Origin of the sequence: Oscillatoria salina IIICB1, from assembly GCF_020144665.1 — a bacterium.
GTDB lineage: Bacteria > Cyanobacteriota > Cyanobacteriia > Cyanobacteriales > SIO1D9 > IIICB1.
In genome coordinates this window covers 1-57,671 of record NZ_JAAHBQ010000037.1, presented here as the reverse complement: position 1 = coordinate 57,671, position 57,671 = coordinate 1, and the positions used below count along the sequence as shown (strand labels likewise).

The 57,671-nt window shown below is 41.3% G+C and carries 52 protein-coding genes and 1 riboswitch (1 of these 53 running past the window's edge); of the genes, 25 read left to right on the top strand and 27 right to left on the bottom strand.

Annotated features, from left to right (window positions below):
• Positions 1 to 406, top strand: the 3' end of a protein-coding gene (locus G3T18_RS12720) for a reverse transcriptase family protein (RefSeq protein WP_224410933.1). It extends 1,214 nt beyond the left edge of the window; only the last 406 of its 1,620 coding nucleotides appear in the window; its start codon lies beyond the left edge, outside the window; the stop codon is at positions 404 to 406.
• Between the two features lie 212 nt (positions 407 to 618).
• Positions 619 to 1,500, top strand: coding sequence for a ParA family protein (locus G3T18_RS12715; protein WP_224410932.1), 882 nt, complete (start codon positions 619 to 621; stop codon positions 1,498 to 1,500).
• Between the two features lie 32 nt (positions 1,501 to 1,532).
• On the opposite strand, the gene G3T18_RS12710 is transcribed toward G3T18_RS12715, so the two are convergent.
• Positions 1,533 to 1,760, bottom strand: coding sequence for a hypothetical protein (locus tag G3T18_RS12710; protein ID WP_224410931.1), 228 nt, complete (start codon positions 1,758 to 1,760; stop codon positions 1,533 to 1,535).
• On the opposite strand from G3T18_RS12710, the gene G3T18_RS12705 reads away from it, so the two are divergent.
• Entirely contained in the window at positions 1,747 to 2,679 is a 933-nt protein-coding gene (locus G3T18_RS12705) for a ParA family protein (RefSeq protein ID WP_224410930.1), read from the top strand. The two genes, G3T18_RS12710 and G3T18_RS12705, sit on opposite strands and share 14 nt — an antisense overlap.
• A 472-nt stretch (positions 2,680 to 3,151) precedes the next feature.
• Here G3T18_RS12705 and G3T18_RS12700 read toward each other — a convergent pair whose 3' ends face one another.
• The 6 genes from G3T18_RS12700 to G3T18_RS12675 all read right to left on the bottom strand — a co-directional run bounded on the left by G3T18_RS12700 (position 3,152) and on the right by G3T18_RS12675 (position 8,958).
• Entirely contained in the window at positions 3,152 to 3,625 is a 474-nt protein-coding gene (locus tag G3T18_RS12700; RefSeq protein WP_224410929.1) for a type II toxin-antitoxin system VapC family toxin, read from the bottom strand.
• A complete protein-coding gene (locus tag G3T18_RS12695) occupies positions 3,613 to 3,846 on the bottom strand; it encodes an AbrB/MazE/SpoVT family DNA-binding domain-containing protein (protein WP_224410928.1) in 234 nt (77 codons plus the stop codon). The genes G3T18_RS12700 and G3T18_RS12695 overlap by 13 nt, the downstream gene beginning before the upstream one ends.
• A 171-nt stretch (positions 3,847 to 4,017) precedes the next feature.
• Entirely contained in the window at positions 4,018 to 4,146 is a 129-nt protein-coding gene (locus G3T18_RS12690; protein ID WP_224410927.1) for a DUF3368 domain-containing protein, read from the bottom strand.
• A 114-nt stretch (positions 4,147 to 4,260) separates the two neighbouring features.
• On the bottom strand, positions 4,261 to 4,479 hold the full coding sequence (locus G3T18_RS12685; RefSeq protein ID WP_224410926.1) for a UPF0175 family protein: 219 nt from the start codon (positions 4,477 to 4,479) through the stop codon (positions 4,261 to 4,263).
• A gap of 121 nt (positions 4,480 to 4,600) precedes the next feature.
• A complete protein-coding gene (gene ileS / locus G3T18_RS12680; protein ID WP_224410925.1) occupies positions 4,601 to 7,969 on the bottom strand; it encodes an isoleucine--tRNA ligase in 3,369 nt (1,122 codons plus the stop codon).
• 224 nt (positions 7,970 to 8,193) lie between these two features.
• Entirely contained in the window at positions 8,194 to 8,958 is a 765-nt protein-coding gene (locus tag G3T18_RS12675) for a Ycf66 family protein (RefSeq protein WP_224410924.1), read from the bottom strand.
• A 400-nt stretch (positions 8,959 to 9,358) separates the two neighbouring features.
• Here G3T18_RS12675 and gnd point away from each other — a divergent pair, with 400 nt between their 5' ends.
• The 3 genes from gnd to G3T18_RS12660 all read left to right on the top strand — a co-directional run bounded on the left by gnd (position 9,359) and on the right by G3T18_RS12660 (position 12,481).
• The gene (gene gnd, locus G3T18_RS12670) at positions 9,359 to 10,819 is read left to right on the top strand and encodes a decarboxylating NADP(+)-dependent phosphogluconate dehydrogenase (protein ID WP_224410923.1); all 1,461 of its coding nucleotides are present in this window, start codon (positions 9,359 to 9,361) and stop codon (positions 10,817 to 10,819) included.
• A gap of 132 nt (positions 10,820 to 10,951) precedes the next feature.
• The gene (locus G3T18_RS12665; protein WP_224410922.1) at positions 10,952 to 11,653 is read left to right on the top strand and encodes a hypothetical protein; all 702 of its coding nucleotides are present in this window, start codon (positions 10,952 to 10,954) and stop codon (positions 11,651 to 11,653) included.
• Positions 11,654 to 11,827: 174 nt separating this feature from the next.
• Positions 11,828 to 12,481 carry a hypothetical protein gene (locus G3T18_RS12660; RefSeq protein ID WP_224410921.1) on the top strand — a complete coding sequence of 218 codons (654 nt, stop codon included), beginning with the start codon at positions 11,828 to 11,830 and terminating at the stop codon, positions 12,479 to 12,481.
• A 169-nt stretch (positions 12,482 to 12,650) separates the two neighbouring features.
• Here G3T18_RS12660 and G3T18_RS12655 read toward each other — a convergent pair whose 3' ends face one another.
• From G3T18_RS12655 to G3T18_RS12645, 3 genes are all read right to left on the bottom strand, one after another.
• Complete coding sequence (locus tag G3T18_RS12655; protein ID WP_224410920.1) at positions 12,651 to 13,523, bottom strand: aldo/keto reductase; 873 nt, start codon at positions 13,521 to 13,523, stop codon at positions 12,651 to 12,653.
• A 114-nt stretch (positions 13,524 to 13,637) separates the two neighbouring features.
• Positions 13,638 to 14,420, bottom strand: a complete 783-nt coding sequence (locus G3T18_RS12650; protein ID WP_224410919.1) for an ABC transporter permease — start codon at positions 14,418 to 14,420, stop codon at positions 13,638 to 13,640.
• A 173-nt stretch (positions 14,421 to 14,593) separates the two neighbouring features.
• Entirely contained in the window at positions 14,594 to 15,946 is a 1,353-nt protein-coding gene (locus G3T18_RS12645; protein ID WP_224410918.1) for a glycosyltransferase, read from the bottom strand.
• A gap of 395 nt (positions 15,947 to 16,341) precedes the next feature.
• Here G3T18_RS12645 and G3T18_RS12640 point away from each other — a divergent pair, with 395 nt between their 5' ends.
• The gene (locus G3T18_RS12640; protein ID WP_224410917.1) at positions 16,342 to 16,560 is read left to right on the top strand and encodes a hypothetical protein; all 219 of its coding nucleotides are present in this window, start codon (positions 16,342 to 16,344) and stop codon (positions 16,558 to 16,560) included.
• Between the two features lies 1 nt (position 16,561).
• Here the strand turns inward: G3T18_RS12640 and G3T18_RS12635 are convergent, their stop codons facing one another.
• On the bottom strand, positions 16,562 to 18,907 hold the full coding sequence (locus G3T18_RS12635; RefSeq protein WP_224410916.1) for a VIT domain-containing protein: 2,346 nt from the start codon (positions 18,905 to 18,907) through the stop codon (positions 16,562 to 16,564).
• Between the two features lie 718 nt (positions 18,908 to 19,625).
• Between G3T18_RS12635 and G3T18_RS12630 the strand changes: the two genes are divergently transcribed.
• Complete coding sequence (locus G3T18_RS12630) at positions 19,626 to 21,422, top strand: diguanylate cyclase domain-containing protein (RefSeq protein WP_224410915.1); 1,797 nt, start codon at positions 19,626 to 19,628, stop codon at positions 21,420 to 21,422.
• A gap of 82 nt (positions 21,423 to 21,504) precedes the next feature.
• On the opposite strand, the gene G3T18_RS12625 is transcribed toward G3T18_RS12630, so the two are convergent.
• The 7 genes from G3T18_RS12625 to G3T18_RS12595 all read right to left on the bottom strand — a co-directional run bounded on the left by G3T18_RS12625 (position 21,505) and on the right by G3T18_RS12595 (position 27,608).
• Entirely contained in the window at positions 21,505 to 22,020 is a 516-nt protein-coding gene (locus tag G3T18_RS12625) for a hypothetical protein (protein ID WP_224410914.1), read from the bottom strand.
• A 166-nt stretch (positions 22,021 to 22,186) separates the two neighbouring features.
• A complete protein-coding gene (locus G3T18_RS12620) occupies positions 22,187 to 23,071 on the bottom strand; it encodes a DUF2267 domain-containing protein (protein ID WP_224410913.1) in 885 nt (294 codons plus the stop codon).
• A gap of 276 nt (positions 23,072 to 23,347) precedes the next feature.
• Positions 23,348 to 24,700 carry a sensor histidine kinase gene (locus tag G3T18_RS12615; protein WP_224410912.1) on the bottom strand — a complete coding sequence of 451 codons (1,353 nt, stop codon included), beginning with the start codon at positions 24,698 to 24,700 and terminating at the stop codon, positions 23,348 to 23,350.
• 116 nt (positions 24,701 to 24,816) lie between these two features.
• On the bottom strand, positions 24,817 to 25,323 hold the full coding sequence (locus tag G3T18_RS12610; protein ID WP_224410911.1) for a hypothetical protein: 507 nt from the start codon (positions 25,321 to 25,323) through the stop codon (positions 24,817 to 24,819).
• A 130-nt stretch (positions 25,324 to 25,453) separates the two neighbouring features.
• On the bottom strand, positions 25,454 to 25,852 hold the full coding sequence (locus G3T18_RS12605; RefSeq protein ID WP_224410935.1) for a poly(ADP-ribose) polymerase family protein: 399 nt from the start codon (positions 25,850 to 25,852) through the stop codon (positions 25,454 to 25,456).
• Positions 25,853 to 25,899: 47 nt separating this feature from the next.
• Entirely contained in the window at positions 25,900 to 26,298 is a 399-nt protein-coding gene (locus G3T18_RS12600) for a poly(ADP-ribose) polymerase family protein (protein WP_224410935.1), read from the bottom strand.
• Positions 26,299 to 26,345: 47 nt separating this feature from the next.
• On the bottom strand, positions 26,346 to 27,608 hold the full coding sequence (locus G3T18_RS12595; RefSeq protein ID WP_224410910.1) for a WGR domain-containing protein: 1,263 nt from the start codon (positions 27,606 to 27,608) through the stop codon (positions 26,346 to 26,348).
• A 248-nt stretch (positions 27,609 to 27,856) separates the two neighbouring features.
• Here G3T18_RS12595 and G3T18_RS12590 point away from each other — a divergent pair, with 248 nt between their 5' ends.
• From G3T18_RS12590 to G3T18_RS12575, 4 genes are all read left to right on the top strand, one after another.
• A complete protein-coding gene (locus tag G3T18_RS12590; protein WP_224410909.1) occupies positions 27,857 to 28,312 on the top strand; it encodes a GNAT family N-acetyltransferase in 456 nt (151 codons plus the stop codon).
• A 222-nt stretch (positions 28,313 to 28,534) separates the two neighbouring features.
• Positions 28,535 to 29,236: a response regulator transcription factor gene (locus G3T18_RS12585; RefSeq protein ID WP_224410908.1), complete on the top strand. Its 702-nt coding sequence runs from the start codon at positions 28,535 to 28,537 to the stop codon at positions 29,234 to 29,236.
• Positions 29,237 to 29,313: 77 nt separating this feature from the next.
• Positions 29,314 to 30,354 (top strand): sensor histidine kinase, encoded by a 1,041-nt coding sequence (locus tag G3T18_RS12580; RefSeq protein WP_318013960.1) that lies wholly within the window; start codon positions 29,314 to 29,316, stop codon positions 30,352 to 30,354.
• Positions 30,355 to 30,474: 120 nt separating this feature from the next.
• Positions 30,475 to 30,539: riboswitch (Glutamine riboswitch) on the top strand.
• A gap of 36 nt (positions 30,540 to 30,575) precedes the next feature.
• Positions 30,576 to 30,923, top strand: a complete 348-nt coding sequence (locus G3T18_RS12575) for a DUF4278 domain-containing protein (RefSeq protein ID WP_224410906.1) — start codon at positions 30,576 to 30,578, stop codon at positions 30,921 to 30,923.
• Between the two features lie 77 nt (positions 30,924 to 31,000).
• Here the strand turns inward: G3T18_RS12575 and folP are convergent, their stop codons facing one another.
• The 3 genes from folP to G3T18_RS12560 all read right to left on the bottom strand — a co-directional run bounded on the left by folP (position 31,001) and on the right by G3T18_RS12560 (position 35,369).
• A complete protein-coding gene (folP, locus tag G3T18_RS12570) occupies positions 31,001 to 31,840 on the bottom strand; it encodes a dihydropteroate synthase (protein ID WP_224410905.1) in 840 nt (279 codons plus the stop codon).
• 417 nt (positions 31,841 to 32,257) lie between these two features.
• A complete protein-coding gene (gene tpiA / locus G3T18_RS12565) occupies positions 32,258 to 32,983 on the bottom strand; it encodes a triose-phosphate isomerase (RefSeq protein WP_224410904.1) in 726 nt (241 codons plus the stop codon).
• A gap of 232 nt (positions 32,984 to 33,215) precedes the next feature.
• Positions 33,216 to 35,369, bottom strand: coding sequence for a polyribonucleotide nucleotidyltransferase (locus G3T18_RS12560; protein ID WP_224410903.1), 2,154 nt, complete (start codon positions 35,367 to 35,369; stop codon positions 33,216 to 33,218).
• 234 nt (positions 35,370 to 35,603) lie between these two features.
• Here G3T18_RS12560 and G3T18_RS12555 point away from each other — a divergent pair, with 234 nt between their 5' ends.
• The 4 genes from G3T18_RS12555 (at position 35,604) to G3T18_RS12540 (ending at position 42,911) form a co-directional block, all read left to right on the top strand.
• On the top strand, positions 35,604 to 38,759 hold the full coding sequence (locus G3T18_RS12555; RefSeq protein WP_224410902.1) for a DEAD/DEAH box helicase: 3,156 nt from the start codon (positions 35,604 to 35,606) through the stop codon (positions 38,757 to 38,759).
• A gap of 127 nt (positions 38,760 to 38,886) precedes the next feature.
• Complete coding sequence (locus G3T18_RS12550) at positions 38,887 to 39,462, top strand: Uma2 family endonuclease (RefSeq protein WP_224410901.1); 576 nt, start codon at positions 38,887 to 38,889, stop codon at positions 39,460 to 39,462.
• A 37-nt stretch (positions 39,463 to 39,499) separates the two neighbouring features.
• Complete coding sequence (locus tag G3T18_RS12545) at positions 39,500 to 41,590, top strand: RecQ family ATP-dependent DNA helicase (protein ID WP_224410900.1); 2,091 nt, start codon at positions 39,500 to 39,502, stop codon at positions 41,588 to 41,590.
• Positions 41,591 to 41,645: 55 nt separating this feature from the next.
• Complete coding sequence (locus G3T18_RS12540; RefSeq protein WP_224410899.1) at positions 41,646 to 42,911, top strand: DNA-processing protein DprA; 1,266 nt, start codon at positions 41,646 to 41,648, stop codon at positions 42,909 to 42,911.
• Positions 42,912 to 42,967: 56 nt separating this feature from the next.
• On the opposite strand, the gene G3T18_RS12535 is transcribed toward G3T18_RS12540, so the two are convergent.
• On the bottom strand, positions 42,968 to 44,419 hold the full coding sequence (locus G3T18_RS12535; protein WP_224410898.1) for an ankyrin repeat domain-containing protein: 1,452 nt from the start codon (positions 44,417 to 44,419) through the stop codon (positions 42,968 to 42,970).
• Between the two features lie 439 nt (positions 44,420 to 44,858).
• On the opposite strand from G3T18_RS12535, the gene G3T18_RS12530 reads away from it, so the two are divergent.
• Entirely contained in the window at positions 44,859 to 45,332 is a 474-nt protein-coding gene (locus G3T18_RS12530) for a DUF4079 domain-containing protein (protein ID WP_224410897.1), read from the top strand.
• A gap of 113 nt (positions 45,333 to 45,445) precedes the next feature.
• On the opposite strand, the gene G3T18_RS12525 is transcribed toward G3T18_RS12530, so the two are convergent.
• Positions 45,446 to 46,153, bottom strand: a complete 708-nt coding sequence (locus G3T18_RS12525) for a DUF1997 domain-containing protein (RefSeq protein WP_224410896.1) — start codon at positions 46,151 to 46,153, stop codon at positions 45,446 to 45,448.
• Positions 46,154 to 46,335: 182 nt separating this feature from the next.
• Here G3T18_RS12525 and G3T18_RS12520 point away from each other — a divergent pair, with 182 nt between their 5' ends.
• The gene (locus G3T18_RS12520) at positions 46,336 to 46,995 is read left to right on the top strand and encodes an SDR family oxidoreductase (RefSeq protein ID WP_224410895.1); all 660 of its coding nucleotides are present in this window, start codon (positions 46,336 to 46,338) and stop codon (positions 46,993 to 46,995) included.
• A gap of 39 nt (positions 46,996 to 47,034) precedes the next feature.
• Positions 47,035 to 47,682 (top strand): glycoside hydrolase family 24 protein, encoded by a 648-nt coding sequence (locus G3T18_RS12515; protein ID WP_224410894.1) that lies wholly within the window; start codon positions 47,035 to 47,037, stop codon positions 47,680 to 47,682.
• A gap of 180 nt (positions 47,683 to 47,862) precedes the next feature.
• On the opposite strand, the gene hetR is transcribed toward G3T18_RS12515, so the two are convergent.
• The 3 genes from hetR to G3T18_RS12500 form a co-directional block, all read right to left on the bottom strand.
• Positions 47,863 to 48,762, bottom strand: a complete 900-nt coding sequence (gene hetR, locus G3T18_RS12510) for a heterocyst differentiation master regulator HetR (protein ID WP_224410934.1) — start codon at positions 48,760 to 48,762, stop codon at positions 47,863 to 47,865.
• A gap of 328 nt (positions 48,763 to 49,090) precedes the next feature.
• A complete protein-coding gene (locus G3T18_RS12505) occupies positions 49,091 to 49,591 on the bottom strand; it encodes a hypothetical protein (RefSeq protein ID WP_224410893.1) in 501 nt (166 codons plus the stop codon).
• Positions 49,592 to 49,774: 183 nt separating this feature from the next.
• The gene (locus G3T18_RS12500) at positions 49,775 to 51,517 is read right to left on the bottom strand and encodes an FAD-dependent oxidoreductase (protein WP_224410892.1); all 1,743 of its coding nucleotides are present in this window, start codon (positions 51,515 to 51,517) and stop codon (positions 49,775 to 49,777) included.
• Positions 51,518 to 51,638: 121 nt separating this feature from the next.
• Here G3T18_RS12500 and G3T18_RS12495 point away from each other — a divergent pair, with 121 nt between their 5' ends.
• Positions 51,639 to 52,055: a DUF2294 domain-containing protein gene (locus G3T18_RS12495; protein WP_224410891.1), complete on the top strand. Its 417-nt coding sequence runs from the start codon at positions 51,639 to 51,641 to the stop codon at positions 52,053 to 52,055.
• Here the strand turns inward: G3T18_RS12495 and G3T18_RS12490 are convergent.
• Positions 52,030 to 52,485 (bottom strand): response regulator, encoded by a 456-nt coding sequence (locus G3T18_RS12490; protein ID WP_224410890.1) that lies wholly within the window; start codon positions 52,483 to 52,485, stop codon positions 52,030 to 52,032. The two genes, G3T18_RS12495 and G3T18_RS12490, sit on opposite strands and share 26 nt — an antisense overlap.
• 463 nt (positions 52,486 to 52,948) lie before the next feature.
• On the opposite strand from G3T18_RS12490, the gene G3T18_RS12485 reads away from it, so the two are divergent.
• From G3T18_RS12485 to G3T18_RS12465, 5 genes are all read left to right on the top strand, one after another.
• The gene (locus G3T18_RS12485) at positions 52,949 to 54,316 is read left to right on the top strand and encodes an NAD-dependent succinate-semialdehyde dehydrogenase (protein ID WP_224410889.1); all 1,368 of its coding nucleotides are present in this window, start codon (positions 52,949 to 52,951) and stop codon (positions 54,314 to 54,316) included.
• Positions 54,279 to 54,641, top strand: coding sequence for a zinc ribbon domain-containing protein (locus G3T18_RS12480; RefSeq protein WP_224410888.1), 363 nt, complete (start codon positions 54,279 to 54,281; stop codon positions 54,639 to 54,641). Before G3T18_RS12485 ends, G3T18_RS12480 begins: the two co-directional genes overlap by 38 nt.
• Before the next feature lie 134 nt (positions 54,642 to 54,775).
• A complete protein-coding gene (locus G3T18_RS12475; protein ID WP_224410887.1) occupies positions 54,776 to 56,428 on the top strand; it encodes an acetolactate synthase large subunit in 1,653 nt (550 codons plus the stop codon).
• A 92-nt stretch (positions 56,429 to 56,520) separates the two neighbouring features.
• Entirely contained in the window at positions 56,521 to 57,123 is a 603-nt protein-coding gene (locus G3T18_RS12470; RefSeq protein ID WP_224410886.1) for a tetratricopeptide repeat protein, read from the top strand.
• Between the two features lie 102 nt (positions 57,124 to 57,225).
• On the top strand, positions 57,226 to 57,417 hold the full coding sequence (locus tag G3T18_RS12465; protein ID WP_224410885.1) for a hypothetical protein: 192 nt from the start codon (positions 57,226 to 57,228) through the stop codon (positions 57,415 to 57,417).
• Positions 57,418 to 57,671 lie beyond the last annotated feature (254 nt).

Below are 57,671 nucleotides of genomic sequence, written 5' to 3'. Positions count from 1 at the left end.
GAAACGCTTTCGCGCAACTCTGTTTCAAATGGAAAAAGACGGGATTGCAGGGAAAAAGTGGGGAAACTCAGATGATGTGTTGCTAGCGATCGCTGGATTTGCCAATTTCGTCAAAATGGTCAATCCTGAAAAAGGAGCAGCATTTCAAGCGCAAATTCAACGCATCCGCCAAAAATGGCTAGGTGAGATACCTGACACTACTGATACTTCACCCCAAGGAATTATCGTCGAATGCTTCAAACAAGGAAGTAAACTGAGAATGCGCGTAATTTCTCCTGGCTACAACCCCGATTGGAAGGTACAATTCCCGAAAGCCCTACGAGAAGAAGGGGCGCGTTTTCTTGTCGAAGAAATACAAGAAAGTAATGGCTTTTATCGCACTGTTGGCGAAATCCGTAAACTTTAGGGGACTGGGGTTTTCAGTTACCAGTTACCAGTTACCAGTTACCAGTTATCAGTTACCAATTCCTCCTTGTCTCCCAGTTTCCACCACTAACTGTTCACTGTTCACTGAAGTCCCCCTTGTCTTCCCCCAATTCCCAGTCCCCAATCCCCAATCCCCCCTCTCTGATACCATTAAATTTGACTGATTTTAATTTTCAATCCTTACTTAACTAAATGGGATACGTCATTTCGACAGTGAATATGAAAGGCGGTGTTGGGAAAACTACCATCACTGTTAACCTAGCAACTTGTTTAGCAAAATATCATAATAAGCGGGTTTTAGTGATTGATTTGGATACCCAAGTTAATGCTACTCTCAGCTTAATGCCTCCATTAGCACTCGCCAGATTGAAAAAAGAAAAGCGCACTCTCAAAACTTTAGTTAATCAAGCTATTCAACCAGATTATTATTCAGAGATTACGATTCAAGACATTATTCAACGTAATATTTGCAATATTAAAGGTTTGGATCTGCTACCTGGAGATATCGAACTTTACAATGATTTTTACTTAGCGGCAGTTGTTTATGCTACTTCTCAAGAAACTAAAATAAGTTTTGAAGAAAGTTGGACTCAATTAGAAAATAGTTTAGTCCGGCGGATTATTGCGCCAATTGTTGAGGCATACGATTTTATTTTGCTTGATTTTGCTCCTGGGGATCAACTGCTGACTCGTAGTGGAATCCTTGCAAGTAATTTTTACTTGATCCCTGCCAAACCCGAACCTTTGTCAGTGATTGGGATCGGTATTCTCCAGGGTAGAATTAAAAAGCTCAAAAGTAGCGATCGCTCCCGGATCGATTTACTGGGAATTATCTTTACTTCCCTCGGACACGCTTCTAATATGGCAGAACAAGTGAAAAATCGCCTCAGTGAAGAATTTGGCGCTGATAAGCTATTTGAAATTGAAATTCCGGTTAATGTAGCGGTAGCTAAAGCTGTTGATGAATATAAACCAGTAGTTCTCAACGATCCCCATGCAAGCGGCGCTAAGGGACTTGCGAACTTCACTAAAGAATTTTTAGAGAAAATTTCTCTACTCGCGGCTGGTAAATAATTGTAAACTGTATAAGATTGAACCACAGCAAGCTAGTTTTGGTGGCTGGTTAAAGCGCGATCGCTGAAGCTAAGTTTTTCACGCGATCGGCTTTGGCAGACAGAAACTAACAAATTAAGCAGAAAAAACTGGCTTTTTGCTTGGTTGCCGCCAAGTTTATAATCTAGATTGCGGCATTTCGCGCCGCCCTTAAGGGCGCTGGGGGAAAGCCCAATCAGGGAACAATTGTTCAAAGGGATACTGCCAATGGGATTAGTCATTAGTACAGTAAATATGAAAGGTGGCGTTGGGAAGACAACTCTTACCGTTAATTTGGCAACTTGTTTAGCCAAAAATCATGGGTTACGAGTTTTAGTTATCGATCTTGACACCCAAATTAGCGCGACTCTGAGTTTAATGTCGCCTCACGATTTTGCCAAGCGAAGAAAGGAAAGGCGTACCCTTACTTACTTGATGAATCAAGTAATTAGACCAAATCTGAAAAAAAAGTTAACGACAACTGATATTATCTGTCCTTATGTTTGTAATGTCAAAGGTTTGGATTTGATGCCCGGAGATATCGAACTTTATGATGAATATTTAGTTTCGGAAATGCTGCATCAAAAAGCTACTGCTGATGGTAAAGCTGATTTTGATGATGTTTGGAATAAATTTGAAAAAAATTTAATTAAAGATATTTTAGAACCTGTAATTAATGATTACGATTTCATCATTATGGATTGCGCTCCGGGTTATAATTTGTTAACTCGCAGTGGGATTGTAGCTAGCAATTTTTACTTGCTTCCCGCTCGACCAGAACCTTTGTCTTTAGTAGGTATTCAATTGTTAGAAAGACGCATCGCTAAACTTAGAGAAAATCATGCTTCTTTGAATATTAATTTATTAGGAATTGTGTTTATTCTCTCTGGTGGTGGAATCATGGGAAGATATTATCGACAAGTGATGCAGCGTGTTTCTCAGGATTATAATGCTAACCAAATTTTTAAGAATCGCATTCCTTTAGATGTTAATGTTGCTAAAGCTGTAGATACTTTTAAACCAGCAGTTTTGTCAACTCCTAATTCCGGAGGTGCAAAAGCATTTGCTCGTTTGAGTGAAGAGTTATTAGAGAAATTGGAAGCAGCAAAAAGTCTTACGGGTAAAGATTCAGCTAAGTTGAATTTAACTCAATTGGAGTGAACCCAAATGAGTAAAGAATGACTCTAATTACAAGTAGCGTGGCTTCTCATTGCGAGTAGCCCGCGTAAATTTTTGACCATCTCTACTCTACCAGTCGAACATATTATGATTTAAAGTCAGATAACATCAAAATTTCTAAGCCAGGGTCAGGGTGTTTAATTGCTGTATCATTGGTTAGAAAAATTTTACCAAAAAAAATGGGTTTAAAGCCTCGCTGTTCTACGGCGACTTTGATTGAAAAGAAACTAGAAAGTTAGTACAATAGTTGATCGCGAGTAAAACGAAAATCTACGTGATTCTTCGCTCTAGTAGGTCGAAATCCCGGTAAGTAAGAAACAACGGTTAGATTGGCTCTAACGGCAGTATGACTAAACCACTGCAAGCTTTCTTCAGAGCGAGGAGCGTACTAAACTAGCTGAGTGATGGATGTTTGAAAGCATAAAACTCAAAAAAGTAAGCGCAATATATGCGGCTATATGTCAACATATTGAGCGTCTAGAGGCAACTTGACTGTGCCTGCAAGAGGAAAGAGAACTACTTGTGAATCCCCTCCCTTTAGCAACGCGGAGGGAGGGGAGTAGTCAAAACCTGCTTCTACTGCTGAAGCTAGATGTAAAGCATCAATAAGCCCTAGATTACTGCTGCTTCGGAGTCTAGCCGCATTAATAACTATTTGTCTAGTCAGAGGACGAAATGATAAGTTTGGAAAATTCGGTAATTCTTGAGCATATTCTTCAGCAACTTCAGGATGTCCTTGACGTAGAGGTTTGACCATCAATTCAGCCAGAACTAAATCACAAGCAAAGCCCTGAGAACTACCTTCTTCAATCATCGCAAAGATTTGGGTAGCAAGATTCCCAAATTCAGGATTTCCTTCTAAAGCGTAGATAAAAACGACCGTATCTAGACCGATTTTAGCCCCTTTTATAGCCTCTAATCGCGCCATGACTCCCGTTCGCTACGAATATAAGCTACGGCATCTTCTCCTTGCCAAATATGTTTATGTTTCCCAAATAAACGAGAGGAAAAGGAAGGTTGGGGAATCATAAGCACTTTCCCATTCTCTACTTTTATATCAAAGCGATCGCCTGGTTTGAGGTTGAGTACCTCGCGCACGTTTTTGGGAATAACAATCTGATAACGTCCCCCAAGTTTTGCTGTTGTCATATCTCTACACTAAATATGTGATATTTTCAGTATAGTTGAATGTCATTCTCAGCATATTCCTAATATTTTTGAGATTATTTTTCACGCTCAGAATGACATAACTAGCAGATAAATCGAGTTAGAATTTACCAGCTAATGCAGCATCACAGCGATCGCATTCAGCAACCAACTTTACTCATCAGCCAGTTGTAGTGCTTTTTGCACGATTGCTTCAGACAGCCGAAAATCGGCTTTATTCAATGCAGATAGTAACGGCTTAATTAGAGAAATAATACCTTTTTGCTTGGCTTTTAACAACATACCTATTGTACTGCTGGAGGAATCAAAATCTCTGAGAATAACTGGGGAAAATTTCCAGCTTCTGAATACGCTCTAAGCCTATCAAACAGGTACTATCGACAATGACGCGATCGCTCACAAACTTATTTCTCGCTCCAAGTCTTCAGCCGGATAATTGATGACAGCAATACCCATTTTACTAATTACTTCAATGAAAGTGCTTTTTGAGTATCCTGCTAATTCGGCGGCTTTACCTAAAGATAGTTTACCAACTTCATATAGTTTAGCTGCAAGGAAAAGTTTTGCCTCGCTACTGGATATATGAGGAGGGAGTTCGATACTAAGATTATTCACTTTTCAAGCTCTTCTAGATTGAAAAATTATTGCTATAGTTGAATGTCATTCTGAGCATCTTACCAATCTTTTTGAGATTATTTTTCACGCTCAGAATGACATAACTAGCGGATAAATCGAGTTAGAATTTACCAGCTAATGCAGCGTCACAGCGATCGCAGATTTCGGGATGTTCGGGATTTGTTCCCACTGTGGGGGAATAATTCCAACAGCGATCGCATTTCTCTCCTTCTGCTTTTACTACTCCCACACTAACATTATCTGACTGACTGCTAAATTCGGCTTGTTCGATTCCTGCTTGAGAATCTAATAATTCTACTTGGGAAGCAAGGAATAAATAGCGCAACTTATCCACCTGATTACCACTAGAAGCAATTTCTTGCTCAATTACTTCTTGTTTTTCCTCAATAGGAGAAACACTTACTGGCTCATTTTTAGGTTGTGGTTGTTTAATTTTGCTCTTAGTTGAAGAACTTGAACCTAAATATTCCTCTTGGAATTTTCGATAGTTCACAACCAATTCTTGACGCTTCTTCGCCGGAAGTACGTGATTCCAAACAAACCAAGTTGTCCAACCAATTCCAATTAGTTGAAACAATGGTTCTACTGTGGGAATCTCGTTAATCGTATTCAGTAACGCTAACACTAATTTTACTGTTATTAGTGCTGTTCCAATTAAAGCTACTGTCACTAAAGCACGTTGATTTTCTTGGAAAAATCCCTTGATATATTTTGATACATTGCCGATATAACCAAGAGTTTTTTGCCAATATTGCTTGACATTTGTTTCAGTTTGTGCTTGAGGATTTTCAATTGCGGGTAAAGATTGCTCTTCGTGGTGGGGTAATTTGCGCGATCGCACTTCTCCATTTTCATTCATCGCGTCTAATTTTGAGCGCAATTCCCGATCGGGAACGTAAAGCAAGACTTTCGCATCTAAAGACGAACCGATCGCCTTTTCTGTTCTCGCTTTTTCAAGAACCTTATTCACCTCGCCACGAATCTCGCGATATTTTGCCCAGGAAGCCGCCAATTCTGGATTTTTCCACTCAGCTTCCATTTTTACCCATCCGGACTGGAAGACGGACTCGTGAGCGGTCTTGTAGGGCAAAAATTGCCAGATATCCTCCGCCATGTGACATAATACCGGAGCGATCGCGCGAGCTAAATTTTCCAGCGCGATCGCCATGACAGTTTGACAACTGCGTCGCCGGGGTGAATTAAGATCGGAAATATACAAGCGATCTTTCGCGATATCCAGATAGAAATTCGACAAATCTACGACACAGAAATTCTGCACAGTTTGGAAGAAACGGAAGAATTGATAATTTTCAAAAGCCTCAGTAACATCGGCAAACACCTCTGTCATCCGGTGCAACATATACTTATCTAAATCCGGCAAATCTTCGTAAGGAATTGCATCTTTTGCGGGGTCGAAATCGTGCAAATTCCCGATTAAAAATCTGGACGTATTGCGAATTTTTCGATAGACATCCGACAACTGTTTGAGAATATTCTGTCCCAAAGGAACATCCGAAGAATAATCTACAGAAGACACCCACAATCTCAGGACATCTGCACCATAACTCGGCTCTTGTTTCTGGTTTTTCCCACCTTCAATAACCGTCAAAGGGTCAACAGTGTTCCCCAAAGACTTACTCATCTTGCGTCCTTTTTCATCCAAGATGAAACCATGAGTCAAGACAGTCTGATAAGGTGCGATATTATTCGTAGCCACCGAAGTTAATAAACTCGATTGAAACCAACCGCGATGTTGATCTGAACCTTCCAAATAAATATCCACCGGATATTTTAAATTATCCCGTCCTTGAGCCACTGCTGCCCAAGAAGAACCGGAATCGAACCAAACATCCATCGTATCGGTTCCCTTGCGGTATTGCTTCCCATTGTTGCGATAACTTTCTGGAAGTAATTCCTCAACCGATAATTCCCACCAAGCATCAGAACCTTTTTCCGCAAAAATAGCTTGAATATGAGCAATTGTAGCTTCATTTAAGAGAGGTTCATTAGTTTCCTCATCATAGAAAACCGGAATTGGGACACCCCAACTACGCTGACGAGAAATACACCAATCCGAGCGATCGCCAACCATCGGCGTAATCCGATTTTCGCCTTGAGGTGGAATCCATTTTACCTCAGAAATTGCCTTCAAAGCTGCTTCACGGAAACCTGACACCGAAGCAAACCATTGTTCTGTAGCGCGGAAAATCGTTGGTTTCTTCGTTCTCCAATCGTAAGGATACTTGTGAACATAAGCTTCTTCTTTCATCAAAGAACCAGCTTCGATTAAAGCATTAATAATCGCTTCATTCGCATCCTTGAGGACATTTAAACCAGCAAACTGTCCAGCTTCCTCAGTAAAATTACCATACCCATCCACCGGACACAGAATCGGCAAATCATAGCGCTTACCAACAAGATAATCCTCCTGACCGTGACCTGGAGCCGTATGCACCAAACCCGTACCCGACTCAGTAGTCACATAATCGCCACCAATGACAACCTCACTGAGGCGATCGTACAACGGATGTTGATACTTACAACCTTCCAACTCCTTCCCTTTCATTGTCGCCTTTACTGTCAAGGGAGTAGAGAAAGTCTCAGACAATTTTTCCACCAAATCAGCCGCAACGATCGCATATTTTGGTAGAGTTTCCGTACCCACTTGAACCACAGCATAATTCAGATCCGGATTCACCGCCACAGCCAGATTTCCTGGTAAAGTCCAAGGAGTCGTCGTCCAAATCGCCAGTGCCAAATCCGGCAAAAATTCTGCTAACTTATCTTTAACCGTAGGTGCAGCCTCAGTCATCCGAAACGCCGCATAAATACTTCTGGAAGTATGTCCCTCCGGATACTCCAACTCAGCCTCAGCCAAAGCCGTTTGCGAACTTGGACTCCAATGCACAGGCTTCAAACCACGATAAATATAACCCTTCAGCGCCATTTCGCCAAAAACACCAATTTGCGCCGCCTCATATTCCGGTTTCAGAGTCAAATAAGGATTTTCCCACTCACCCCAAACCCCACAACGCCTAAATTGATTGCGTTGTACCTGCATCGCTTCTAAAGCAAAATCACGGGCTTTATGACGTAACTCCAAAGGAGTAATATTTTTACGCTCCTCCGGTTTTAAATTTTGCAGTACCTTCAGTTCAATCGGCAAGCCATGACAGTCCCAACCAGGGACATAACGAACCTTGTAACCTCGAAGAAACTTGTACTTGTTAATAATGTCTTTAAGAATTTTATTAAGAGTCGTCCCCATGTGAATCGGACCATTCGCATAAGGAGGTCCATCATGCAGGACAAAAATCTCACCGGGATTTTCCTGCGACAGATGTTCGTAAATACCTTTTTCTGACCAAAACTGTTGCAGTTCCGGTTCGCGTTTCACAGAATTTGCCCGCATACTAAAATCAGTTTGGGGCAGATTTACGGTTTCTTTGTAGCTCTTTAATTCTGTCACAGTCTATATTCTGAAATCTTAGTAAGTTACCATTTAACCGCACAAGTCGCCAAACCAGAAGCTACTAGCCAATTTGGTGACGACCATTTGGTGATGAGCATTCCACCGTTGAGGAGAATCTCAAGAAACAGGGTAGCATCATCCTCTTCAATGCTACCTTGTCACTGGATTTTAGCTTAGAGATGGGAAATAATTCTGAGTGGGGAGAAATTCCCAACCTCTATTTATGCCGGATTTTCCGGTTTTTTCGACTTTTCTTCCTCAGTAGTTACTTCCGAAGGAGTTTCGCGCATTTGCGGACCTCCTGTACCCGTAGGTTCGGCGTTTGGTGCTAATTCTGCCTCTGGCGCCACTTCTTCCACCACCACATCAGCACTTTCACTTTCTTCTGCTTTCGCAGTTTCCGCTACATCTGCTGGTGGTCGATCTGGTGCAACAATTTCAGGAGTCTCTAACTTTTCCGTTTCCTCTGTGGAAGTATCTTTGTCAATAATTTTTACTTGAGGATAGCGAAGATTTTCCTTTTCCGTATCGGTCGTAGTTTCGCTAGTTTCCTCTGTAGCTTTAGTTGTGTCGCTAGCAACTTCGGCGGTAGTTTCGCTAGTTGTAGTCGTAGTAGTTTCAACTTCTGGCTTCTTCTTACCTAGAAACCGAGTAATCGGCTTGAGAAAACCACCTACCGGGGAAGTTTGGAGATTTTCCCGTACATCTGGGGAAATTTCCGTTTGTTCAGCAGGAGAAGTTAACTGCCGTCGTAATGTCAAGGTTTGCCAACCAAACCAACCCAAAAGAGCAACCCCTGCCATTTGACCGAGTAAAACACCACCAGTAATGCGTCCAGCACAGACCCACAAAACTAGAGCATAGAATAAACCCACGGCACTCCAGAGAAAATCACTCTTGCGATGGAGTTCCGGGAAAAAGAAAGCCGTAATGTAAAAACCAAAGCTTCCGAGAGCAACAGCGATCGCTAAAATATATGCCAACATTTTGCCAATTCTCCTCGTTTATGTCTAATTATTATTCCTTCTGTCACTTCCTATACAAATATCAATTTACCGCCAAGTCACCATAATCAGTTATCAGTTGGGGACTGGGGAGGTGGTGACTGGGGAGGTGGTGACTGGGGAGGTGGGGAGGTGGTGACTGGGGAGGTGGTGACTGGGGAGGTGGTGACTGGGAAATCAGTTATCAGTGAACAATCAGTTTATTCTCCCCCTCTCCCTTGTCCTCCCCCTCCTCCTTGTCTTCCCCCTCTCCCTTGTCTCCCCCCTCTTCCCCCAATCCCCAATCCCTAATTTCCAGTCTTAATCTCTTCTTTAGAGAACATCTCAGGAGATCGAGATAACCTGAAATTGTTGATACAGCAGAGTTCAAGAGACAATTGTTATGACCAAACGAACATTTGGTGTAATTGGTTTAGCAGTAATGGGTGAAAACCTCGCTCTCAACGTCGAAAGTCGTGGTTTCCCGATCGCAGTTTACAACCGTACTGGTGCAAAAACTGAAGCTTTTATGGCGGAAAGGGCAGAAGGTAAGGATGTCAAAGCCGCTTATTCTTTAGAAGAATTTGTCCAAATTCTCGAACGTCCGCGCAAAATCCTGGTGATGGTAAAAGCTGGAAAGCCTGTGGATGCGGTCATCCAGCAGTTAAAGCCGCTTTTAGCTGAAGGTGATATGATTATCGATGGCGGTAACTCTCTTTACGATGATACCGAGCGCCGCACCCAAGAATTAGAAGCTACAGGACTAGGTTATGTGGGTATGGGTGTCAGTGGTGGTGAAGAAGGTGCGCTTCACGGTCCTTCTTTGATGCCTGGAGGCACTGAAGCCGCCTACAAAGAGTTAGAACCGATTTTAACAAAAATTGCGGCTCAAGCTTTCGATGGCGATGGTCCTTGCGTGACTTTTATCGGTCCTGGTGGTGCCGGTCACTATGTAAAAATGGTTCACAATGGCATTGAGTATGGCGATATGCAACTCATTGCGGAAGCTTACGATTTGATGAAAAATTGTCTCGGTTTAAATAACCAGCAGTTGCACGAAGTTTTCGCTGAGTGGAATACTACTGAGGAACTAAACTCGTTCCTGATTGAAATTACTGCCGATATTTTCAAGTACATTGACAAGGAAACCAACCAGCCTTTGGTAGAATTGATTCTTGATTCTGCGGGACAAAAGGGAACTGGACGCTGGACGGTGGTAAGTTCTTTAGAGTTAGGTGTACCAATTCCGACAATTTACGCTGCTGTGAATGCGCGCGTGATTTCTTCTTACAAAGATGAACGTGAAGCCGCAGCGAAAGTTCTTTCGGGTCCTACGCCAAAGTATGATGGTGATGTTAAGGCTTGGATTAACAAGATTCGGGATGCTCTGTATTGCTCGAAGATGTGTTCCTATGCTCAAGGTATGGCACTTTTAGCTAAGGCTTCTGATGAGTTTAACTACAACTTGAATTTGGCGGAAACTGCCCGAATTTGGAAAGGTGGTTGTATTATTCGCGCTCAATTCTTGGAGAAAATTAAGAAAGCCTACATTGATAATCCTAAGCTACCGAATTTGTTGTTAGCACCTGAGTTTAAGCAAACAATTTTAGATCGTCAAGATGCGTGGCGAGAAGTGCTAACCTTGGCAAATAGTTCTGGAATAGCTGTGCCCGCTTTTAGTTCCTCCTTAGATTATTTTGACGCATATCGGCGCGATCGCCTACCACAAAACCTCACCCAAGCCCAACGCGACTATTTCGGCGCTCATACTTATGAGCGTACCGATAAACCCAGAGGCGAATTCTTCCATACTGAATGGACTCAAACTGACAAAGAATCTCTGGAAACTGGTAGTACAGATTAAGCCTTTATTTGGCTAAGTGCGTTCGGTAGTTACAAAATCTCAGCAAGGTTATTTTACTCGCTTACCGAACGTAACTCGCTCATAAATTTAAGTAGGATGCGTTAATTTAATTAATGTACCCTACTTTTAACTATGTCGAACGTCCCAAACTTTATTCAACAAATGCTAAATCTTCTCGAAAATATAAGTATCCTCGATAAAATTTTCATATTCGCAATTTTAATTGGTTTTTTGATGCTAGCATTTTCTTTACTAATTAATCCCAAAATTGTGGCGAATCTGAAATCAGAGAAAGTACCCAAACCTTTGCAGAATTTTCCTGTCCATCAAACTAATCCTGATAGCTACTTAGCAACTAAAAGTAAGCTCGATCGTTTTCTTGATTTATTAGTAGCAGATGAAGAAAATATAGAACTTCAACTCAACCAAAGCGATCTAAACAATCTCTATACCAAAGGTATTCAGATAGACAAATATAAACCTGGTCGCTATTTTTATTATAGTATTCAAGAAAAATTTATCCGTGAACTAATGCTGGAATGGCCTGTAATTATCGGACTAACTTCCTTTAAAACCAGAGAAAAAACTATCTACTTTGAGGATTTAAATCAACGTAATCAAGTAGTTTATAGTTCCAAGATGATTAAAGATGTAGTTTCAACTATACCTCTTTCTAAGTCAGGTTTAATGCTGTTTCTTTTTGGTGCTTCGAGATCTCCTGCTTTAGTACCTAATAAATCTTCGGCAAATGTTGAATATCAAAGAGCAATTATCTTGATAAACAAACTTAAAAGTGTGGAAATTAAGAATCATTATTTGATTTTAAAAGCCTAAAATTCTTGCTAGTTTTTCCAGTTATAAATCAGAAATACTTTATCGCTGAGAATAACTATGATTAAATTCTGAAACTATTAGTGAAAGACCTCACATAGCATTTACCTAAGTCTAGCATTACTTTCAATTAGGTTAATAATCATCTCGATAGTCCTCTAAACTTTTACTAAACGAATGCTAAATCTTCTCGAAAACTTAAGTATCGACGACAAACTTGGCTTGTTCTCAATCTTATGTATTTTATCAATATTAGTATTCTCCGGAACAATTAATCGTAAAATTATCTTTGATGTCAGACAAGGGAAAATCCCCGAAGCTTTACGAAATTTTCCTGTCCACCAAACTCATCCTGATAGCTACTTAGAAACTAAAAGTAAGCTTAGTCATTTTCTTGATTTACTAGCAGCAGATAACAAAAATATAGAACTTCAACTCAATGAAAATGATCTGAATAATCTTTATACCAAAGGTATTCAGATAAACAAGTATCAACCTGGTCGCTATTTTTATTATACTCTTCAAGAAAAATCTATCTGTGAGTTGATGTTTGAATATCCTGTAATTTTATCCTTACAATCTTATATAACAAGAAAAAGAATCATTTACTTTGAGGGCTTAAAACAATACGATAAAGTAATGGATGAAAAATTTGCAAGTCTACCACTATCTAAGTCTTCTTTAATTCTCTTTATTTTTGGTGCTTCAAAATGTCCTGCGTTCTTATCTTATGATTTTGATAAAACTATTGAATATCAACAAGCAATGATTTTAATAGACAAACTTAAAAGTATTGAAATAAACGATTATTCTTTAATTTTAAAAGCTTAAGATTATTGCTAATTTTTCTTGTTCTTAAAACAGAGATGTTTGCTCTGATGTAGAGACGTTGCATGCAACGTCTCTACCAGATAATTATCACGTCTGTACCAGACAATAATATTTAGCAAAGATGCGTGTATTTCAAGGTGAACTAAATTCAGTCCACCTTAATTAGTTATCAAGTAGCTACTTTTTGGTCAATTTGCTCAACTTCAGCCTCAGATAATTCTACCTTTGCTGCTGCTACAGAACTCTCAATACTGCTTGGTTTACTTGCTCCGGGAATTGGTAAAATACAATCAGATTTAGCTCGCAACCAAGCTAAGACAATTTGATAGACAGAAACGCCTTTTTCTTTCGCTAAATTAGCAATAACAGGTATATCTTCCAGGTTACTATGACGACGACTGCCACCGAGGGGACTCCAGGGGAAAAATGTCAAGTTTTCTTGTTCGCAATATTCTAAAACGCCGTCAAATTCTGGGTTGCGATGCCAGGGGTTATACTGATTTTGAACTGAGACAATTTCAACGAAATCTTGTGCTTGTTTGATTTGTGCGACGGAGAAGTTAGAAACGCCGATATAGCGAATCATTCCTTGTTCTACGGCTTCTTTGGCGGGAGTGAGGGCGGCTTCGATGCTATAATCTGGGTCTGGTGAGTGATATTGCCAAAGTGTAATCGGCTTCTCACCGCCAAGAGATTCAAAGCTAAGGCGTATTGTCTCACGGAGGTGGACGGGATTACCGTTACGAGTCCAACTACCTTGAGGACGCATTAAACCGCCTTTGGTGGCAATTGTGATGTTGCTTGTATCCCCATTGTATTGTTTTAGGGCTTTGGCAAGCAAACGTTCGCTATGATGTTTGTCTGATTCGTCTTTGCAGTAAGAGTCGGCTGTGTCGATGAGGGTGACACCTAAGTCTAAGGCTTTGTGGATGACTTGAATAGCTTCGGATTCAGGGGGGCGAGATTGTAACGACATGGGCATCGCTCCTAAGCCAATCTCGCTTATTTTAACATCTGTTTTGCCTAATTTTTTAGTTTCCATATTTTAATCTGATTTCACTTGCTTTCACTTTAAACCGATTAAAGCTTGACCAAATCTTCTTGATGAGGGATTTTTCAGTTAAAGAAGCTGGAACGAGTTTTTTAGTTGCTAAAATTAACTAGAAGCACTGGTATAAAAACGTAAAGCAAATTGCCAGAAAAATTTCGAGACTAAAAGTAAGATTACCGCGAGAATACCAGCACCAATTACCCAAGTTATTTCTGTCCTTCCTAACATAGCTTCCGCAGGTATAGTTGTGAGAAAAGCGACGGGAATAACGAAGGTAAAAAAGAAGCGATAAGCAACGGGATAAGCTACCATTGGATAGCGTCCAGCTTCGATTAAACCACGCAATACTTCGGTAACATTGTAGATTTTGACAAACCAAATACTGGTCGCTCCTAACATAAACCACAAGCTATAAAGTATGATGAGACCAAAGCTGAGGGGAACGATACTAACTAAATAAGAATTGATTTCTAAACCGAGTTTAGTTCCGGCATAAATAACAGTTATCAAGCCAAAAATTAAATCTGGTAATCCCCAAGGCGAAATACTGCGCGTGGATAACCAAAACTGACTACTAATCGGTTTTAAAAGTACAAAATCGAGGGTGCCTTGCTGTACTTGTTTGACAATACTATTCAGATTGGGAATCAGTAAAGTAGCCGAAAAACCTTGGAGGAAAGTAAATATTCCCACAACGATTAAAGCTTCTTCCCAACTCCAATTTTGAAATTCATAGCCAGTACCATAGAAAAGAAATAAGCCAAAAATACTGCCAGCTAAATTACCAACACTTGTAAGTGCGGCAATGATAAAATTAAGCCGATATTCTAGTTCGGCGGCTAGAGAGGTAGTCCAAAAAAGAATTAATACTTGTAGATATTTTGCCATCTTGGTCGTGGTGAGAATTTTGCGGCTTATTCGATAATTAAATTATGAGTCGCGATCGCTGATTTTTGACGAGTTCAGCGATCGCGCTTTTAGAAATGTAGCGTATTTAGGTAAATGCAGTGGTTATCCCCGATGTCGGTAAAAATAATTTTTCAGCACCCGATGTCTCATTACTAAGATACTTTTGTCAAGCTTAATTTCTTAGTAGGATTAGATTCGGAACTATTTACAGGCGAAGCTAACAAAGAATCTTGGGTAATTAATTGTGCTAGCAAACGACGGTATAAGTCGCTTAATTTAATGGCTACACTCGCCCAGCTAAAGTTTTCCTGTACTCTGAGTGATGCTTGTTTTCTCAGTTTTTTCGCCCAAACTTGGTCGGTGAGAATGCGCGCGATCGCACTGGCGAATGCTTCGGTATCCTGGGGAGGAACTAATAATCCGGTTTCTGATTGCATGACGGTGAATTTTAAACCGCCAACGGCAGAAGCGACAACAGGTGTGCCGCAAGCCATTGCTTCAATTGCGACTAAGCCATAAGGTTCGTAATAACTAGGAATTACGCAAACATCGGCAGCAGTGTAATAAAAGGGTAGCAAGTCGTGACCTACTCGTCCGGCAAATTGGGTACAATTTTCTAGTTCTAATTCTCTAACCAATTGCTCTATCCTCTGTCTTTCAGAGTCTTCCGAGTCATTAGTAGCACCACCGCCTACCAGTACCAAGCGAGAATTTTGGGCTAATTTAGGGTTATTTTTGCGGCATTGAGCGAAAGCACGGACTAAGGTATCAATGCCTTTGTGTGGCGCAAATTGTCCCACATACAAAACAAGTTGCTGGTTAGGATCGAAACCTAATTTTGTTTTGGCTTCTGTTTTCGGCATTGCGTGGAAATTTTTGACATCGGTACCGCAGGGAATTAATTCGATTCCCTCACGCTGAGTAACCAAATTAGAAAGAATTTCTAACTCTTGGGGGTTAGTCGCGACAATCCGATTAGCTTGTTCGAGAATTCGTCGTTCGAGGGAAACTTGAGTATCGGCGATCGCGCTGGGAGCGTGATAAGTATGAATTAGTTGGACATTGCTGGCTTGTTGTAACTGCAAACCTACCCAACCTGAAAGGCGATCGTGGGTTTGGACGATCGGGTAACTTGTTCCTTTGGCAAATTTCTGTAAAGCTTTGACAAACTCAGGTAGATAAGCGATTAAATCCCCATCAGCGATCGCGGTTTCGGGTCCGGCTACTAAACGAATTGTACGACAATAAGGCGAATGTTCGACAATTGTGGCATCTTTGGGATTAGTTTTGCGGGTGAAAATATCCACTTGCCAACCTAGTTTACACAAAGCCTCCCCCACTTGTCGTACGTAAACACTTTGTCCGAGGGCTGTTTCTTCTACCTTTTCACTGGCTGGATCTGCTTGAATTGAAATCAACGCGATCGCTTGTCGATGCGATTGTCTCCGACCAAATGAGGCAAATGGCGATGCCGATCCTGATAAGGATTTTTTTGCAGATATCATTGCTTCACCTTTTTTGCTACTTTTGTAATTCCTACAAGCTTATACTATTCCTTTCCCGACTGTCCTCCATAAAGCTCATTTTCTCTCTAAATTTTGTCCCCATTGTCGCGTTGATGCTTTTTAGCTGTCTACAATAGAGAAGGTTTCAGTTGTTCCGAATCCTCTCTTCGACAGATATTTACTTAGCTCTGTTTGGCTTTTAAATGTATCCTATTTTACGAATTATGATTTAATTTTCAGCCGCAATTTAATTCATCCTAACTTTATTTAAACTTTATTTTTGCTTCATAAATTATCCTAATTCATTTGTTTGATTTTTTATTTTTTTAGTAATAAAAATACTGCTTTAAAACTGATTTTAGGACAATTAAAGCAGCCTAATTGGTGAAAAAATTATGGTACAAACAGCTAAAGCTCAAAATATAGACTTACGCTATCCGATCGATAATTTTCGACTTCAACGAGTTCGAGAACCAGAATTTTTTGCCGAATGGCAAGAAAATTTACCCGAACTATCTGAAGCAGAAAAAGAACAACTAGACAAAGTAAGAGAGGGATATTTTAATTTAATCGAACATCCACCTTTGTTAGAAAATGTAGTCAAGCTTGTGTAAGTTAAGAATGTACGCGGAGAGTTAAGCTGACAGTACCAGAAGCAGATTGAGTTGGATGCCAAGCGAGTAGCGAGATCCGAATCTGATAAATAATTTTCCCATCTGTGAGCGTCGATTTCTCTTCATCCAACATCAGTCGTAACACGCGACCCTTATTGATGGTAAACTCGAAGACCACCTCACCACTGAAACCAGCAGGTAACTCAACCTCTTGCAAATGTTTGGTTAAAGCAGCAGTTGCGGCTGCATCCAAACCAGTGACACTAACTACCTCAATAGCTAAAAACTCAGGCGCGATCGCTTCATTTTCGCACATCTCTGCTGTCGAAGAAGAATCCGCCATCATCCCTGGAGCGGCGAAACTCACATCCTCAGCCTCTTCTGCAAAGAGAGCAGATTCTGGTGCAGCAAAACCTGAGATTGCTTGTGCTGAATAAGATTTATTTTGTGCAAAACTGCGTCGCATCCTCATCCCTGACATCGGTGCAGCCCCCCCAAAAACACCTTGATAACTAACACCTTGAGGCATTTCTATCGGTACATCAGCCGAAATATATTCACCTCCAGGTTCGACTCGCACATCATCGCTAACTGCCACAAAAGCCGTATACTGCGACAAAAGTTGGTAAGTCAAAGCCGTTTCCGTCACTGCTTCCACACCAGCTTTCGTATCACCAGCGAACATTTGATTCATCAAAGCCTTAATCCGAGAGCGTCCCCACAGTTGCGCAACAGCCGGATTTCCGGTGTTTTTCGCAAATTTGAGGTCAAACGTCTTTTCGTAGCGTTGACCGCCCGCAGCGATGCCTTGGACGCGCAATTTACCTGCAATACCATCCTGTTTGCGTCCGCACAAAACTAACGGTTGTTCGGCAAATAAATCTGGTGGTGCAGTCGGATAAATAAGCGGATTTTCACCCTCACTTTCCCAACTGAATTGAATATTAGTCAACACCGGATTATTAATTTGTCGGAAGAACTTTTCAGCTACTTCTTGAGTTGGTTCATCCTGACGAATAATACGAGCAGTTCCCCGTCCAATTTCCGCAATTCGATTCAGTAAAAAACGATTAACCGAACTACCAGCGCCAAAACTATACAAGCGATTTCCTGGTTTTAATTCTTGCTGAACTTCTGCCAAAATTTGATTTTCATTGCCAATATAACCATCAGTTAGTAAGACAATACTTCGCAAACGTTCTGGAGATTGTGCCGGAAAATTCAGCGCCGCACGAATCCCATTCAGCAGATAAGTTCCGCCGTTTGCTTGCAATTGATTGATATAGTGAATTGCTAAAGCGCGATTTTTTGGTGTATTTGGTAGTGGTGCGGCGGCAAGTTGTTGCGTAGTATTAGAAAAGTCGATAATTGAGAAGGTATCGTCAGGATTTAAACCATTAATAAAACGGCGCATTAATTCCTGACATTTAATTAGCGGATCTCCATGTTGGGAACCAGAAGTATCGATTAAAAAGATAACATCTTTGGCAACAATTTGCTCGGAATTATATTCTAGAGCGGGAATCAAATAAACAGCAAAGTGTCCGCCCCGTTCGTCAGCTTGAGTTAAGACTGTTGCTTGGGTATTGTCGGTAGCAACTTGATAGCGGAGAATTAAATCTTTGTTGGGAATTGTATCTTCCCCAGCTAATTTTACCCGGAGAATTTGGTTGTCATGTTCGATGTCAATTTGATGAGAAGGAGAACGAACTTGACTAACTGGTATTCCGGCATTAATTTCCACAGTTACGTTAAGATCGTGTTTGGATCTTGTTCCTGGGGGAATCACTGGAGGAGTAATGCGGGAAGCGTCGGGAACTTCGTCGGTGTCACCGCTACTATCAATTTCTGTACCGGGAATAAAACGAGGTCCGACGACCATTGGCAAGACAAATTCATAGTCGCCACTCTCGAATTTTAGACTGTCGGTATAGCGAATGGTAACGTCAATTTGTTCTCCGGGTTTAATGTTAGCAAGAGACTGGGTAAATATATTATCGCGTTCTTGTTCTAGTAAACCCGCAGTCCGTCCTTCTTGTTTTGCTTGTTGGTAAATTTGTTGTGCTTCTTCGCGCTTTTTGATGTTACCTTTAATAACTTTTTCGCCGATTTTGATTTCCATTTCGTCCACGGCGGCTTCATCGGGTAAAGGAAAAACATAAACGGCTTCTAAGGGTTTAGTGAAAGGATTGGCAAATTGTTGGGTTACTTCGACTCGCGATAAGTTTCCTGCAATTTTGGCTAGGACTTCGGTATGTTTGAGAGGGAAAATAAGTTGTTTTTCTGATGGGGATTGAACGTATAATCCACCCGGTTGACGGTTTTTGGTTTCTATGTTTATAGTCATAATTAGTTTAGTGAGTTGCCAAGACTTGTCGATTTTTTTGTCGTCAATAATTAAGAAATGTTGCTAGAACTAAAGATTTTTCCTAGCGATCGCACTGTCCTGCTGCTAAAATGAGTCAAACTCGGCTAATCTGAGCGCAGGAGAGAAAATGCACGCTATACTTACTGAATATATCTCCGTAGCGATCGCGAGTTAGGCAGTTTTTCGTCGATCTGTTATCATCTATTTTACTGAGAGAATTGTCACCAAGGGCGATCGCTCTCTTCAGCTACTATGTTACAGTCTTTCTTGGTTGGTTTGATTGCTTCTTAACAATTACTAAATTCCTTTGGTAATTTCCAACGGTCAATAGTAAGGTAATAGTAACGTAATCGTAAGATGCTCTCAGAGTTCCAATAGTACCTTGAACGAAGTGGAAAACGTTAATTTTCAGGTTTTGATATATTTCTTGATAAACTAAATAAAAACTTGCTTTCATAGCTGTTTCACTTTCGTCTGTTGCACTTAAAAATCAACTAACTAACCCGAGGGTAGTTAAACAGCTAGCTACTCTGAGGAGTTTGGTGATAATTTGGGAAATTGGCTAGAAAGTGGTCAATTAGCAAGAAAGAAAAATATAATCTATTGGTAATTGGTGAAAACTAGGAATAAAATCGATCTAAACTGTCTAATGTTAGACAAGAGAACTTCTACAAAAGTAAGTTCTTTAAGGAGTAAGGTGAACGTTTGGTATTGTTTATCGAAGTCGAGGTTTGAGGCGATCGCGTTTAGCGAAAAAAGGCACTTATTGCAAGTTAACAAAAGTTTTACCGAACTTTTTGGTTATGAAGCAGAAGAAGCTAAATCGCTCACTGTCGGAAAATTAGTCTTACCTAAATTTCGTCAGCAGCTTGAGAGAAATCTGGATAAAGCAACAGAAATGAGCATGGAAACCGTTTGTCAAAAGAAAGACGGAACAAATTTTGCTGCGGAGATTAGCTGGGAGACGATCGCCATTCACGGTAGTACCATTCAAGTATTAGCGATTAGAGATCTCAGTGTGGCTATGCGTACTGTCAGATCGGAGCAGCGATCGCCACTTTACTTACAGCAGTGGGTTTCGCTGTTGTATGCTACCCTAAATTCTACTACTGATGGTATTTTAGCTGTTTGCGATCGCGGAGATAACCTGCTTTTCAATCGTAGGTTTCGGGAAATGTGGAGTCTCTCTGAAGCAGAAATAGCTTCAGCAGATCGTCAGAATAAATTTGCTTTTTTACGCGCTCGGGTGAAGGACGCAGAAAAATGGTTGCAGGAATTTCGAGAAATAGAAAGCGAACCTTTAGCTTCTGTAACTACTTTAATCGAGTTGAAAGATGGCAGAATTTTTGAGTTGAATACTCAGCCCCAACACCTTAACGGTAGAATTATTGGCAGAGTTTGGAACTTTCACGACATTACGGAGATGGTAAAATCAGCAATAATTCTCCGCGAAAAAAACCAACGAGAACAGCTTATTAATGTTATTTCGCAACGCATTCGTCAGTCTTTAAACTTACAAGAAATCCTCGAAACTACAGCTAGTGAAGTGCGTAAGTTGCTGGATAGCGATCGCGTGGTAATTTATCAATTTAGTCCTGATTGGAGTGGCAAAGTTGCCGTGGAGTCGGTGGTTTCTGGTATTATGCCCACATTAGGCATGGAAATTTACGATCCTTGTTTTGGAGAACAATACATCCAATCTTACCGCCAGGGAAGAATTCATACAGTAAACGATATTTACCGAGATCGACTTATTCCTTGCTATCGGAAGTTTTTGGCAAATCTGCACGTGAGAGCCAACTTAGCTTTGCCAATTTTACAAGAAGATAAATTATGGGGACTTTTGATCGCCCATCATTGTCGGCAATCTCGTCAATGGGAACGAGAAGAAATCAATTTATTGCAATCTTTAGCAACTCAAGTAGCGATCGCGATTCAGCAAGCTTCTCTGTTTGAACAACTTGAAAGTGCAAACCGAGAATTACAACGTCTTGCTTCGATTGATGGTTTAACGAAATTAGCTAATCGTCGTCGTTTTGACGAACATTTGGATGTGGAATGGCGACGGATGACAAATGAGGGAAAATCGCTTTCATTGATTTTGTGCGATGTCGATCATTTTAAACTTTATAACGATAACTACGGTCATTTAGCAGGAGACTTTTGTTTGCAAAAAGTGGCACAAGCTTTATCTATTGTTGCCAAGCATCCAGGAGATTTAGTGGCTCGATATGGTGGAGAAGAATTTGCCCTAATTTTACCTGAAACTGGGACAGAAGGTGCTAAGCGCGTAGCTACAAAAATCTTAGAAGGGGTAAGAAATCTTAAACTTACTCATGCCTACTCCTCTGTGGCTAAATATGTTACCGTCAGCTTGGGAATTTCTACGCTCATCCCCTCAGTAATTTATACCAGAGAAGATTTGATTCAAGCCGCAGACAAAGCCTTGTATCGAGCCAAAAAATTGGGACGCGATCGCTTTGTTTTCCAATAATCTTATTCGGGAAATTTCCAACTATAACTTCTCCCCCTCCCCTGTCAGGGAAGGGGGTTGGGGGGTTAGGTGAGAAATTCGATTAATACAAATACACCGCGCCTTCACGACTAATTCTCACCGTATTAGAATCTAAATCAAAATTGTTAGTTGGTTCTAAGGTAACTGACAACATTCCTTCCGCATCTTCTTCAGCACGAGCCATAATTAATTTACCTTCTGGACGAGTAACAGTAATCGTCTGAGGTGCGCCTAAATCTAGTAGTGTTACCTCTGAATAAGGAGGAAGTACCCGCGCGTCAGTATCCCCAACTGCTTGATATAACATGGGCGCATTGCTAGGATTGCGTAAGGTAACGTCTACTTTACCACCACGGGGACTAATCATTGCATCCGGTGCTTGTCTCTCTTCTGGTAGTGGCGGCATTACCGAGGGTCGAAGACGATAAACTTCTGGATCGTATTCACGTTGTTCTGATAAAGGCGGGTTAAGCGGTTGGTTACTTTGAGGAGCAACTGGTAAAGCTGTAGCTGCGAGAGGAATTGCTGGTAGAAACGCAACTAAACTACTACCAATAATTTTTAACTTGTTGAACATAAATAAATTCTCCGTTAACTAGATTTTCGGTAAATTATTTTCGATAAAAAAGCTAAATTCTGCTTTAAATAAGGATTTAAAAAGATTGTTTCATCGAGGTTGTCAGTGGCGATCGCTCCGCACTCACGGGTGAGACTATCTTAGCCCCACCCAGACTTAAAATTAATTAAGCTTCTTGCCAAATTTGCTTGACTCTTCCTTCTGGCATCCAACTACCGATTTCCTCGATTCGTTCTGAGGAAAGTTCTTCTTTTGTCGCAGAAAAAATAGCTTTGACTGCTGTTTCAGCGTTTGTTCCCTTCGGTAAGCTACCTTCGTTGGCGACGCGGAACAGAAAGCGATCGGAATCAATCTTGAAGATTCCAGGACCTTGCCACGGCGGACGCACTCGGCTCAAGAATCCTACGATTGGATTGGTATCTTGCCAAAGTTCAGCGAGGTCTTGTTGCAGAGTTTTGTCTTTAGTCGGTTCTGCTTCTTTTCCTTCTAACTCTTCGGCTACTCGGTCTGCGGCTTCTGTAGTCATCAGATCCCGCATCACGCGGTAGACGATGACAGTTATGTCACGCGCATCGAAGATATCTTCGAGCTTACCTTCTGCTCTGACTTTTTCCAAGAAAGGCATATTGCTCGTATCAATTGGCGCAGGAGGCTCTCCTTCTTTTAAGATTTCGTCCTTATTTGCCTCCATTTTCTCCAGCATCTTTTCACCTTTGGGGGTGAGTTGTGCGGCTTCAAAATTGATTAGGTGAGGCAACGGACCGTCTTCTGCACCAAAGGTATTGGCAACTCTGGCTCCGAATTCGTCTGGGTTGACGGCATCGGGAACGTCTTCTTGGTTGGCGTAGGCGTTACCGCTAAAGTCAGCATTGATGAACTGTTTTTGATTCAAGTAGTCTAAATGACCGAGTAATTCAGCCTTGGTGAGGCGGCGACCGCCGAAGTCTTCCGCCGAGAAAGAAACTTGGTGCTTTCCGTTTTCACCGTGGTCAGTTTTTTTAATTTTGTTAAGTAAGATGTACATTACATCTTCTCTTAGTGCAATTGGCATATAAATCCTCCTAACTATGTCAGTTTTGGGATAATTTAGTAATTGCTGGTGCATCAGTGACCACGGTTTTCTAACCTAACCAGTTTTTCTAACTGTCGTGAAGGTCAAATCGCTGACAGTTGGCTGGGGATTGTTGCTGTCTGCGCCAGCTCTTACTTTTAAGCTAAGAAAAGATCGCTGTTTGCTTCCTCAGTCGCGGGAAACAAATCAATTACAAATTTCTGCATCCTCTGTTACTTTTTGCCTATTTCACAAGAAAGGCTTTGTTACTTTTTGTTACTGAAGAGTGGCTTCGGGTTTAGCTGCGGGAAGCGTGACGGTAAAGGTTGTACCCAGATTCACTTGACTTTCAACTGTGATGTGTCCGCGATGGTTTTCGACGATCGCCCGCGCGATCGCTAATCCTAATCCTGCCCCTGTAAAGGCGTTTTTTTCGCTTTCTGACTGAGAACGACTCCGGGCAGGGTCAACGCGGTAGAAACGCTCAAAAATGTAGGGTAGGGCTGCTTCTGGTATTCCCTTCCCGGTGTCGCTGACTTTGATTTGAAACCAAGGATGATGGGAACGTTTGATTAGTTGTAATTCTACTTCGATCGCTGCTTCGCCGTTGTCTGTGGTTTTGGTATGGGCGAGGGCGTTACCGATTAAATTGGTAAATAAACGTGCTAATTGATCCCAATCCCCCTTGACATTAAACACATCTTCTGCATCGGGATAAATTTCTGGGGCTGGTTCGACTAAATGTAACGAGAGGTAAATATTTTTTTGCTCGGCGATCGCTCTTTGTTCTTCGATGACTTCGATCAGCAAAGCATCTAAAGGCAAAATTTGATAGCTTGTTTCTACGATACCACTATCGGATCTGGCGAGAAACAGCAAATCATTCACCAAACGCCCCAAACGTTGCGTCAGACGTTCGATAGTCTGCAACTGACGTTGAATTTGTTGGGGTTCGGCTTCCGGGTAAGCTAACGCCATTTGCACGTTAGTTTGAATTGTCGCTAAAGGATTTCGCAGTTCGTGGGAAGCATCGGCAGTAAATTGCTTTAAACTTTGATAAGATTGGCGTACTGGTTCGATCGCAATTCCTGACAACCACCAACCAATTGCGGCTGTACAAACAATCATCAAACTTGTACCTAAAGTTAAATCGACGATTAACTGACGAATGGGTTTAGTGACTTCAAACCAAGGATGGCTAACTCGTAAATAACCGAGAACATAACGCCCAAACTCTACTCGTTTCGTCATTTGTCTGAGTTGGCGCGATCCGATTTGTTCTACGCTACGTCCTAATTTAAGCGGAATTTCCAGAGGTTCGTCAAGAGTAGACCACAGTAACTCACCATTAGGACTAAACCATTCGATATCGATGCGATCGTCTTCTACACCAGCATAGTTATTATCGCGAAAACTATCCTTGAGATTAACTTGCAAACCATACTCACGTGAAGGTTCAATCGCCAGCGATCGCTCCACAACTTCCACCACGTGCTTCAGTGTATCATCAACTCGCTCAATTAAAGTATTCTCAGCATACAAATACACCCCCGTAGCAAACAACAGTAACAAAACTGCCGTTACCGTTGTATACCAAATTGCTAGTCGCCGCCGAGTCGCTTGAAACATTACTTTAGCTTATCAGTTCCTAGTCAGGATACAGCAAAGCACTGTCTGAGATGTCTGATTGCTCTGTCCACAAGCAACTTTCTTCTCTACAATCCTATCAGTAATCACTCAAAATTCTATTCGTCCGGCAAATTTGAATTACATACTGAACAAATAAACACATCATTTTTAACAATATTAATTTGCGAACAAGAAGGACAACGACGAAAGATAAACTTAATAGTAAAGTGAGGTGGAAAACTAATAGGGATTTTCTTGAGTGCTGTTTCAACAGACTTCCAAGAATCTATTTTAGGACAATAACCTGTAGATTGATTAGTGATATCACACACTTCAAATGCCCCTTTATCCCAAGTAATAAATATTTCACCAGCAGATAAGACTGCTTTTCCTCCTGCACAAGCAATATGTTCAGAGGAACGCTCTGCTAAACGAAGATTTCCCTTCAAATCTATTACAAAAGTAGCCACTATTAAATTAGAATTTATTGTCCGACGGTCTAACGTATTAAAAATCCATTTTTTCAAATCTTCAATTGAACTAATAACTGTACCTATTGGAGAATTTGCTACAGATAATCTAATTTCTTGTGAACCAACATAACTGTACTTATCATTATTCATTACTATCTTCTTTTACTGCGACGCTTTAAGTTTGACTACGAACTCAGAAATATACTTTAGCTTATCAGTTCGTAGTGAGGACTTTAGTCCTCTTTCACTACAACTCTTTAGCGCAACTACCAACTCGAACTTACTCAAATTCACACAGATACTTAATATTAACTTGCTCCGGACTGTAAACAATACTTTCCTGATTAATTACATTAGCAGTTCCCGGTTGGACATAGGTACTATCATAACCCGACACGGGGAAACTAACATTAAGATTAGTCGGAGAATATGCTTTTCCCAACGCAAACTCACATAACAACATATAAACTCGCTGATTATTACCTCCAGATTGATTCCAATAATTAGTAGCATAATTCAACGCCTTTGTCGATTGTTCCGAACCATAAATTCCCTTACCAAACATTCTTCCCGTACACTGAATTGCATTCACGGGAGGAATAATTAAACCTTGTTCGAGAATACTTAAAATATTACTCGCTTTTGTCCCATGCCAATGTAACTTAACATTGTGAGGAATTTAGTCCTCTTTCACTACAACTCTTTAGCGCAACTACCAACTCGAACTTACTCAAATTCACACAGATACTTAATATTAACTTGCTCCGGACTGTAAACAATACTTTCCTGATTAATTACATTAGCAGTTCCCGGTTGGACATAGGTACTATCATAACCCGACACGGGGAAACTAACATTAAGATTAGTCGGAGAATATGCTTTTCCCAACGCAAACTCACATAACAACATATAAACTCGCTGATTATTACCTCCAGATTGATTCCAATAATTAGTAGCATAATTCAACGCCTTTGTCGATTGTTCCGAACCATAAATTCCCTTACCAAACATTCTTCCCGTACACTGAATTGCATTCACGGGAGGAATAATTAAACCTTGTTCGAGAATACTTAAAATATTACTCGCTTTTGTCCCATGCCAATGTAACTTAACATTGTGAGGAATTTAGTCCTCTTTCACTACAACTCTTTAGCGCAACTACCAACTCGAACTTACTCAAATTCACACAGATACTTAATATTAACTTGCTCCGGACTGTAAACAATACTTTCCTGATTAATTACATTAGCAGTTCCCGGTTGGACATAGGTACTATCATAACCCGACACGGGGAAACTAACATTAAGATTAGTCGGAGAATATGCTTTTCCCAACGCAAACTCACATAACAACATATAAACTCGCTGATTATTACCTCCAGATTGATTCCAATAATTAGTAGCATAATTCAACGCCTTTGTCGATTGTTCCGAACCATAAATTCCCTTACCAAACATTCTTCCCGTACACTGAATTGCATTCACGGGAGGAATAATTAAACCTTGTTTGAGAATACTTAAAATATTACTCGCTTTTGTCCCATGCCAATGTAACTTAACATTGCCAATTTGAGCAGATTTTACAACAAAAGCTTGTTGCATTGAAGGAATATCAATTTCATACGCTCTGCGCAGTTTGTATCCCGCAGATTGATGATTCAAATTAATTGTTGATTCGTAGAGGCTGCGAATCCATTGAAAGGTTTTTTTGCCAGCAATTGTACTACCTGGAACCCGACGAATTTTACAGTTGAAAATTTGCTGTTTGGTTTCCATTAAGGCTGCATCGAGAGCAGATAAAATATCATTCTGACGCTGTAATTCTTGCTGAGTCCGAAAAATAGAATCGTCGAGAGTTTTGCCAACTTTTTGCGGAATCAACCTTAAGTATTTGCTGACTAGTTTGCGTAAGGATAAAGGATTATAACATACAGCAATTTGTGCTAGGTAATCTCTAGCTTTGGCAATTGCTTCTGGTGTAACTAAACCTAGAGGTGTACTGAATTTGCCCGTATCTAAGTCATAATGAATGTTAGTTTGGGAGATAATTTGGTGAATATTTACTTTGACCAAATAACGGATTAAATCTTTGGCTTTGTCATCTTCGCCGCAGTCGATTTGGGTGGCAGCAATTTTTTCTAAATCTTCTGTTTTTAGTGATACGTTTTTGACTGTATCTGGTGTAAGGATTTGCGCTTCTGTATAGCCTTTTTTGAGCTTTTGTTGCTTCATTTGCGCTAGTCTTTTTTGCGCTAAATTTACTGATGGATAGCTGTTTTTGGCTTGTTGCAATTTGCTACCAACTCTCCCCCATTCAGCAACAAAAGAACCATCTTCGTAAATACTTCCTTTCCACACTTTGTTTGAGTTTTCATCCACGTCAACGTAGATGAGCGTGTAGGTTTCTAATACGCTCGCTGCGACTGCTGTATTCATGATTTTCTTAAGTCTTTTCGTTGATAACTTGGCAATCTTCAATCAATAATTGCATCCCCAAAAGTGACCTAGCGGTTGCTAGATTTTAGGGAATTTAATTACTTAATTAAGATTGCGATAGTACGATTATATTCCTATATTGATTTAAAAGTCAACATAAAGCTAATAATTAAGTTTTGTGACAAATAGGGTAAATTGTCAGAAAATATGGTAAGAGAAGGATCGGTGCGATCCGAATTTCTAATCAGATGAACGAACTACCACCAGGATGTCAACTACGTCCAGCCACAGCCCGCGATATTTGGAAAATAAGACTACTTGTACTCCAAGCGATGCTCGACCCAACTCAGATACGCTGGCAGCAGTTTTGGGTGATAGAATCTGAAGGGGAAATAATCGCTTGTGGACAACTGCGAGCGATCGCCAACATACAAGAACTAGGAAGTATAATAGTCAAAAGTCGGTGGCGAGGTCAAGGTATAGCCACTTATTTAATCAAGTATTTAATTTCACAAGCAACACAACCTCTTTACCTAGAATGTTTAGGTGCGAGGTTAGCTTCATTTTACACCCGTTTCGGCTTTGAAGCAATTTCTTTTTCCGAGTTACCCGCTTCGCTTAAATCAAAATACCGTCTTTCTCACCTAGCTAAAACTATTTTACGAGTTCCAGTCACATTTATGAAATACCGACAATCAAGCTAGGGAGACAAGGGAGACAAGGAAGAATTCCTATTTAAAATTTATTTATCCCTCAATTTAACCTTAACGATCAACTAAAGTAGCAACCTCGAAATATACACATATTCACAATAATTTCCTTGCATAAAAACCTTAAGGGAAATACAAAATCAATCTTATGATTCAGACAAGATTGAGATAATTTTTCTATAATTGTTATCTGAAAGTGGGGCTGAGGTTAGCGAAGTGAAAATTTTAATTGTTGAGGACGAACCAGAAATTGCTAAACTAATTCAACAAACTTTAGAAAGAGAAGGTTTTACTTGTTTTCAATGTCATAATGGACTAACAGCTTTACAAGCATTTAAAGAACAAGAACCTGATGTTATTATCCTTGATTTAATGTTACCAGGTTTAGATGGTTTAGAAGTTTGCGCCCGCATTCGTCAACAACCAGGAAAGAAAGACCCTTTTATTTTGATGTTAACAGCTAAAGGCGAAGAAATTGACCGAGTAATTGGTTTATCTACTGGTGCAGATGACTATCTGGTGAAACCTTTTAGTCCGAAAGAATTAGTCGCTAGAGTTCGAGCGTTATTGCGGCGCAGTTTACGTCAAATTCAACCGCAAGAATTGATTTATACTACCGAACATTTTGAGGTAAATATCGACCAACGCACGGCAACAAAAAAAATGCCTTCTGGAGAAGAGGAGACGCTGAATTTAAGTAATTTAGAGTTTAATTTATTTAGTACCTTTGTCAAACAACCCGGTCGAGTTTGGAACCGCAGCCAACTAATCGAGCAATTGTGGGGAGATGATTTTTTTGGGGATGAAAGAGTTGTCGATACACATATCGGACGCTTGCGGAAAAAGGTTGAACCAGACCCAGCTAATCCCACTTTCATTAAGACAGTAATTGGTGTCGGTTATAAATTTGAAGATTAATTTTTACTATGGTTCGGATCAAGAAAAAGAATTCTTTACCTTTGGCGTCGCGCTTGTTTTTTTCTCACTTATTAGTTATGATTGTAGCTGTGGGAAGTTTAGTGGCGATCGCCAAACTTTCTTCACCTCGTTTTTTTGTCCTCCAACTACAAAGAATTGAGGGGCAAGGACTGAGTTTGCGCTATGCTCGTACTTACATTGTCGAAGGTTTTCAAACTGCTTGGAATCGAAGTACATTTTGGGCTGTAATCGTTGGTACGACAGTTGCTGGAGGCTTGAGTTACTGGGTATCTCAACGCATTACTCAACCTTTACAAAAAATAGAACAAGTAACCAAAAAATTCGCCGAAGGAGAGTTGTCAGCGCGTCTTCCACCTTCATCAATTACCGAGTTAAATCAACTTAGTAGTAGCTTCAATCGCATGGCTGTTAGTTTAGAAGGAGTGGAAAAACGCCGTCGTGAATTAATTGGCGACTTGACGCATGAATTACGAACCCCCCTAACAGTTATTCACGGTTATCTTGAGGAACTTGCCGATCGTAAAATTGAACCAGACAGCGAAGTTTATCAGCGTTTGCTGCGAGAAACAAAACGATTACAAAGACTTGTCAATGACTTGCAAGAATTATCTAAAGCCGAGGCTGGTTATTTACCGATTAATTTGCAAGCAGCGAACTTACGTCCGTTGTTAGTTACGCTAGTAGAAAGATTTAGCGATCAGTTATTAGATGAAGGTCCAGAATTGCGTTTAGAATGTCCCTCACAAATACCGCCAGTTTTAGCCGATATCGATCGCACAGAACAAATTTTAGTAAATTTAATCGGAAATGCTATTTCTTATACAGAAATTGGGGCGATTACTGTGCAAGTATGGTTAGAAGATAAACGACTTTGGATTGCAGTCAAAGATACAGGAGCGGGAATTACCGCCGCAGATTTACCTCACGTATTCGAGCGTTTTTGGCGATCGGGAAAAGCACAAGCACGTAACACGAGAGGAACAGGTATTGGTTTAGCTATTTCTAAACGTTTAGTGGAACTGCAAGGTGGGAAAATTGAAGTCGAAAGTGAAGTTGGGGTGGGGAGCATTTTCCGTTTTTATCTACCCTTAGCTTAGGATTTACGCTCGACTCAATCTGGAACGATCTGAGAGTTAGACTTCAAGCAACTTTTTGTAAATTTTTGTAAATATTTGACATTTACCCAGAAAGTTGTTACATTGAATACAGAAAGAAAAAACGTTCATCTCTCTAGATGAGTTCTCAGAGAGACGGAAGTAGGGAAAACCCGAAGGAACGCGCCCCAAATCTCTACAGCTAAGAATTGGAGGCGAAAAGCATGAAACTCACATATCGCGGAGTAAACTACGACTACAATCCAACTTTTGTTGAAACAAGCGAAGGCAAAGTTGGCGGTAAATATCGGGGAATGGATTGGCGTTTTCGCAATCTCAAGAAGCCCCCGGTAATTCAACCGACAAAGAATTTGACATATCGCGGCGTTAGCTATCAAGTAGGACAAACCAGTAGCGACAAGAGCGTCAAAGTTGGCAAAATCCCTGCTTTGTCTACTCAAGATAAAGCTCGTGTTTTAATGATGGATCGCACCCGCATCAATCGGAACCGCCAAGAAGCAATGTTGAGCCGTTCCGCCGCAGAAATCGGTTTAAACCATGATTTTGCCTAAGTTTTAACTTATTTTCGAGCGTTCGTACCTGAATAGCTCATACTAACACCCTCGATTCGGGGGTGTTTTTTTGCTTTTCAGTTTCGCCAAATTGCATCGGCAACGCGACAAACGTCGTACATTTCCGAAAGATCGTGTACTCTGATGATATCTGCACCCGCCGCGATCGCCGCACTACAAGCAGCCGCAGTTCCCCAAATTCGCTCTTTGGGATTAGCTTTATTCAGAATATGTCCGAGAAAACTTTTGCGCGACACTCCGATTAAGATTGGCGCATTTAATGAGCGAAATTCACCCAATCTGCGTAATAATTCTAAATTTTGCTCGTAATTCTTCGCAAAGCCAATACCGGGATCGATGATGATTTGCGATCGCGCAATTCCCGCTTCCACCGCAGCCGCAATTCGACGCTCAAAAAACTGATAAATCTCTCCTACCAAATCTTGATAATCAGTTAATTTTTGCATCGTCTCCGGGTTTCCTCGGATGTGCATCAAAATAATTGGCACGCCCAACTCAGCAACTACTGATAACATTGCCTCGTCAAACGTCGCCCCCGAAATATCATTCACAATATCTGCACCCGCTTTAACTGCGGCTTTGGCTACTTCTGCTCTAGTCGTATCGATGGAAATCGGCGTATCTAACTGTTTTCGCAAAGCTTGTATAATTGGTAACACGCGATTGAGTTCTTCTTCCAAGGAGATTTGTGCTGCACCTGGTCGAGTTGATTGCCCACCCACATCAATAATATCGCCGCCTCTCTTGACAATTTTAGCTCCTTGTGCTATTGCAGAATCCAGACTATCAAACTCACCCCCATCGCTAAAACTATCAGGAGTAACATTAAGAATACCCATTAAATAAGAGCGAACTCCCCAGGGAAAACTTTGTCCACGAATTATTAATTCGTCCATAATTTAAAGTCAGAAATTTAGTTCTATTTCCGAGAAAACTTAAAAGTTAGTAGCGAGGACTTTAGTCCTGCTTCCGAGAAAACTTAAAAGTTAGTAGCGAGGACTTTAGTCCTGCTTCCGAGAAAACTTAAAAGTTAGTAGCGAGGACTTTAGTCCTGCTTCCGAGAAAACTTAAAAGTTAGTAGTGAGGACTTTAGTCCTGCTTCCGAGAAAACTTAAAAGTTAGTAGCGAAGACTTTAGTCCTGCTTCCGAGAAAACTTAAAAGTTAGTAGTGAGGACTTTAGTCCTGCTTCCGAGAAAACTTTAAGATCCCAAGTAATTTAGTCTTTTTTATTCAGCGCTAAAGCGCTAACTACAAACTGTAGCGAGGTATTTAATCCTCATTAAAAAGCGCTCAAGCACTGACTAAAAACCAACTATTGATAATTAACAATTCGGGCAAAACTAGCTGGCTCCAAACTAGCTCCTCCTACCAAAGCCCCATCAATTTCTGGTTGAGCCATAATTTCATCAACATTACCAGGTTTGACAGAACCACCATACTGAATAGAAACATCAGGATGGTCTAACTGAGCGCGAATTAAACCAATAACGCGATTTGCTTCCTTTGCTTCACAAGTATCGCCAGTACCAATCGCCCAAATTGGTTCGTAAGCAACAACTAACTTAGTCAAATCAATATCAACTAAATCTTGTTTCAATTGATTGATAATGACATTTTCCGTTTTCTTTGCATCTCTTTGGGCTTTCGTTTCTCCGACACAGAGAATAGGAATTAAATTGTGATTTTGAGCAGCCTTAAGACGCAAATTAACCGTTTCATCAGTTTCACAGAAATATTGACGACGTTCGCTGTGTCCAACGATAACGTAACTCGTGCCAATTTCTTTGAGCATCGAGCCAGAAATTTCGCCTGTATAGGCTCCAGAATCTTCCCAGTGAACATTTTGAGCGCCCAAACGCACTCGACTACCATGCAAATTTTGGGAGACAACAGCTAAATCTGTAAAGGGAACGCACAAAACAACTTCTCGCTCGTCGGGAGTATTTTCCAACTCAGGTAGGAATCCTTGGAGAAACTCTTTGGATTCTGCTTGAGTTTTGTGCATTTTCCAGTTACCAGCAATAATAATTTTTCGCACAGCTTAACCCTATTTCGATTTCAATGTATCTTGCAAAATTTAGTTTACGCCACTGGCTAGGGTTAAGGCGAGGTTATCAATTAATTAGCTATTGATACACTTTTTGGTTTTTATGTCAAGGTTTTGTAGAAATAATTAATACTAGGTCAGTGGTTCATAGTTCAGAGTTCGTAGTAAGCCCAAAGATGAGCCACGAACAATGAACAATGAACAGAAAAACGACTACTGACGACTATTTAATCGCCGCTTCACGGGCTTTTGCTGCTTCATCAGGGTGAATACCCAAGCGAGTGAGATTAATGCGACCTTTGCTGTCAATTTCGCGCACCTTAACCACAACTTCATCGCCGACAGCTACCTCATCTTCAACTTTACCAACTCGGCGATCGGCGAGTTGAGAGATATGAATCATTCCTTCTTTTCCTGGTAGCACTTCGACAAAAGCACCAATGGGGATAATCCGGACAACACGACCGACATAAACATCTCCTTCATCAAGTTTACGGGTCATGCCTTCGATAATTTTCTGAGCTTTTTCAGCTTTCTCCGCTTCCACAGCCGAAACAGTGATCGTACCGTCATCTTGAATATCGACTTTAGCCCCAGTTTGTTCGGTAATACCTTTGATCGTTTTACCTCCCGGACCAATGACCAAACCGATTAATTCCGGATCGATCTTGAAGGTAAGCAAACGAGGAGCATAAGGAGAGAGTTGCGGACGAGGTTCAGCGATCGCCTCCAGCATTTTTTCCAGGATATGCAACCGCGCTGGTTTCGCTTGCTTAATCGCATCAGCAATAACTTTCACAGACAAACCAGTAATTTTCATATCCATCTGCAAAGCAGTGATTCCGCTATCGGTTCCAGCTACCTTAAAGTCCATATCCCCCAGAAAATCTTCAATTCCTTGAATATCTGTAAGAATGCGAACTTCATCCTTTTCCTTAATTAAACCCATCGCTGCACCGCTAACAGGCTTCAAGATTGTCACCCCAGCATCCATTAAAGCCAGAGTTGAGCCACAAACCGAACCCATCGAAGTCGAACCATTAGAAGAAAGCACCTCCGAGACTACCCGAATCACATAAGGAAAATCCTCTTGGGGAGGCAAAACAGGCAAGATCGCGCGTTCAGCCAAAGCACCATGACCAATTTCCCGTCGTCCTGGAGAACGTAAAGGCTTCGTTTCCCCCACGGAAAAAGGCGGGAAATTGTAGTGATGGAGATAGCGCTTTTCGTCTTGTGGATGGAGATCGTCAGCCAACTCTTGAGCATCTCCGGGAGTACCCAAAGTAACCACAGACATTACCTGAGTTAAACCTCGGTTAAACAAACCACTACCATGAACCCTTGCAGGAAGAAGCCCAACGCGACAGGAAATGGGACGAACCTCATCGAGTTTGCGCCCATCAACTCGCACACCATCATTAACAATTTGCGATCGCATCAACTCCTTAGTGATATCTTTGAATACCTTCGAGACAGCCTTGGAATCTTCCGTAGCAGCAACTTTGAGCGGATCTTCATCAGGTAACTCCGCGATCGCCGTTTCCACTTCTTCTTCCCTTACCTTATCCAAAGCCGCATCGCGATCGTTTTTATCTAAATCATACTGGGAAAGAATCTTTTTAATCCCAGTCGTAGCCCGCTCTCTGACGAAATCCTCTAAACTATTATCGATCTCTGGCGGTTCCTCACTCACCAGATCGAGATTCAGTTCCTTCATCATTTCTTGCTGTGCTTCAATCAAATCTTGCACAGCTTCATAACCAAAATCAATCGCTTCGATAATATCTTGTTCCGGTAGCTGATTTGCTCCAGCTTCGACCATCACAACCCCATCCGGGGAACCAGCTACAACTAAATCCAAGTCTCCCTCACGAACTTCCCGATAAGTCGGATTAATGATAAAATCATCTCCCACCAACCCAACTCGCACCGCCGCCATCGGACCTTGGAACGGAATTTTTCCCAACAAAACCGCAACCGAAGCCCCCGTCACCGCCAAAACATCTGGTGGCACTTCTTCATCCATCGACAGAGTAGTTGCTATGATTTGTATGTCATCCCGCAACCATTGGGGAAACAGAGGACGCAAAGGACGGTCAATTAAACGGGAAGTGAGCGTCACCTTTTCTGGAGGACGACCTTCACGACGTAAAAAACCGCCAGGAATCTTACCTGCTGCATAAAGTCTTTCTTCGTAATCCACTAACAAAGGCAAGAAATCTATCCCTTCTCTACCCTCTGCGCGAGTCGCTGTCACCAAAACGGCTGTATCGCCCGACTGAATCAAAGCTGCACCACCTGCTTGCGGTGCGAATAAACCAACCTTTAGTCTAATATCCCGTCCATCAAAGGATATCGACTTGTCAAACTCTTGCATTCAGTGCTTTTCCTTTTTTTCTCTCTTTTCCTTTTCTGTCGCAATCCTAGCATTTATGTCTGTCAACTGAGATCGCGAGTGACTGGGATTGGGGGATTGGGGACTGGTGAGGAGGGGACTGGTGAGGAGGGGATTGGGGACCCTTGGATTGGGAGACAAGGGGGAGGATAAACTGGTAACTGGTAAATGGTAACTGGTAACTGATAACTGATAACTGTTAACTAATAAACTGATATGGCAACATTACATGGTAGTTGGATCGACGAAGGAACTCAAGGCTATTTCTTTCTTTGGGGGGAGACGTGGCGTAGTAAAGCCTCGGTAGAAAATTACGCTATAACTGTGGGAACTCCAACACATCCTTATGGAATGAGTTATGCAGAGTTAACTGAGTTTTTGAACTCGCGCAAACTCAATCTCTCACAATTTGGTAACTCTGCAACCAACAAACAAGCTTTAATTGCCATCCTTCCTTCCCAGAGCGAAAAAGGTGAACTTCTCCCAGTTTTGTCTGGCACAATGTTAGCAGGCACAGAAACTTTTACCAGATGGAAAATTGAAGGATTTTGCTTTAATAGTTCAGAAATTTACTCTTTTTTACAAGCCTTACCTCTCGGTTCTTTTAAAGCAACTGATGCTTATGTCGGCGCAGAATTACGTTTTTGGTCGCAAATTCAGCGTTGGAGTCTCGATTTAATTGCTCGCTCGAAATTTTTGCCCGGAATATATTTAGATTCCCAAGGAAATCAAATCAGTTGTTGGCAACCTTTACTTGATAGTTCTGTAGACCAAGCTCGTCTGGAAAAGTTTGCTAAAATAATGCCGGGAGCTTGTCGTGCTTATCGCCCCATTAAAACCGAAGATAACGACTCGCTCAACTCTCAGCCGGAATTACCACAACCTAAACAATTAATCCTCAGCTTTTTGCGTAGTTCGCTCGATACACGACTGCGTAATTGGCTGACTACAAATACCACCTCAAAAAACGATTCTACTCTCGAACAATGGTTAAATTCACTTTCGCAAACATCAGCTAATTTTGAAACGGAACCAACAGCAGTCAAACGCTTGGAAGCAGCAATTGCCAATTGGACATATCCAGTTAAAGATTATTTAGTTACCCCTGTTTCCACTGAAGTAGAACAAAATCAATTTCGTGTTTGTCTGTCTTTAGTTCCACCTACTGAAAGCGAAGTTAATTGGGGTCAATTGGATTGGAAGTTACAATATGGTTTACAAGCAATTGACGACCCAGAATTTATCATTGATGCTAACTATATTTGGCAGCATCCGGTAGAACAATTGACTTATCAAGAGCGAACTATCGAACAACCGCAAGAAACTTTACTCAAAGGGTTAGGATTGGCTTCTCGTTTGTATTCAGCTATCGAAGCTAGTTTACAAGCAAAACAACCGCAATTTTGTCAATTAAATCCGATTGAAGTTTATCAATTTATCCGCGCTACAGCTTGGCAATTAGAAGATAACGGATTGGGAGTAATTCTACCTCCAGGTTTAGCACGCGGCACAAGTGAAAAACGCCTTGGTGTTAAAATTCATGCAAAAGTTGCTCAGAAGAAAGGCGAACGTTTGGGATTGCAAAGTTTGCTCAAATATCGCCTAGAATTAGCAATGGGCGATAAAACTATTTCCCAACAAGAATTTGAGCGAATGTTAGCGCAAAAATCGCCTCTGGTACAAGTAGATGGCGAATGGATTGCTTTACAACCTGCGGATGTGAAAGCGGCAGAAAATATTTTAGCATCTACCAACGAAAAGATGAATTTGTCGGTGGAAGATGCCTTACGTCTCACTCAAAGTAAGACAGAAACTATTGCTAAATTACCAGTTGTTGGTTTTGAAGCTAGTGGGGTTTTGCAAGAATTAATTACTAATCTCGGTGAGAATAAAGCTGTCGAATTAATTGAAACTCCTCAAGGATTTAAAGGTGAATTACGACCTTACCAAATTCGCGGCGTTAGTTGGTTATCTTTCCTCGAACGTTGGAGTTTAGGTGCTTGTTTGGCGGATGATATGGGCTTAGGAAAAACGCCCCAATTAATTGCTTTTTTATTAAATTTAAAACAACAAGAAGCCTTAAATAAACCTACTTTAGTAATTTGTCCTACTTCTGTATTAGGCAACTGGGAACGAGAAGTCAAAAAATTTGCTCCTACTCTTTCGACAGTAATTCATCATGGTGGTGGACGTAATAAAGGTAAAACTTTTGCTAAACAAGTTAAGAATAAAGATTTGGTTCTTACCAGTTATCCTTTAGTGTTTCGAGATGAAAAAACTTTGTCTACAATTGATTGGGAAGGAATTGTTTTAGACGAAGCGCAAAACATTAAAAATCCGCAAGCGAAACAATCCCAAGCAGCGCGAAAGTTAAAAGCAGGTTTTCGGATTGCTTTAACAGGTACTCCCGTCGAAAATCGCTTGTCGGAATTGTGGTCGATTATCGATTTTCTCAATCCCGGTTATTTAGGAAACCAGCAATTTTTTAAGCGTCGCTTTGCAATTCCGATTGAAAAATATGGCGATCGAGAATCTTTGATCCAGTTGCGATCGCTGGTGCAGCCTTTTATTCTTCGTCGTTTAAAAACTGACAAGGATATTATTCAAGATTTGCCTGAAAAACAGGAAATAAATGTCTTTTGTGGACTGGCAAAAGAACAAGCTGATATCTATCAAGAATTGGTCGATAAATCTCTGGAAGAAATTGAAGAATCGGAAGGTATTCAACGCCGAGGAAAGATTCTTACTTTGATTATGAAACTCAAACAAGTTTGTAATCATCCAGCACAATATTTGAAAGAGAAAAAACTCGATAAAGCAGAAAGATCCGGTAAATTATTGCGTCTAGAAGAGATGTTAGAAGAAATTATTTCTGAAGGATCTCGCGCTTTAATTTTCACTCAATTTTCTGAATGGGGGAAGCTACTAAAACCTTATTTAGAAGCAAAACTTGGCGTAGAAAGTTTGTTTCTTTACGGTGCAACTCGTCGCCAACAACGAGAAGAAATGGTCGAACGTTTCCAAAACGATCCTCAAGGTCCGCCAATTTTCATTTTATCTTTAAAAGCAGGTGGAACTGGTTTAAATCTTACCAGAGCAAATCATGTTTTTCATATCGATCGTTGGTGGAATCCAGCCGTAGAAAATCAAGCAACCGATCGCGCTTTTCGGATCGGACAAAAACGCAATGTACAAGTTCATAAATTTATTTGTACGGGTACTTTAGAAGAGCGAATTAATGAGACAATTGAAACTAAAAAACAACTTGCCGAACAAACTGTTGATGCAGGGGAACAATGGTTGACAGAATTAGATACCGATCGATTGCGTAATCTTTTCTTACTAGACCGAGATGCAGTTATGGATGAGTAAAATTTTGCTGTTTTTATGGCGACAAAGATGAAGGAAATTTTTTGCAAGTCTAGGGAGAAAACTAGAGGAGGTAGATAAGAAAAAATTTAGGATTGCGCGATCGCTAACAAAGGAGAAATAAGCAACTATGACAGCTATTACTGTTAACTTCGATTCGATTCTGGAAATTACTACCGAACAACTTTATCAACTAAGTCAAAAAAATCCCGATCTGCAATTTGAACGCAATCAGAAAGGAGAACTTTTGGTTATTTCTCCGACAGGAGGAGAAACAGGAAAATGTAATTTTAATATTGCCCTAAAATTGGGTATTTGGAACGAACAAACTCAGTTAGGAGTATGCTTTGATTCTTCCACTGGATTTCATCTTCCTAATAATGCAACTCGTTCTCCGGATGTGGCTTGGATTCCGATCGCTAAATGGAATAACCTAACTTTAGAACAACAGAAAAAATTTCTGCCCCTTTGTCCGGATTTTGCAATTGAGTTACGTTCTCCAGAAGATTCTTGGAAATTTTTGCAAGGGAAAATGGAAGAATATATTGACAATGGAATGCGACTGGGATGGTTAATTAACCGCCAAAATCGACAAGTGGAAATATATCGTCAAGGACAAGTAAAACAAGTTTTAGATAATCCGATTACTGTATCTGGTGAGAATGTTTTACCTGGATTTATTTTAGAGTTGAAAATAGTTTGGTAACTCGAAATAATTTGAGTAATTTTTTTGGGGTGTAGAGATGACAAATGAATTACGAAATCAAGCGATCGCGCTGTTGCGACTTGCATTAGACGATCCTACAGCTAAGTTTCGAGGAGGACAATGGGAAGCGATCGCGTCTTTGCTTGAACAGCGAGATCGTTTACTGGTGGTACAACGCACGGGTTGGGGTAAAAGTATCGTTTACTTTCTCGCTACTCGCTTGTTACGCGATCGCGGTGCAGGTTTCACTCTCCTGATTTCTCCTCTCCTCGCTTTAATGCGCAACCAGATCGCTGCTGCCACTAGACTCAATCTCCAAGCTGCTACAATTAATTCTAGCAATAAGGACGATTGGGAACAAGTAAAAACTCAACTTCTCACCGGACAAATCGATCTTCTCCTCATTTCTCCCGAACGATTAGCCAACGATGAATTTCGCGACACTATTTTATCACGAATCTCTGCCCAAATTGGCTTATTTGTAGTTGACGAAGCCCATTGTATTTCCGACTGGGGACACGATTTTCGTCCCGATTATCGACGGATTACCCGAATTTTACAAGCCCTTCCTCCCAATCTTCCCGCGATCGCTACTACTGCTACAGCTAATAACCGAGTTGTTAATGATATTACCGCCCAATTAGGTGCAAATTTGCGTATTTTTAGAGGTAATTTAACTCGCCAAAGTTTACAACTACAAAACATTTATTTACCGAGTCCGGCTGCACGCATGGCATGGTTAGCAGAACAACTTCCAAGTTTACCAGGAAGCGGCATTATTTACACTTTAACAGTTCGAGATTCGGAACGAGTCGCCGCTTGGTTACAAACCCAAGAAATTGACGCAAAACCTTACCACAGTCAATTACAAACTGAAGAACGAGAAACCTTAGAAAACCAATTAATTGATAACCAAATTAAAGCATTAGTCGCCACTACAGCATTAGGAATGGGCTTTGATAAACCCGACTTAGGCTTTGTTATTCATTATCAACGCCCCGGTTCTGTTGTTCATTATTATCAACAAGTGGGACGGGCTGGAAGAGCCGTAGAACAAGCTTATGGAATTCTTCTTAGTGGCGATGAAGATGACGAAATTACTAACTATTTTATCGAAACTGCTTTTCCTCCCCAAGCTCACACAGAAGAAGTTTTAAATGCTCTTAATAAGGCATCTGATGGTTTTTCTGTGGCTCAATTAGAAGAAAATTTGAATCTTTCTCGCGGACAAATTGATAAAGTATTAAAACTCCTATCTTTAGAATCTCCTGCACCTGTAACTAAGCAAGGTACAAAGTGGTATACAACCCCAATTAAGTATCAACAGGATTTAGAAAAAATCGCTAAATTAACTCGCATTCGCCAACAAGAACAAGCGCAAATGCAAGTCTATATGGAAAGTCAAGAATGCTTGATGAAATTTCTCGCTCAAGCTTTAGACGACTCCAATCCAACTAGCTGTGGTAAATGTGCAGTTTGTTTAGGCGAAAACTTATTACCAACTAACTACTCATTAGCCAAAGTTAATCAAGCAATTCAATTTCTCCGACGCAGCGACCAAATTATTGAACCTCGGAAAATCTGGATTAAAAATGCTTTACCTACTTATGGTTTTCTCGGACGTATTAAAGATAATTTAAAAGCTGAAATAGGACGAGCATTATGTCTGTGGGGTGATGCAGGTTGGGGAGAATTAGTTAAACAAGGAAAATATCAAGATAACTATTTTGATGATGCTTTAATTCAAGGTATAATTGAAATGATTCAACGTTGGCAACCAGAACCAATGCCAACTTGGATAACTTGCGTTCCTTCCTTAAATCGTTCCCAATTAGTCCCCAATTTTTCCCAAAGACTCGCAAATCAATTGAATTTACCTTTCATCTCAGTCGTGCAAAAAGTACGTCAAAATTCACCACAAAAAACTATGAGTAACAGTTATCATCAGGCTCGTAATTTAGATGGTATTTTTGCGCTCGATTGTAGTAAAATTAAACCAGGTGCAGTATTTTTAATTGATGATTTTGTTGATTCCCGTTGGACATTTACTGTCATTGCTGCACTATTACGTCAAGCCGGAAGCGGTCAAGTTTTTCCCTTAGCATTAGCAATTAATTCTCTCTCTTAAACTACTCACTTAAATTACTTAAATTTGTGTCGAATTTTGTTAAAAATAACGCCAAATGTTACAACCTGATACTCAAGTTATTCTCCTTCTCTGTGCTAGTTTTGGTCAAAACCGCCAAACTGAACCACAACCTTTGACATTGAGCGAGTATAATTCTGTTGCTGGTTGGCTACGAGAAAATCACCTGACTCCTAAAAATTTACTCGATCCAACTTGTAGTCAAAAACTCAAGGAAACTACTATTGGAAAACTTGATTCGGAGCGAATAATTGCGTTATTAAATCGCAGTTTCATGTTGAGTTTAGCAGTTGAGAAGTGGACAAATCAGGGATTATGGATCTTAGCACGTAGCGATCGCCATTATCCCAAATGTCTCAAACAGAAATTAAAACATTCTGCTCCAGCAATTCTCTATGGTGTTGGTAAGATTGAGCTACTTTCTCAAGGAGGATTAGCAATTGTCGGTTCGCGAGATGTGGATGCAGAGGGACTTTCCTATACGACAAATGTTGTCCAGACTTGCGTTGCTGAAGGCATACAGGTGGTTTCTGGGGGAGCGCGAGGGGTAGACCAAGCGGCGATGCTAGCAGCCTTAGAAGCCGGAGGAACGACAGTTGGTGTGCTAGCAGATAGCTTGAGTAAAGCGGCGGTTTCGAGTAAGTTTCGTTCGAGTATTCAAGAAGATAAATTAACTTTAATTTCTCCCTACGATCCTGATGCTGGTTTCAGTGTTGGTAACGCAATGGGACGCAATAAATATATTTATGCTTTAGCTAATTATGCTTTAGTTATTAGTTCTTTGGTAGAAAAAGGTGGTACTTGGGCTGGTGCAACAGAAGCGCTGAAAAAGATTAAAAATACTCCGGTTTTTGTGCGAATGCAAGGAGATGTACCAGCAGGAAATTATCAACTGATTAAGAATCAAGCAAAACCTTTTCCTGACTTTCCTTGGAATCAACCTTTGAAGGAAGTTTTGCAAGTTGCTGTTGCTGAGATTGAGGCTGAAGAAAATATTAGTCAGTCAGTCAGAAAAGCGACAGTTGAACCAACTCAAGTTGCAAGTAATATTACTTCTAATCCTAATTTTCAAATCACTCCCCAAAAATCTCGTCCTCAAAATATTTATGAAGCAGTTTTACCTTTTATTCTTGAGAAACTAGAGCAACCTTTAGATGATAAAACTCTGGCTGATTCTTTAGATGTACAGGTTGGACAAATGCGAATTTGGTTGAAGCAAGCTGTGGCTGAAGGTAAGGTTATTAAACATAATAAACCTGTCACTTATGAGCTTAATCGTCATCAAGATTTATTGCCTTTATAGTAATTATAGTAATAGTTTTTTTAGTAGCGGGCAAAGAAAAGCCCGCCTAAAAAATCTCACTCTTCAGCCCCGGCTTGTTTTAACAATCTCACGACTTGGGGATATTTGTTAAATTCGGCGATCGCGATCGCACTATATCCACCCTTATTTTTACTGTTGAGATCCACTTCTTTTCGCTTCAGCAACAATTCTACTGCTTTTATATAACCTCGATGACTCGCCCACATTAAAGCTGTTGCTCCTGCGTTATCCTTTAAGTTAACGTCCGCACCTGCGTCTAGCAACATTTCCATCACTTCTAAATTACCCCGATCTGCGGCTTTCATCAATAAGGTTTTTCCGTCAAACTGGGGAATATTAACATCTGCACCCGCAGCAAGTAAAATTTTGACTAGCTCTAGATCTCCCGTTGCAAATGCTAGAGTTAAAGGTGTTTCTCCACCATCGCCCACATTGACATCTGCACCGTGAAGCACTAAAGTTTTGACAATTGCCCTATTTCCTTGCAATGCCGCTACCCACAAGGGCGTATCCTTAATCTTGTTTCTCACGTTAACATCTGCACCTGCATTTAATAACGCCTCGACTACCTCCAAATGACCTTCCACTGTCGCAATGTGCAAAGCTGTATCGCCATCTTCATCTTGGCTATTGACATTTGTACCTTTTTGTAGTAAGAAATTAACTATCTCAACTTGTGCTGTGGCGGCTGCGGCAATGAGCGCGGTCGAGTAAAGTTTAGCACCAGCATCGATCAAGGCTTCCATCACATCCAAATGACCTCGATCGGCAGCAAGAGATAAAGCCGTTTCCCCATCTCGATCTTGAGCATTAACATCAGCACCAGCAAAAATTAACTTCTTGACTATGGTTAAATTCCCCAAAACAGCCGCTTGCATCAGGGGAGTTTGACTGTCAGGATCGGTAGAATTAATATTTGCCCCACCTGCAAGCAAAACCTCCAAACATTTAAGATAACTTTCGCCCACAGCGATCGCCAAACTCCCGATACCTGCATGAGGATCTGCACCTGCTGAGAGTAAAACCCGGACAATTTCCACCTTATTCGCCTGAACTGCTAAATTCAAGGCTGTATCTTCATCTCGATCCTGAATATTGACATCAGCCCCACCAGCAAGCAAAATTTCCACAACTTGCAGATAGCCTTTATAAGCAGCAATCATTAAAGCCGTACTACCATCATCATTTTTAGCATTAACATCCGCCCCAGCCGCCAGCAAAACCTCCACCAAATCGAAATTATTAGCAGCAGCAGCAACCATTAACGCCGTCAACTGGTAACGTTGACTTTGATAATTAACCTTCGCCCCCGAAGCCAACAGCGATCGCGCGATCTCAGTGTACCCTGCTTGGGCAGCATACATTAACGCCGTTGTCTCAGTAGAATCAACTGCATCGGGGTTTGCACCTCGGATGAGTTGATTTTTCACTTCATGAAGATTACCACTCCGGACAGCATTGAGCAGCAAAACATCCTGACTAGCCACGCCTATTCCCCTTCATACCAATTCTATTTCGAGATTACACCTCAAGGGGGTTTCAGTGACCAGTTATCAGTTATCAGTTTTCAGTTATCAGTTATCAGTTTTCAGTTTTCAGTTTTCAGTAGATATTAGAGACAAGAAGCAATTAGCGAATAAACTGGTAACTGTTCCCTGGTAACTGTTCCCTGGTAACTGTTCACTGGTAACTGTTCACTGGTAACTGTTCACTGGTAACTGTTCCCTGGTAACTGTTCACTGGTAACTGTTCACTGATAACTGTTCACTGGTCACTGTTCACTGATAACTGTTCCCTGGTAACTGTTCACTGGTAACTGTTCCCTGTTCGGGTGATAACTAAACCCAGTCCCCAATCCCTAATCCCCAGTCCCTTATGTTAAGTTAATTTTTATAAAGATACTTAATTTTCTTTGACGAGAAGGCGATGAACTTTGAAATTCCCGAATCAATTAAAGTCTGGTCCCAATTCCTTCACCCGTTCCTCATGTGGGTGTTGCTAGCGATCGCGCTGTATTCACTTTATCTCGGTTGGCAAATACGCCGCATCCGTACTGTAGAGGATAAAGAAGTCCGTAAAGAACTGGTTAAGAAAAACTACGGTCAAAAACATCATCAACTGGGTTCAGCTTTGCTAGCATTCATGGTGATTGGTGCGATCGCAGCGATGGGTGTCACTTACCTGAACAATGAAAAGCTGTTTTTTGGTTCTCATTTGCTGACAGGATTAGGTATGACAGCCTTAATTGCCACTTCTGCGTCTTTAGTACCTTTCATGCTTAAAGGTAATGAAGTAGCCCGTTATACCCATATCACCCTCAATATTGTCCTGTTAGGATTGTTTGGCTGGCAAGCAATTACGGGTATGCAAATTGTTTTCAAAATTGTTAGCGAAATGTAATTATTTCTGAATCGCGATTGGATTGAGAAAAGTAATGGCAGCATCTTGCTGCCTAATCCTCTTCTTTAACGGCAAAACACAGATTAACACTACCAGAGGGAAAAAAACTAAAATCACCCAATTTGACGAAATTGAAACTGAGAATCAGGTAAAGGGAGATTCAGGCGATCGTGAAAATCTTGTTGTACTTTTTGAGTTAAACGCGGGGAAATTTGGCGGACAATTTGAGCAAGCAGGCGATCGCCAGTTTTTTGAATCAAACCTCTAGGTAATTTATAAATAAACTTGGGAAAGCGAATTGCTACTTTTAAGTGTAACTGCCACTCTACTTGCGTCACCACCGATACTTGTTCTAAATTCGCCTTTTCTCGGTCTGCGAAATCTTTCTCAACCAAACTCATCGAGGCGTGATAATCAACATCGTACCCCGGAGGATGGTAATCAGGGACTGGCACTGTCCGCATTTTATAAACCATTTCCTGGGGAGGTAACATTTCTACCCCAATTTTCGGTTCAACTTCATAGCCAAAAGAACCAAAACGCCCGATAATTAAGGTATAGCCATTTTTCCCTAAAGGTTCTGCCTTCATTGGTTGGGCGCAACGGCAAAACCAACCTTCATGGGCATCGAGATATTCAGCAACAGTACCTGCATCGCTAAACATTTCCATCTCACCTTCAAAGTGAGTTTGAAAGTAAATTTGTTCTTGAGTTATTTCGGCTGCGGGATCGTTCAAATCTCGATCTGTGGGGATATATTCAGCATTAAGTAATAATTCGGAAGTTTCTAGCGGTTGATTGTCAACAAATTGATACTGCATAATTTACTCACTCTGGTTCTTGAAGTGCGTGCCATCCCGAAAGATTCCCACTCAGGTAGTTGATTTTTACCTGTCTGTTTTGCTATCCACAATAAAGAAGATGACAACTTTAAAATTAATACAATTGAAAAGTTAGCTTGATTCCTCGCTTGGACAGTAAACTTTAATTGAAGGAGATCGGTATGAAAGCATTTGTCGCAGGGGCTACAGGGCAAACGGGACGACGAATAGTTAAAGAGTTAGTTAGAAGGGAAATTCCGGTACGAGCTTTAGTGCGTAACTTAGAAAAAGGCAAACAAGTTTTACCAGCACAGGTAGAATTAGTAGTTGGGGATGTTCTCAAGCCAGAGACACTACTAAACGCGATCGCTGACTCGACTGTTTTACTTTGTGCGACAGGGGCTAGTCCCAGTCTCGATCCCACTGGTCCTTACCAAGTTGACTACCAAGGAACAAAAAATCTTGTTGATGCTGCCCAGACTAAGGGAATTCAACATTTTGTTTTTGTTTCCTCTTTATGTGTATCGAAAATTTTTCACCCTCTCAACCTCTTTTGGTTGATTCTTTATTGGAAAAAGCAAGCAGAAGAATATCTCCAAAATAGCGGTTTGACTTATACTATTGTTCGACCTGGTGGTCTTAAAAACGAAGATAACTCAGATCCAATTGTCATGTCATCCGCAGATACTCTGTTTGATGGCAGTATTCCCCGGACTAAAGTTGCTCGGGTTTGCGTAGAAGCGCTGTTGCAAACACCTGCACAGAATAAAATTGTTGAAATAGTAACTTCTGTGGAAGCACAATCGCGCTCCTGGGAAGAATTATTTACAAATGTTGCTTAGTCAAGCTTAAATTTCAGCAATTCTTAACCTATTCTTTTCATGCTGAAACAAAAATCAAAACAAAACTTTTTTCTTTTTAATTCGATCGCCTTAGCCAGTTTGCTGTTTTTAGTGTGGAATTTAGAGAGAAGGCAAATAAATTGGCTCGATCGCGGCAGCAGTCTCAAAGGAACTCAACCTTTGGTCATGCAAGGAGGCGATCCCTATCTTCGCGCCTTGATGCGAACAATTTCGGCTTCAGAAGCCAATGTTCCCCAACCTTACCGAGTTATTTACGGAGGAGAACAAGTTTGGGATCTCTCTCGTCATCCCAACCGTTGCGTGACCATCGTTACAGGACCCAATGCCGGAAACTGTTCTACCGCAGCCGGACGCTATCAGTTCCTCAATCGTACCTGGGATGAAAAAGCACAACGCTATCATCCCAGACCTTTTGGTTTTTGGATTTGGCAAGGATATAGTTTTGAACCCCAATATCAAGATGCAGTAGTTTATGCTTGGTTAAGCGATCGCCAAGCTTGGGGAGTTGATATCTCTCAATTATTACAACAAGGCAAAGTTACTCAAGTTTTGCGTCTGCTTTCAGGAACTTGGACGAGTTTAGGTTACGGAATCGAAACTAACTCCATGAGTTCTCGCTTACCACAAATTTATCAGCAAATACTGGCAGAAGAGTTAGGGAATTAGGGATTAGGGACTGGGGACTAGGGACTGGGGACTGGGAAGAGGGAGACAAGGGAGACAAGGAGGACAAGGGGGACAAGGGGGAATTAGGGAATAAACTGTTCACTGGTAACTGGTAACTGTTCACTGATAACTGCTAATCCCCAATCCCCAATCCCCAGTCCCCAATCACCAATCACCGCATCAATCTTCCTTAAAGCCAAAAGCCATCTGCAAAATCATCGTTTTACCCCCTCGTTGATGATAGCGATCTGCCCACTCACGAAGGATCTCATCGAGTTCTGCTTTCGCGCGATCGATATTTTCTGGCGGAATGTCTAACTCTTCTAACACCCGCATCACTGTCGGTTTTTTATCCGCCCAATCACGCATCATGCGAAAATATCGCGCTGTCTCCTCAATCATGACGTAAGTACGCTCCTCGCGATCGGCGGGAGAATAAGTCATGCGAGTAAGTGCGTAATAAGGTAATCCCGAACCATAATCGATTCTAATTACCGTTCCCGAATAAAGTAAGCGGCGCTTAATATGTTCGGCGAGAGCTTCTGAGAGAGCCATCCGACGTTCTTCTGGCAAATCTTCCTGAGAGCGAGCGTGCAGAAACTCGATCAATTCAGAAAATTGCAGCGAGTTAACCACTTGTGCGTCAGGTAAATTGGGCGGTAATTTTGACTCAATCTCGGCTTTTTCTTCCAAAGTAAGGCTAGTACCGCTCACACGCGATCGCCCCGGTATCCAAGGAAATTTTTCTTGCCACACATAAGGAAATTGCATCAAATAAGAGGGTTCTGAAGCCCCTAGCATTTTCAGCAGCTTTCCTTCTGCTAAAGCTTCTCTAACCTCAGCGATAATTGCTCTAACTCGCTTTGGCTCGATATGGTGCAGGTGTCCAGTCATGCGAGTATTCTCGCCCTGCTCCATATAAGTCATATAAATTGCACATTTAGCAGCCGTTGCTGCCGCGTCTAAGAAAGCCCCATGTCGATGTCCGCCAGTTCTCATTGCACTGAATGCGAGATACAACATGATCTGATCCATTGCACTGGGGCTAAGAGTTTTTATCAGATCCAGATCGCTGTTCATATCATTAGTAGTGACATTGCGGCGGGATGAATTATTCTCCGTAACCAACTGTTCTTTTTCTTTCAAGGGTGGGTTCTGCTTACTTGCATTATTGTTTTATCCAAGCACCCCGATAGTGATTTCTTATTTACAATTATAGAAACAAGATGGTAGCCTGAAAACCCATTCGGTGCAGAGCGATTGGTGAAATTTCCCCTTAAGTCAGGGAAATAGGCGGTTTCAGCCAAAAGATTATCTCCGCTCTCCGCTCGCCGCTAACCATCTGTCTAAAAAAAAACCCCCATTAAAGATGCTAGCTAGGGTGGTTAAAAGGTATGGGGGATTTTTTCTATAACGGAGATGAATTAGAGAGTCTGTTGAAAGGACAGTTATCTACAGATAGATTCTGCCGATAGCGTCCGCTTGCTCGTTCGCATTTCTCATTGTTTTCGGTACGGCTATTAATTTCTCTTCGTCCACTTGCTCGCGCTTGATTACCTGAGTTAGGTAATTTATCGCGTCCGCTTGCTCGTTCTTTGGTCTTAGGTTGGCTAAAACTGCCGGAAACGGGCAATTTGTCGCGTCCGCTTGCTCGTTCTTGCGTTTCTGTCTTCAGAACCAAATTTATTGTTTCTGATTCAGTTTTAGCTTCAATATAGGTGCGGCGATCGCATCCTGGAGTTCCGGGACATTTTGGTCTGATTGGATTTTTATCGCTTTCTTGGTTATTTTCTCCTAGAAAAGGGCTTGAAAGTCTGTTGCCGATCGAGTAAGCTTCGGTTACGCTGGGGTTGAAGGTAAGCCCAATTGATAGTAGACTCAACAAGGCAATTGATTTGTAGGCGTGCATAGCTTGTAGTCTGTCTGTGTCAGGTTTCTATTTCCTGATTCGGACTTGCTATGCGTTCATCAGGATAAATTTTCCTCAGAGGTTAATATCTCTTTGCCGATCGGTTGACAAAAAGGATTATTTATGATTAGCAAAAAGCAGCAAGCGATCGCGCGCGCGATCGCTTAAGGAATACTGTGGTTACTAGAGTCCGGAGATTTTCTCAACCACCAGCCAATCACCAGCCGGATTATAATTTCCCCACAGGGAAACTAATTTTCCTGAAGCCAAGGTTAAGAATTGTTTGTTTACCTCTGGGCGAAGAGTAACTAATTTCCAGGATCTGCCACGAACTTGTAGACGGTATTCGTGCTGATTATGTTGCACAAAAGTACCTCGATAGCGATCGCCAGTAACGATAGGTGATTCAAATTGAGTTAAATGTGGGCAATTCCCGTCGAGGGGATAAGCATCGGGATTATCTAAGTAAAAAAGCTGCCATTTTAACCAATCAGGATGTTCTGGCGGTAAATTAAACAAAGGAATAATTGCGGCGGGTGCAAAGCGCGATCGCAACAAAGCTTCTTGTAACTTTCTCACAGGTAATTCCTGGGGCTGACAATTAAATTTAACACAGAGGGCAGCTGCCATACCTGCGGCTTGTCCAATATTCATCACTACTGGTTGCAAACGAGTGCTACCATTAGCCAGATGAGAGACAGAAATATTTTTCTCAGCGACGAGTAAACCTTCCACCCTAGCTGGAACCAAACATCCATAAGGAATTGGAAAAGGAGTACCAGTTATGCGTCCCCCCCAAGGTAGAGATTTCGGTTGCAGAGGAAAATCTACCCCCGGATAATGATGATCGTTAGGATAATTACCGATCGCGATCGCGCTTACTTCTCCTGTAGCTGTCCAAGGTAAAGCCGCCACCCGTCCCCCAGCCACAGGCAAAATCTCGTTTTCTGTTAGCGTTACCATCCCCTGTAAGCGTCGGCTTTCGCGATAATAAGGATGCAAGGCAAAACCACTATCAGCCTGGGGAAAGACATTTTTCGCCAAACCATAGCGTCGTCCCAACTGGTTTTGCATAAAACGCGCAAAACTTTGACTGTAATCTTTAGCTTCTTGGAGAAACTCCTCTTTCGCTGCGTCAGAAGCTACTAAACGCCCCAAATTGACACCATAATCGTTACCCGAAATAGGCCAATTGAGCATCAATAAATCCCCTGGCAATCTTCCATAATCTAAAAACTTCTGCGCTCCGTAATTCTCCCATGCCCCAGCAAAAATTTCTGGGTTATCTTGAGAAGAAGCAGCAATTACAGGCGCTCGATCGTTTTCGCCATAGTCTTGCATCAAGACAACCCAAGTCGGTGCTTGTACTGGATAGCGAGAGGTTAATTCATTCAAACCAGTAGGGGCGCTGGGTTCGCCAAATTCACTTTGCCATTCCCAACCCCAACGGTAGTTACCAACCAAAGCCAATAAATCGCCTAACTCTGTAGCATCGATAATAATTTTCGCTCGAATATCCCAATCGGCAAAACGCACTCCTAGCACTTGGTTGCCTTGCTGGTAGACTTCCAAAGGCGTTTCCCCGCTAATCCAAGTCAAATTTGGTTGTTGGTTTACCCAATCGGCAAAAATTGCGGCTCCCACGCGGGGATCGTATGTAAACATACTTACCCAAGCGTTATCTAAACCTCCCTGCTGCCGATGCTGCAACTGCCGTAAATAAGCTCCCCAAAAGCCAGTTTGCCATGCTGCTAGTTCATTGCCATCAGGGGCGGCAACGCCAGCACTGCTAAGCATTCCCCCTAACCACACTTCTTCACTGACTAAAATGGTATTGATACCGCAATGGGCTGCTTGCAGGGCTGCGACTGTACCGCCCACTCCGCCGCCGACAACTAAAATTTCAGTGTTTTCTTGGGAAATCATGAAAAAGTTACTTTTTTGGCTCTGAAGAATGTATCTTTAATAATTATTCATTTTTTTCGAGTTGTTACTGCTAAAGTTCTCTAATTAGCTTATTTCTTCAAGATAGTTTTATTTCACACTTATGAATCAGCCTAACTCCCAATTGACTCGCGGACAATTAGAGCGCAAGTTATCGCAGCAAATCCAAGCCCTATATCGAGAGAGACTAGGACATCAGCCGAGTAAAGTTACTTGTCAACTTTTTGATGAGAAACTAGCGATCGTGATTGAAGATTCGATTACCACACCAGAAACTGTGCTAGCGGAAAATGGTAAATCTGAGCTAGCGAAACAAGTTCGTTCGGATTTGGCTGAGGCGATTCAACCGCATTTACGCCAACTAATCGAAGAAATTTTGTCGGTTCCGATACTGGATTTACTTTCTGATGCCAAAATAGAAACTGGTCGTACCGGAATGATTGCGGTTTTAGCCAAAACTCCTGCTGTACGCAATCCAGAATCAATTCCTAAAGTTAAGAAATCGGCTCTTTCCAATTAAGATAATGTTTGACTTTTGCTTCTATTTCATCAATCATGAAAGGTTTGCTGATATATTCGTTACAACCCGCAGCAAGAATTTTTTCTTTATCTTCTGGGGTTGCTAACGCTGTAACAGCAATTACGGGAATTTGCCTTGTTTTGGGGTTTTTTCGCAGTTGAGAAATTACTGCTACTCCGTCTAAATCTGGTAAAAGAATATCCAGCAAAATTAAATCTGGTTGATGGGTTTCGGCAAGTTGTAAAGCGGTTTGACCTTTGTTGGCTGTAATTAAAGAACAATTAAGCTGTTCGAGGACAAAAATTAATAATAGTAAATTGTCTTCATTATCATCTACTACTAAAATATGCGAATCGCAAGCAGTTTTAGGCAAGAAATTGCTTAATTCTGGGCGCGATTCCTGCTTGCAAGTTGTTGATAAATTGTTCATAATCTTGGTCAAGGAACTCCTTTTTATGTGTCTTTTCACTCCAGTTAGTTAGAGTGGACTTGGCACTCTCCAAGCGGCAGGTGATGGGCGCTTGTTGTTTCTGGTTCCTAAGTTATGTCTGAGTTATCTAGCTTTTGCTCTTTTTGAGGAAAAGACTAAACAAGTCGCACAGCGGTCTCACGCTGTTATTCATGCTAATTCACTTTGATGAAAATATCAAATCTATATTAAGAATATCTGTTTAAAGATGTCTTCAATGTTATTATAATCACATTTTGCTGGAAAGTGGAGAGAGAGATTTTTAATTGAAACCTATTTATTTGCTGAGATTAGATCGGATAAGTCCCAGAAATTTATTAGGGAAAAAAGTTGTTAAGCATTATATAATTACTAGGTTTTACTGGGAAATGAGGGGATAGACTGGAAAAATAGAGATAGCTTCTGCTGAGGGAGGGGGAAGTTAATGGCGATCGCCACAGTTAATCCGGTGACGGGAGAAATAGAGAAGACGTTTAAGCCGTTGACAAGTGAGGAAATTGAAGCGAAACTGGCTCGGGCGCAGTCGAGTTTTGAGTTGTATCGTCAGACGACGCTGGAACAACGCAGTGAATGGTTAAATAAGGTAGCAGAGATTTTAGAGCGCGATCGCCTCAGATATGGCAAAATTATGACGACGGAAATGGGTAAACCCTTAAAGTCGGCGATCGCGGAAGCAAATAAGTGCGCTTTGGTTTGTCGTTATTACGCTGAGAATGCGGCGGAGTTTTTAGCAGATAAGTCAGCTTCTACGGATGCTAGTCGTAGTTTTGTGCGCTATCAACCCCTCGGACTGATTTTAGCAGTTATGCCGTGGAATTTTCCCTTCTGGCAAGTATTTCGCTTTGCTGCACCAGCATTAATGGCTGGTAATGTGGGTTTACTCAAACACGCTTCAAATGTACCTCAATGTGCTTTGGCGATCGAAGACATTTTCCCAGAAGCAGGATTTCCTCAAGGGGCTTTCCAAACTTTATTAGTCGGTGCGGATCGAGTTGCCGAAATTATAGCAGACGATCGCGTCAAAGCAGCAACTTTAACTGGAAGTGAAGCAGCCGGTGCAAGTTTAGCGGCGGCAGCAGGTAAACAAATTAAGAAAACTGTTTTAGAATTAGGCGGTAGCGATCCGTTTATTGTCCTCGAAAGTGCGGATTTAACAGCAGCAGTGGAAACGGGTATGGCTGCGAGAATGCTGAATAATGGTCAATCTTGTATCGCTGCAAAAAGGTTTATTCTCGCTGATTCTATCGCTGATGAATTTGAAAAACAACTCAAAGCTAAATTTGCAGCCTTGCAAGTTGGCGATCCGATGGACGAGAATACAGATGTTGGTCCCTTAGCAACCCCAGGAATTTTACAAGATTTAGACGAACAAGTCCAAAAGACTGTTGACAAAGGTGCTAGGGTTGTGGTAGGAGGAAAACCATTTAGCGATCGCACCGGAAACTTCTATCCACCAACAATTATCGCCGATATTCCCCCAGGAACGCCCGCCGATCGAGAAGAATTTTTCGGACCAGTAGCCTTACTATTTCGCGTGCAAAATCTTGAAGAGGCGATCGCCTTAGCTAATTCTACCTCTTTGGGATTAGGAGCAAGTGCCTGGACTAACGACGAAACCGAACAAGAAATCCTCATCGACAAACTCGAAGCAGGTGCAGTTTTCATCAATGGGTTAGTAAAATCCGATCCGCGTCTACCCTTTGGTGGAATCAAGCGATCGGGTTATGGGCGAGAATTAAGCAGCGAAGGAATTCGTGAATTTGTCAATATTAAAACAGTTTGGGTCAAATAAGAACTATAAGGCTGAAAAGGAAGGAAAAATCTATCTGGAAATCAATCGTTTTTTTCCATCTAGTAAAACTTGTCACCTATGTTTGAATCAAGTTGATAGCCTACCTCTTAATATTCGGAGTTGGGAATGCTCCAATTGTCAGGCAAAGCATGATAGAGATATAAATGCTGCTGTTAATATTCGAGAGGTAGGCGTGCGTTTATTAGCGTTGGGAACCAGCGCTACTGCCCAAGGAGGCAATGTCAGACCAAAGCGGGGGCGTAAGTCATCTGTAGAGGCGGTTGCTGTTGAGTTGGGAAGCCCCGTCCCGTTGTGGGCGGGGTAGTTCACAAGCTACATTAGTAGAACAATACTAACTCAACTACCGCAGGAACGATCGCCAACCTTAATCAGTCTTGCGGAACAAAGGGAAACTCAACTAAAACTTAGCCACGCAAGCAATTGTGAGGGGAGAGAGCAATGGGGGAATTAAACACAGCAGAACTACTGGTAAAATGCCTAGAAAACGAAGGAGTCGAATACGTTTTTGGACTGCCAGGAGAAGAAAACCTACATATTTTAGAAGCCCTGAAGGATTCTTCAATTAAATTTATCACCACCCGTCACGAACAAGGTGCAGCCTTCATGGCTGACGTTTACGGGCGGTTAACCGGAAAAGCAGGAGTTTGTCTTTCCACACTCGGTCCGGGAGCAACAAATTTAATGACAGGGGTTGCCGATGCTAACCTTGATGGAGCGCCACTAGTAGCAATCACCGGACAAGTGGGAACCGATCGAATGCACATCGAATCTCATCAATATCTAGATTTAGTAGCAATGTTTGCCCCTGTCACCAAATGGAACACGCAAATTGTGCGACCTAGCAACACGCCAGAAATTGTCCGCAAAGCCTTTAAAATAGCTCAAAGTGAAAAACCAGGGGCAGTTCATATCGATTTACCAGAAAACATTGCCGCGATGCCCGTCGCAGGTAAAGCTTTAAATAAAGATACCAGAGAAAAAAGCTATGCTTCTTTCCGTAGCGTCAACGCTGCGGCTGTTGCCATTTCCAAAGCCAAAAATCCCTTAATTTTAGTCGGCAACGGCGCAATTCGGGCTAATGCTAGCGAAGCCTTAACCGAATTTGCCACAGCAATGAATATTCCCGTGGTAAATAGCTTTATGGGTAAAGGCGTAATTCCTTACACTCATCCCCTCTCCCTCTGGACAGTTGGACTACAACAGCGAGATCATATTAGTTGTGCCTTTGACCAAACCGATTTAGTTATTGCTGTCGGTTACGATTTAATTGAATATTCCCCGAAAAAGTGGAATCCAGAAGGCAAAATTCCCATTATTCACATCGGTGCAGCCCCAGCCGAGATAGATAGTAGTTACATTCCTTTAGCCGAAGTAGTTGGGGATATTTCCGACTCTCTCAACGAAATTGTCAAGCGGGCAGATCGAGAAGGCAAACCAACACCTGCCTTTGCTAACTTACGGATAGAATTGCGGGAAGATTACGAACATTATGCCAATGATGACGGTTTTCCGATTAAACCGCAAAAGCTGATTCACGACTTGCGGCAAGTAATGAGACCCGAAGATATTGTCATTTCCGATGTTGGCGCGCATAAAATGTGGATGGCACGTCATTACCACTGCGATCGCCCAAATACTTGCATTATCTCCAATGGTTTTGCCGCAATGGGAATTGCTATTCCTGGCGCATTAGCCGCTAAATTAGTCGATCCCAGTAAAAAAGTCGTCGCTGTTACCGGAGATGGCGGTTTTATGATGAATTGTCAGGAATTAGAAACCGCCCTGCGCGTTGGTACACCTTTTGTAACTTTGATTTTCAACGACAACGGTTATGGTTTAATTAGTTGGAAACAAATTAATCAATTTGGTCAATCAGCTTTCGTTGATTTCGGCAATCCTGACTTTGTTAAATTTGCCGAAAGTATGGGTTTAAAAGGATATCGAGTTGAATCTGCTTTTGACCTTATTCCTACTTTGAAAACTGCTTTGGAACAAGATGTTCCCACAGTGATTGATTGTCCGGTAGATTATCGAGAAAATCTTCGTTTCTCGCAAAAAGCAGGAGATTTGAGTTGTAAACTTTGGGAATAGTTTTCTCGGACTAGAAATCAATTATTCAATTTAAGACTACAAAAGTATTCCTGGCTTTTGTAGTCTTCTTTACGGAAAAAGAATCGTTTTTTATGCAATCTGAACTTGAAAATTCTCACCAACTTGTCCGCGCTTATCCTAACTATCCGCGAGTTTACATTCGTCGTGGCATGGAATACTTTAAATTAGCTAAAATTCAAGAAGCTATTGAAGATTTCGATCGCGCCGAAAATCTCGACCCCAGCATTACTCCTTATCTTTGGCAACGAGGACTAGCTTATTACTATGTGAATCGATTTGCGGATGGTGCAAAACAATTTGAAATCGATCTAAAAGTTAACTCAAATGACGTAGAAGAAACGGTCTGGCGCTATCTTTGTTTGGCGCGTCTTAAAGGCGTTTCCGAAGCGCAAAATTGTTTATTAGAAGTTAAATACGATCGCCGACTGGTAATGCGTTCAGTTTACAAATTTTATGCCGGACAATGTACAGAAGATGCTGTGTTGATGGCTGGGAAAAAACAAGGTACATCGGGAATATTTTACAGTTATCTTTATCTAGGATTGTACTATGAAGTAGCAGGAGATGAAGAACGCGCCCGTGCCTATATTGTCAAAGCAGTTGATGATTACAAAATTAATGATTTTATGTGGAATGTAGCCTGGGTGCATCGAACTTTGCGTGACTGGAATTAAATTTTTTTGGGGGCAAGCCCGCCTGATTGCCCCGACAATAGTAATATTGTGGTATGCTCACAGATTAGTCACGCTATGGAATTTGAATGAGATCAAAGAGAAATGGAAGATAAACTTCGTCCTGAATACGATTTACGAAGTTTGCGCGTCCGAAAACTCGGATCTGAACGAAAAAATTTTGGGAGAAAAATAATTTATTTAGAGACAGATGTTGCCGAGGTATTTCCCGATTCAAAGTCAGTTAATGAAGCACTTCGTTACTTGATAAAAATTACCCAAGAAAATCAGACCTAACTTTTATATCCAAATTACGAATCAGGGACATCCAAAATATTTACTTGTGTTAGTAAATTACGTTCGTTGACACGCTCGGAACGATTTATCTTTGACTGCTCCCCTCCCTCCGCGTTGCTAAAGGGAGGGGATTCTTAAGCCATCCAAAAATGGACTCTTAAAGGCGTAGTCAAAGCGCCCCTACTGACTCCTTTGAGAGAAAATTTCAAAGTTGCCGCTACTTTTTTGAGGATGTTAGCCGCACCGTTGCAGTC

Bases quoted from the DNA above. Each gene is read 5' to 3' on its own strand.
- G3T18_RS12665 (WP_224410922.1), top strand. From the start codon at position 10,952: ATGTCGAACGTCCCAAACTTTATTCAACAAATGCTAAATCTTCTCGAA.
- G3T18_RS12625 (WP_224410914.1), bottom strand. From the start codon at position 22,020: ATGTTCAACAAGTTAAAAATTATTGGTAGTAGTTTAGTTGCGTTTCTA.
- G3T18_RS12715 (WP_224410932.1), top strand. From the start codon at position 619: ATGGGATACGTCATTTCGACAGTGAATATGAAAGGCGGTGTTGGGAAA.
- G3T18_RS12635 (WP_224410916.1), bottom strand. From the start codon at position 18,907: ATGACTATAAACATAGAAACCAAAAACCGTCAACCGGGTGGATTATAC.
- G3T18_RS12495 (WP_224410891.1), top strand. From the start codon at position 51,639: ATGAATCAGCCTAACTCCCAATTGACTCGCGGACAATTAGAGCGCAAG.
- G3T18_RS12615 (WP_224410912.1), bottom strand. From the start codon at position 24,700: ATGTTTCAAGCGACTCGGCGGCGACTAGCAATTTGGTATACAACGGTA.
- G3T18_RS12705 (WP_224410930.1), top strand. From the start codon at position 1,747: ATGGGATTAGTCATTAGTACAGTAAATATGAAAGGTGGCGTTGGGAAG.
- G3T18_RS12660 (WP_224410921.1), top strand. From the start codon at position 11,828: ATGCTAAATCTTCTCGAAAACTTAAGTATCGACGACAAACTTGGCTTG.
- G3T18_RS12470 (WP_224410886.1), top strand. From the start codon at position 56,521: ATGCAATCTGAACTTGAAAATTCTCACCAACTTGTCCGCGCTTATCCT.
- folP (WP_224410905.1), bottom strand. From the start codon at position 31,840: ATGGACGAATTAATAATTCGTGGACAAAGTTTTCCCTGGGGAGTTCGC.
- G3T18_RS12490 (WP_224410890.1), bottom strand. From the start codon at position 52,485: ATGAACAATTTATCAACAACTTGCAAGCAGGAATCGCGCCCAGAATTA.
- G3T18_RS12675 (WP_224410924.1), bottom strand. From the start codon at position 8,958: ATGTTGGCATATATTTTAGCGATCGCTGTTGCTCTCGGAAGCTTTGGT.
- G3T18_RS12710 (WP_224410931.1), bottom strand. From the start codon at position 1,760: ATGACTAATCCCATTGGCAGTATCCCTTTGAACAATTGTTCCCTGATT.
- G3T18_RS12575 (WP_224410906.1), top strand. From the start codon at position 30,576: ATGAAACTCACATATCGCGGAGTAAACTACGACTACAATCCAACTTTT.
- gnd (WP_224410923.1), top strand. From the start codon at position 9,359: ATGACCAAACGAACATTTGGTGTAATTGGTTTAGCAGTAATGGGTGAA.
- G3T18_RS12595 (WP_224410910.1), bottom strand. From the start codon at position 27,608: ATGAATACAGCAGTCGCAGCGAGCGTATTAGAAACCTACACGCTCATC.
- G3T18_RS12500 (WP_224410892.1), bottom strand. From the start codon at position 51,517: ATGATTTCCCAAGAAAACACTGAAATTTTAGTTGTCGGCGGCGGAGTG.
- G3T18_RS12690 (WP_224410927.1), bottom strand. From the start codon at position 4,146: ATGTTGTTAAAAGCCAAGCAAAAAGGTATTATTTCTCTAATTAAGCCG.
- hetR (WP_224410934.1), bottom strand. From the start codon at position 48,762: ATGAACAGCGATCTGGATCTGATAAAAACTCTTAGCCCCAGTGCAATG.
- G3T18_RS12550 (WP_224410901.1), top strand. From the start codon at position 38,887: ATGACAGCTATTACTGTTAACTTCGATTCGATTCTGGAAATTACTACC.
- G3T18_RS12640 (WP_224410917.1), top strand. From the start codon at position 16,342: ATGGTACAAACAGCTAAAGCTCAAAATATAGACTTACGCTATCCGATC.
- G3T18_RS12465 (WP_224410885.1), top strand. From the start codon at position 57,226: ATGGAAGATAAACTTCGTCCTGAATACGATTTACGAAGTTTGCGCGTC.
- G3T18_RS12475 (WP_224410887.1), top strand. From the start codon at position 54,776: ATGGGGGAATTAAACACAGCAGAACTACTGGTAAAATGCCTAGAAAAC.
- G3T18_RS12555 (WP_224410902.1), top strand. From the start codon at position 35,604: ATGGCAACATTACATGGTAGTTGGATCGACGAAGGAACTCAAGGCTAT.
- G3T18_RS12530 (WP_224410897.1), top strand. From the start codon at position 44,859: ATGAACTTTGAAATTCCCGAATCAATTAAAGTCTGGTCCCAATTCCTT.
- G3T18_RS12620 (WP_224410913.1), bottom strand. From the start codon at position 23,071: ATGCCAATTGCACTAAGAGAAGATGTAATGTACATCTTACTTAACAAA.
- G3T18_RS12505 (WP_224410893.1), bottom strand. From the start codon at position 49,591: ATGCACGCCTACAAATCAATTGCCTTGTTGAGTCTACTATCAATTGGG.
- G3T18_RS12655 (WP_224410920.1), bottom strand. From the start codon at position 13,523: ATGGAAACTAAAAAATTAGGCAAAACAGATGTTAAAATAAGCGAGATT.
- G3T18_RS12545 (WP_224410900.1), top strand. From the start codon at position 39,500: ATGACAAATGAATTACGAAATCAAGCGATCGCGCTGTTGCGACTTGCA.
- G3T18_RS12650 (WP_224410919.1), bottom strand. From the start codon at position 14,420: ATGGCAAAATATCTACAAGTATTAATTCTTTTTTGGACTACCTCTCTA.
- G3T18_RS12520 (WP_224410895.1), top strand. From the start codon at position 46,336: ATGAAAGCATTTGTCGCAGGGGCTACAGGGCAAACGGGACGACGAATA.
- G3T18_RS12645 (WP_224410918.1), bottom strand. From the start codon at position 15,946: ATGATATCTGCAAAAAAATCCTTATCAGGATCGGCATCGCCATTTGCC.
- G3T18_RS12580 (WP_318013960.1), top strand. From the start codon at position 29,314: ATGATTGTAGCTGTGGGAAGTTTAGTGGCGATCGCCAAACTTTCTTCA.
- G3T18_RS12525 (WP_224410896.1), bottom strand. From the start codon at position 46,153: ATGCAGTATCAATTTGTTGACAATCAACCGCTAGAAACTTCCGAATTA.
- G3T18_RS12700 (WP_224410929.1), bottom strand. From the start codon at position 3,625: ATGGCGCGATTAGAGGCTATAAAAGGGGCTAAAATCGGTCTAGATACG.
- G3T18_RS12515 (WP_224410894.1), top strand. From the start codon at position 47,035: ATGCTGAAACAAAAATCAAAACAAAACTTTTTTCTTTTTAATTCGATC.
- G3T18_RS12610 (WP_224410911.1), bottom strand. From the start codon at position 25,323: ATGAATAATGATAAGTACAGTTATGTTGGTTCACAAGAAATTAGATTA.
- G3T18_RS12540 (WP_224410899.1), top strand. From the start codon at position 41,646: ATGTTACAACCTGATACTCAAGTTATTCTCCTTCTCTGTGCTAGTTTT.
- G3T18_RS12560 (WP_224410903.1), bottom strand. From the start codon at position 35,369: ATGCAAGAGTTTGACAAGTCGATATCCTTTGATGGACGGGATATTAGA.
- G3T18_RS12695 (WP_224410928.1), bottom strand. From the start codon at position 3,846: ATGACAACAGCAAAACTTGGGGGACGTTATCAGATTGTTATTCCCAAA.
- G3T18_RS12485 (WP_224410889.1), top strand. From the start codon at position 52,949: ATGGCGATCGCCACAGTTAATCCGGTGACGGGAGAAATAGAGAAGACG.
- G3T18_RS12590 (WP_224410909.1), top strand. From the start codon at position 27,857: ATGAACGAACTACCACCAGGATGTCAACTACGTCCAGCCACAGCCCGC.